This window comes from Streptococcus jiangjianxini, assembly GCF_040225085.1.
GTDB classification, from domain to species: domain Bacteria; phylum Bacillota; class Bacilli; order Lactobacillales; family Streptococcaceae; genus Streptococcus; species Streptococcus jiangjianxini.
Window position 1 is genome coordinate 1 of the sequence record NZ_JBEHGL010000018.1, and the last position, 47,493, is coordinate 47,493.

The following is a 47,493-nucleotide window of genomic DNA, read 5'->3' on the forward strand; positions in this document are numbered from 1 at the left end:
ATGAGCATGCGACGTAAAAAATTTGTCCTTAGTCTGTCCTTTGACCAGTATTTAAAACGATTACTGTAAGGCAAACATAGCTTCGAAGCCAGAGAAATAGATTAGGGATTTTCATGCGTTTGTCGTGGCGTATTAGATGAATTCTTGACAAGTGTTAATAGAAGTTATAAGATTTTAGAGAAACCTTCTTTTGAATAAGAAATAATCTTTAGTTCGTATGAATAGATAGAATAGTATGAGACACTAATTATGGCAAAAAAAAATGCACGTGGCTTATCGCATCACGAGCAGTTAAGGTATTCTTACCTTTTTAAAAATATTCATTATTTGAGTGAGCGAGAAAAAGCTGAATTTAACTACCTTTATCAGAAATTGATGACTCAACAAAATAGCCAGTTGAGTGCAAAACAGACTGCTCAAGCTGACGTCTCATTTTCTGAGGACTTTGGTTATGATGAGAAGGATATTGATGGAGCATCATTTCCTTATTTGAATGATTACGATGAGTATGAGGATACTAATTATCAAGAAGGTCTTACTGAACAAGGTCTACCAGTCTTTCCTGATGATAGGTCAGTGCCGCGTCGGTCAAAAAAGTCGCGTCAAGCGAAGAAGTGGACAGCAGTAAAACAGCAAAAAATGGCTAAGCAATCTAAAGCTGTGAACAACCCCAGGAAAGGATGTCTTAAACGATTTTTGGTCACTCTAGCCTTAGTGTTACTGCTTATTTTCGCCATACTGTTGGTTATGTTTTTCAAAGGTGTTACTGGCATTTCAAATCCTAGTGGCAAAAGCTATCAACCAGCAGTAGAAGAATACTTTAATGGTCAGGATACAAGTGACGGCACTAATATTCTCATACTAGGAAGTGATAAGCGTATTGCCCAAGGGGCTGAGGACGCTCGAACAGATACTATCATGGTTGTCAATATCGGTAACAAAGACAAGGATATCAAGATGGTGAGTTTCATGCGAGATACCCTGGTGAATATTCCTGATGTTAGCGAAACAGACTACCTTAATGATCAAAAATTAAACACAGCCTTTAATGTAGGTGAGCAAAATAACCATCGAGGGGCTGAATTAATGCGTGAAACGCTTAAATCTAATTATGACCTCGATGTTAAATATTATATGATGGTTGATTTTGAAACCTTTGCCGAAGCGATTGATGCTTTATTTCCAAGTGGTGTCGCTATCGATGCTAAATTTGGTACCATTGATGGTGAGGCTGTTAAGTCAGTAGAGGTCCCTGATGATTTACGGATGGATGATCAGGGGAGAGTTCCTGAACAAACGATTAAAGTAGGTAAGCAGCGTATGGACGGTCGAACCTTGCTTAATTATGCGCGTTTTCGTAAGGATGATGATGGTGATTTTGGACGGACCAAGCGCCAACAACAGGTGATGCGAGAACTATTACGTCAGATTAAGAATCCAACGAAACTCTTTACGGGGTCGGAAGCATTGGGAAAAATCTATGCTTTAACGTCTACCAATGTGTCTTACCCTTATCTTTTAAAAGCAGGCTTGTCTAGTATGGTAGATGGTGAACTATCGATTGCTCAAACGACTATTCCAGAACAAGGGGATTGGGTAGATGATTATGACGTATACGGTGGTCAGGGATTGGCTATTGATTTTGGCAAGTATCAAAAAGAATTGGCAGACCTAGGCTTTAGATAATTATGATATAATGGAGAGATGAAAGTCTCTCTTTTTCTTTTTGAAAATAGTAGGGCTGTAAAACTAGAAATGAGTCAAACAAATGCAAAAAAATGATATTTTAGACGTGGAAATCCTTGATTTAACTCACGAAGGGCAAGGGGTAGCCAAGGTAGATGGTTTCGTCTTTTTTGTGGACAATGCTCTTCCAGGTGAAGTGATCAAGATGCGCATTCTCAAATTAAAAAAGAAAATTGGTTTTGGCAAAGTTGAAGAATACCTCAACTATTCTGATAAGCGTAATCAAGACATTGACGCAGCTTATTTGCGTTCAGGTATTGCTGATTTTGGCCACATTGTCTATGAGGAGCAACTCAAGTTCAAACGCCAACAAGTGGTCAATAACCTCTATAAAACAGCTGGTATTTCGGATGTCACTGTTGCTGAAACTATTGGTATGGAAAATCCCTTAGCCTATCGTAATAAAGCAGCAGTTCCTGTTCGCCGCGTTAATGGACAATTGGAAACAGGATTTTTTCGGAAAAATTCTCACGATCTTATGCCTATCGAGGATTTTTATATTCAAGATAAGGTGATAGATGAGTTAATTGTCTATGTTCGTGATTTGTTACGCCGTTTTGACATTAAACCTTATGATGAAAAAGAACAAACTGGTTTAATCCGAAATTTGCTTGTTCGTCGTGGGCATTATACCGGTGAGATTATGTTGGTTTTGGTGACCACACGTCCCAAGATTTTTCGTATTGAGCAAATGGTCGAAAAGATTACCCAGGCCTTTCCAAGTGTTGTATCGATTTTACAAAACATCAACGATCAAAATACCAACGCTATTTTAGGTTCAACATTCCGAACGCTTTATGGTAAAGAGACTATCACAGATAAGATGCTGGGAAACGACTATGATATTTCTGCCCAATCCTTCTATCAGGTCAATACTGAAATGGCTGAAAAACTCTATCAAATAGCTATTGATTATTCAGAATTAAAGGCTGACGATGTGGTGATCGACGCCTATTCAGGTATTGGAACGATTGGCTTATCATTTGCTAAACAAGTCAAGGCGGTTTATGGGGTCGAAGTTATTGAAGCAGCTGTTGAAGATGCTAAGAAGAACGCTGAGAGAAATGGGATTACAAATGCCCATTATGTGGTAAACTCTGCTGAGAATGCCATGACTCAATGGACCAAAGAAGGTGTTCAGCCGACTGTGATTCTGGTTGACCCGCCACGTAAAGGGTTGACGGAAAGCTTCATACGAGCAAGCGCTGAGATGTCACCCAAAAAAGTCATCTATATATCTTGTAATCCAGCAACCATGGCGCGTGATATCAAACATTATGAAGAACTAGGCTATAAACTGACAAAAGTACAGCCAGTAGATTTATTTCCAATGACGCATCACGTGGAGTGTGTCGCTCTGCTCGTAAAAGCCTAGACGCCTTTGAACGAAAGGGATAATGAAAAGAAACTGGGACAGACATTCCTTATGACTCCCTCACCCACACAACAATGAAAACAAGCAGAAAGTCCTCATTAGGTGTATCATCTTAGTGAGGGCTTTGCGGTTTGATGCCGAAAAAATAATAAATTTTAATGGAGGAAATGGCACGATGAAACGTCATGTATTTGAAGACTATTTAAAAGGTATTGATAATGATACGCATCAAGATAAGGTATCAGAGTTATTGTATTGGATACTTGATGAGTTTTCTGAATTAGAACCGGTCATTAAATGGAATCAGCCGATGGTAACACATGATGGGACATACATCTTTGGGCTAAGTGTTAGTAAACAACACATAGCAATTAGCCCTGAAGTAGCAACTATTAAACAGTTTAAAGATGATATTGAAAAAAATGGTTACTCTCACACAGACAATATTGTCCGTATAAAATGGAAAGAAGCTATAGATTATGATCTTATAAGGAAGATGATTGTCTTTCAAATGGAAGAAAAAGCAGGATTTACTAATTTTTGGAGATAGTTCAATATACAGAAGTGATAGTGGGATAATGAATAAAAAGTACAGCAATTTCCAAGGCAATACTAGATGTAAAGGAATAGCTTGCATGATGGGGATTCTGACTGACTATGTCTGGTAAATATGTAAAAGAGCTTAAAGAACTAATGAAGAGAAAATCCTATTCGTTCCACAGTATGATTCAAAGTTTAACCAATGCTATTGCGTTTTATAGTATAGAACCCTGCTATCGGCACATGTGGAGATGGTCGTTTTGATGCTAAGAGTTGCCGCCAGCAGCTAAATAAAAATCACAAAATAAAAGCTTATTCAGAGGCTATCGTCAAAAGTATCGGTAGCTTAGAGTAAGCCTTATTTTTTGTAATTAAAAGAGATTAAGTGGAAATATATCCAAAGCCAAGAGTTGACACAAGTGGATGTATAACAGAAAAAATGCATTCACTTGTACCCTACTCCAATACGTAGATTTGTTTCGGAATAAAGTCTACTGTCTACTGCATCGTATGGAGAAGATATGAATTTTTATAAAAGGAAACTCGTGGTGCTAGCTAATCTCAAACGACAATAAAAAGCCCAAATGGACTATACTGTAAGTGACAAAACATACAGGAGGTTAGTCCACATGAGCCACTTAAAGTATACCGCTAAATCCCATCATTTACAATGGAGTTTACCTCAATGATCACTCATTTGTCATCGCCTTTATCGAGAATATTGCCCAGATAAGTTTCAACATCGGAGTAATATTGGACTAGCTAACGTTTCAGACGAGTCGCTATTAGTTTTGCTTTTGCTACAAGCTGAATTAGGCATTACGTCACAGCGCCATTTCTACAACTTCTGTCGCCTGTTTCCTTACGGTCAATTACTGGAGGGAAGTCGCTTTAATCGACGTTCGAGACAATTGATTCGAGAATCAATGAATGGCAAGGTATCCGATACTATCGCTATCGTGGACAGTTTCCCTTTGCTGCTTTGCCAAATCGTTCGCAATCATCGTGCAAAGATTTTTAAAGGGTGGTTGATATTGGTTACACCAGCCTCTGTTCATGATATCAATGTGGTTATCGACCTATTAGAAGGTAGGCAACAGTCTGTAATTCTTGCTGATTTAGGCTATCTCAGTCATGATCTTAAAGAAGCCTTGAAACGAGAAGCGTATCATTTATGGAGGCCTTTGCGACAAAATATGGATGGAGCTAATCGACATATTTAAGAAAATCTAGTGAACATACCATGTTGGTATTACATCATAGAGAAACAGTTTCTGCTTTATTTTACTATGCTATATGGTCAACAACAATCAGATCTCTTTCAGGCGACGAGCTTCATTTGACAATATTCAGAATTATTAAATTACTAGTTTTTAGTAGTTGTTTTTTTAATTAAGTTTGTGGTACAATAATGAAACGTTTTTATACTTTTATAAAACGAGAGAGTAACTTTTAGATTAGGAGAGAACGTTTGAAACGTAAACAATTTAATAAAGATTTTGACGAAGTCAATCGCCGCAGCCGTGTTAAGATGCACAAGTCGGGGAAAAATTGGGTTAAGACAGTTATGTCTCAACTCAGTCTTTTTCGTGTAGCTGGAAGAGGCAAGTCAACTGCTGTCCGCATCAAGAACATGCCAGAAGAGAGCCTATCAACGACTAACATGGCGGCTCTAAAGCTGCTTTTAGCAGCGGGAGCGGTATCTGGCGGAGCAGTGCTCGCAGACACAGCAGTTCATGCTGATGATGTGACAGAAGCCGCGGCTAATTCTAGTCAAGATGCTACCACACAAGGTGACGTTCTAATGGTTGAAACAACGACAACAGAAGTTGTTGAAGAGTCTGCTGGTGAGAAGACTACTGATGCGGAAACACCTGCCGATTCTGGGTCTAAAGCGACCTCCTTATCTGAGGCACAGTCCCTGAGTGAAAGTCAGTCGATCAGTCAATCAGAAAGTTTGTCCGTAGTTAAGTCAGTATCTGTTTCAGAATCAGTTACGACCTCTATTTCAGCTTCAATCACGGCCAGTGAGAGCATGTCTTTGGCGGAAGCAAAGGCAGAAACTACTGTAGTAGGTGTAGAAGCTAAAACCAAGTCTGTAGAAACAAGCGAGCTTAAAGAAGTAGATGCCCTTGCTACTTCAGAAACGGTAGTAGATGAGACACAAGCAGCAACTGATTCTAAGAGTTCGAAAGCAGTTGTTACAGATGTAAGTAGCAGTTCGTTAACAGTGGCACCATCTGATGTTGAGACGGCTGAAATGTTGGCAACAACTTCTGATACAGCTAGTACAGGATTGGTAGCAGCAGCGATCGCAACACCATCTACTAAAGAAGAAGCAGCTGATCAAGGTCTTGCTGAAGATGCAAGCTCAGCAACTTCTGAACAAAAACGAATGGCAGGTGTCGCCTACAAAGTTCAATACGTTGATGAAAATGGCAAGGTGGTTGCATCAACTGCTCACATGATTCCTGTTGAGACAACTAATGCCAAGGGAGAAAAGGTTTCTGTTACCATTACAGAATTAGCTGATTTAAGTAAGACACCGGGGTATGTCTTGGCAGACGGTCAAGCGCCGCTTGTAACGCAAACTGTTACAGAGAGTGCCAAAGATACGATTACATTTAAAGTCGTTCAATCAGAGAATGCTGTCCTAAGACCAAGAAGCTATACGGGTTTTAGAGCATCGACGACAGGCACAAAGACGACCTTTACCATCGCTGACTTTACCAATGGGGGACGGCAGTACTATTGGTCAGGTGGTGATAGTAATAAGCTTTTAAATACTATTGTTGGTGTTACAGGTGTTTATGACTCAGCTACAAAGATGATCACTTGGAAGGTTGTTTATGACCCAACTGATGTCTTGAAAACAAACACATGGACGAATACTAGGACAGGTGGTGCCTATACTGGTCTTTATATTGATACTAGTAGTGATCCTAATCTAGGTGATCCAACCAATGTCCTTGTTGATGGTCAATCAACAACTGTTGTTTCAGGGTCTAACACTGGAAAAGAATATGTATCCAAAACAAAATCAACTGGAGTTACGTCCCATGAAATAACTTTCACAACTTCTTATTCAGGTTCAGTTAAGGACTTGGCTACCTTGGGCATTAAAATGATTGCGGGATCATCAAAAAGTCCTACCTTTTATGAGGATGGCGCGATTGAGAAACTTGGACGCTATAACTCACAATCAGCACCGTATGTAGTGGCTAATTATGGCGGAACTGCTTTAGGTGGTTATCAAGTAAATGGTGTTAACGCAGATGTTATTGACAAAATCGAGTCAGAGTCAGCATCGGTATCGACTTCAGCGTCAGTTAGTGAAGGATCGACGTCGAAATCAACAAGTACTTCAAAATCACTATCAGAGAAATCAGACAGTGAATCAGTGAGCGCTTCGACGTCTAAGTCATTATCAGAGAGTACATCGACTGCCAAGTCAGAATCGGTGAGTATCTCAATTGCTAAATCAGAGTCCGTAAGCGCGTCAACAAGCTTGAAGTCAGAAAGCGAATCCGTAAGCGCGTCAACGAGTGCTAAGTCAGAAAGCGAGTCCGTAAGCGCGTCAACGAGTGCTAAGTCAGAAAGCGAGTCCGTAAGTGCCTCAACGAGTGCTAAGTCAGAGAGTGAGTCTGTAAGCGCGTCAACGAGTGCTAAGTCAGAGAGTGAGTCTGTAAGCGCATCAACGAGTGCTAAGTCAGAAAGTGAGTCTGTAAGCGCATCAACGAGTGCGAAGTCAGAAAGTGAGTCCGTAAGCGCGTCAACAAGCTTGAAGTCAGAAAGCGAATCCGTAAGTGCGTCAACAAGCTTGAAGTCAGAAAGCGAATCCGTAAGCGCATCAACAAGTGCTAAGTCAGAAAGCGAATCCGTAAGCGCGTCAACGAGTGTTAAGTCAGAGAGTGAGTCTGTAAGCGCGTCAACGAGTGCGAAGTCAGAGAGTGAGTCTGTAAGCGCGTCAACGAGTGCTAAGTCAGAGAGTGAGTCTGTAAGCGCCTCAACAAGTTTGAAGTCAGAGAGTGAGTCTGTAAGCGCGTCAACGAGTGCTAAGTCAGAGAGTGAGTCTGTAAGCGCCTCAACAAGTTTGAAGTCAGAAAGCGAATCCGTAAGCGCGTCAACGAGCGCGAAGTCAGAAAGCGAGTCCGTAAGCGCGTCAACGAGCGCGAAGTCAGAAAGTGAATCCGTAAGCGCGTCAACAAGCTTGAAGTCAGAAAGCGAATCCGTAAGTGCGTCAACGAGTGCGAAGTCAGAAAGTGAGTCTGTAAGCGCGTCAACGAGTGCTAAGTCAGAGAGTGAGTCTGTAAGCGCCTCAACGAGTGCGAAGTCAGAAAGTGAGTCCGTAAGCGCGTCAACAAGCTTGAAGTCAGAAAGCGAATCCGTAAGTGCGTCAACAAGCTTGAAGTCAGAAAGCGAATCCGTAAGCGCGTCAACGAGTGCTAAGTCAGAAAGTGAATCATTGAGTGCCTCAACAAGTACCTCAATTTCAGCCTCAGAGTCAGCAAGTACGTCAGTTTCAACGTCAGATTCCTTGAGCGCATCAGTTTCCGTATCTGAGTCAGCAAGTACGTCAGTATCAGCGTCAGACTCATTGAGTGCTTCAGTTTCCGTATCTGAATCAACAAGTACTTCAGTGTCAACGTCAGATTCCTTGAGCGCATCAGTTTCCGTATCTGAGTCAACAAGTACTTCAGTATCAGCGTCAGACTCCTTGAGTGCTTCAGTTTCCGTATCTGAATCAACAAGTACTTCAGTGTCAACGTCAGATTCCTTGAGTAATTCAGTATCAGCTTCAGATTCCTTGAGTGCTTCAGTTTCCGTATCTGAGTCAGCAAGTACGTCAGTATCAGCTTCAGACTCATTGAGTGCTTCAGTTTCCGTATCTGAATCAACAAGTACTTCAGTGTCAACGTCAGATTCCTTGAGCGCATCAGTTTCCGTATCTGAGTCAACAAGTACTTCAGTATCAGCTTCAGACTCATTAAGTGCTTCAGTTTCCGTTTCTGAGTCAACAAGTACGTCAGTTTCAACGTCAGACTCATTGAGTGCTTCAGTCTCCGTATCTGAGTCAACAAGCACGTCAGTCTCAGCTTCAGATTCCTTGAGCACTTCAGTATCTGAGTCAGCAAGTACGTCAGTCTCATCCTCTGACTCCTTGAGCGCTTCAGTGTCAGTTTCTGAGTCAACAAGTACTTCAGTATCAGCTTCAGATTCCTTGAGTGCTTCAGTGTCGGTTTCTGAGTCAACAAGTACTTCAGTTTCAGCGTCTGATTCCTTGAGTGCTTCAGTGTCGGTTTCTGAGTCAACAAGTACGTCAGTATCAGCTTCAGACTCATTGAGTGCTTCAGTTTCCGTATCTGAGTCAGCAAGTACCTCGGTCTCAGTATCAGACTCAACAAGTACTTCAGTGTCAACGTCAGATTCCTTGAGTGCTTCAGTTTCCGTATCTGAATCAACAAGTACTTCAGTCTCAGCTTCAGACTCATTAAGTGCTTCAGTTTCCGTATCTGAGTCAACAAGTACTTCAGTATCAGCTTCAGACTCATTAAGTGCTTCAGCTTCCGTATCTGAGTCAACAAGTACTTCAGTCTCAGCTTCAGATTCCTTGAGCGCATCAGTTTCATCATCTGAGTCAACAAGTACGTCAGTATCAGCTTCAGATTCCTTGAGTGCTTCAGTTTCCGTATCCGAGTCAACAAGCACTTCAGTCTCAGCTTCAGATTCCTTGAGTGCTTCAGTATCTGAGTCAACAAGTACGTCAGTTTCAACGTCAGACTCCTTGAGCACTTCAGTGTCAGTTTCTGAGTCAACAAGTACGTCAGTATCAGCTTCAGATTCCTTGAGTGCTTCAGTTTCCGTATCTGAGTCAACAAGTACTTCAGTTTCCGTATCTGAGTCAACAAGTACTTCAGTTTCCGTATCTGAGTCAGCAAGTACTTCAGTTTCAACTTCTGAGTCAGCAAGTACCTCGGTCTCAGTATCAGACTCAACAAGTACTTCAGTGTCAACGTCAGATTCCTTGAGTGCTTCAGTTTCCGTATCTGAATCAACAAGTACTTCAGTATCAGCGTCAGACTCATTAAGTGCTTCAGTTTCCGTATCTGAGTCAACAAGTACTTCAGTCTCAGCTTCAGACTCATTAAGTGCTTCAGCTTCCGTATCTGAGTCAACAAGTACTTCAGTATCAGCTTCAGATTCCTTGAGCGCATCAGTTTCATCATCTGAGTCAACAAGTACGTCAGTATCAGCTTCAGATTCCTTGAGTGCTTCAGTTTCCGTATCTGAGTCAACAAGTACTTCAGTTTCCGTATCTGAGTCAGCAAGTACTTCAGTTTCAACTTCTGAGTCAGCAAGTACCTCGGTCTCAGTATCAGACTCAACAAGTACTTCAGTTTCAACGTCAGATTCCTTGAGCGCATCAGTATCAGCTTCAGACTCCTTGAGCGCATCAGTTTCCGTATCTGAATCAACAAGTACGTCAGTCTCATCCTCTGACTCCTTGAGCGCTTCAGTGTCAGTTTCTGAGTCAACAAGTACTTCAGTATCAGCTTCAGATTCCTTGAGTGCTTCAGTTTCCGTATCTGAGTCAACAAGTACTTCAGTTTCAGCGTCTGATTCCTTGAGTGCTTCAGTGTCGGTTTCTGAGTCAACAAGTACGTCAGTATCAGCTTCAGACTCCTTGAGTGCTTCAGTTTCAGTATCTGAGTCAGCAAGTACCTCGGTCTCAGTATCAGACTCAACAAGTACTTCAGTTTCAACGTCAGATTCCTTGAGTGCTTCAGTGTCAGTTTCTGAGTCAACAAGTACGTCAGTTTCAACGTCAGATTCATTAAGTGCTTCAGTGTCAGTTTCTGAGTCAACAAGTACGTCAGTATCAGCTTCAGATTCCTTGAGTGCTTCAGTTTCCGTATCTGAGTCAACAAGTACTTCAGTTTCAGCGTCTGATTCCTTGAGTGCTTCAGTTTCCGTATCTGAGTCAACAAGTACTTCAGTATCAGCTTCAGACTCATTAAGTGCTTCAGTTTCCGTATCTGAGTCAGCAAGTACTTCAGTCTCAGCTTCAGACTCATTAAGTGCTTCAGTTTCCGTATCTGAGTCAGCAAGTACTTCAGTTTCAGTTTCTGAGTCAACAAGCACGTCAGTTTCAGCGTCAGATTCCTTGAGCGCATTAGTTTCCGTATCTGAATCAACAAGTACGTCAGTCTCAGCTTCAGATTCCTTGAGTGCTTCAGTGTCAGTTTCTGAGTCAACAAGTACGTCAGTATCAGCGTCTGATTCCTTGAGTGCTTCAGTGTCAGTTTCTGAGTCAACAAGCACTTCAGTATCAGCTTCAGATTCCTTGAGTGCTTCAGTGTCAGTTTCTGAGTCAACAAGCACTTCAGTATCAGCGTCAGACTCCTTGAGTGCTTCAGTGTCGGTTTCTGAATCAACAAGTACTTCAGTATCAGCTTCAGACTCATTAAGTGCTTCAGTTTCCGTATCTGAGTCAACAAGTACGTCAGTCTCAGCTTCAGATTCCTTGAGTGCTTCAGTGTCAGTTTCTGAGTCAACAAGTACGTCAGTCTCAGCGTCTGATTCCTTGAGTGCTTCAGTTTCCGTATCTGAGTCAACAAGCACTTCAGTCTCAGCTTCAGATTCCTTGAGTAATTCAGTCTCAGTATCAGACTCAACAAGTACGTCAGTCTCAGCTTCAGACTCATTAAGTGCTTCAGTTTCCGTATCTGAGTCAGCAAGTACGTCAGTTTCAACTTCTGAGTCAGCAAGTACCTCGGTCTCAGTATCAGACTCAACAAGTACGTCAGTCTCATCCTCTGATTCCTTAAGTGCTTCAGTTTCCGTATCTGAGTCAACAAGTACGTCAGTTTCAGCTTCAGATTCCTTAAGTGCTTCAGTTTCCGTATCTGAATCAACAAGTACTTCAGTATCAGCGTCAGATTCCTTGAGTGCTTCAGTGTCAGTTTCTGAGTCAACAAGCACTTCAGTATCAGCTTCAGATTCCTTGAGTGCTTCAGTGTCAGTATCAGAGTCAACAAGTACGTCAGTCTCATCCTCAGATTCACTAAGTACCTCAGTTTCATCATCTGAATCATTAAGTACTTCAATGTCAACGTCAGATTCACTAAGTGCATCAGTCTCAGCCTCAGAGTCAACAAGTACATCAGTGTCAGCCTCAGACTCATTGAGTGCGTCAGTCTCAGTATCAGAGTCAACAAGTACATCCGTTTCATCCTCAGATTCACTAAGTACGTCAGTGTCAGCCTCAGACTCCTTGAGCGCATCAGTTTCCGTATCCGAGTCAACAAGTACTTCAGTTTCAACGTCAGATTCCTTGAGCGCATCAGTTTCCGTATCTGAGTCAACAAGTACGTCAGTCTCATCCTCAGATTCCTTGAGTGCTTCAGTGTCAGTATCAGACTCAACAAGTACTTCAGTATCAGCTTCAGATTCCTTGAGTGCTTCAGTTTCTGTATCTGAGTCAACAAGTACGTCAGTATCAGCTTCAGATTCCTTGAGTGCTTCAGTTTCTGAGTCAACAAGTACTTCAGTGTCAACGTCAGATTCCTTGAGTGCTTCAGTGTCAGTATCAGACTCAACAAGTACGTCAGTATCAGCTTCAGATTCCTTGAGTGCTTCAGTGTCAGTATCTGAGTCAACAAGCACGTCAGTTTCATCCTCAGATTCCTTGAGCGCATCAGTTTCAGTATCTGAGTCAACAAGTACGTCAGTATCAGCTTCAGATTCCTTGAGTGTTTCAGTTTCCGTATCAGACTCAACAAGTACTTCAGTCTCAGCTTCAGACTCATTAAGTGCTTCAGTTTCCGTATCTGAGTCAGCAAGTACCTCGGTCTCAGTATCAGACTCAACAAGTATTTCAGTTTCAACGTCAGATTCCTTGAGTGCTTCAGTCTCAGTATCCGAGTCAACAAGTACGTCAGTTTCAACGTCAGATTCCTTGAGTGCTTCAGTGTCGGTTTCTGAGTCAACAAGTACTTCAGTCTCAGCTTCAGATTCCTTGAGTGTTTCAGTTTCCGTATCAGACTCAACAAGTACGTCAGTCTCAGCTTCAGATTCCTTGAGTGCTTCAGTCTCAGTATCAGACTCAACAAGTACGTCAGTCTCAGCTTCAGACTCATTAAGTGCTTCAGTTTCCGTATCTGAGTCAGCAAGTACCTCGGTCTCAGTATCAGACTCAACAAGTACTTCAGTTTCAACGTCAGATTCCTTGAGTGCTTCAGTCTCAGTATCCGAGTCAACAAGTACGTCAGTTTCAACGTCAGATTCCTTGAGTGCTTCAGTTTCCGTATCTGAGTCAGCAAGCATGTCAGTTTCAACGTCAGACTCCTTGAGTGCTTCAGTGTCAGTTTCTGAGTCAACAAGTACGTCAGTTTCAACGTCAGACTCCTTGAGTGCTTCAGTGTCGGTTTCTGAGTCAGCAAGTACTTCAGTATCAGCTTCAGACTCATTGAGTGCTTCAGTTTCCGTATCTGAATCAACAAGTACTTCAGTATCAGCTTCAGACTCATTAAGTGCTTCAGTTTCCGTATCTGAGTCAGCAAGTACCTCGGTCTCAGTATCAGACTCAACAAGTACTTCAGTGTCAACGTCAGATTCCTTGAGCGCATCAGTTTCAGTATCTGAGTCAGCAAGCATGTCAGTTTCAACGTCAGACTCCTTGAGTGCTTCAGTTTCCGTATCTGAGTCAACAAGTACGTCAGTTTCATCATCAGATTCCTTGAGTGCTTCAGTTTCCGTATCTGAGTCAACAAGTACTTCAGTCTCAGCTTCAGATTCCTTGAGTGCTTCAGTTTCCGTATCAGACTCAGCAAGTACTTCAGTCTCAGCTTCAGATTCCTTGAGTGCTTCAGTTTCAGTATCTGAGTCAACAAGTACGTCAGTCTCAGCTTCAGATTCCTTGAGTGCTTCAGTGTCAGTATCGGAGTCAACAAGCACTTCAGTATCAGCTTCAGACTCATTAAGTGCTTCCGTATCTGAGTCAGCAAGCATGTCAGTTTCAACTTCAGACTCCTTGAGTGCTTCAGTTTCCGTATCTGAGTCAGCAAGTACGTCAGTTTCAACTTCTGAGTCAGCAAGTACCTCGGTCTCAGTATCAGACTCAACAAGTACGTCAGTCTCATCCTCTGATTCCTTGAGTGCTTCAGTTTCCGTATCTGAGTCAGCAAGTACGTCAGTTTCAACTTCTGAGTCAGCAAGTACGTCAGTTTCAACTTCTGAGTCAGCAAGTACCTCGGTCTCAGTATCAGAGTCAACAAGTACGTCAGTCTCAGCTTCAGATTCACTAAGTACCTCAGTTTCCGTATCTGAATCAACAAGTACTTCAGTGTCAACGTCAGATTCCTTGAGCGCATCAGTTTCCGTATCTGAGTCAACAAGCACGTCAGTTTCAACGTCAGACTCCTTGAGTGCTTCAGTGTCGGTTTCTGAGTCAACAAGTACTTCAGTCTCAGCTTCAGATTCCTTGAGTGTTTCAGTTTCCGTATCTGAATCAACAAGCACGTCAGTTTCAACGTCAGATTCATTAAGTACTTCAGTCTCATCCTCTGAGTCAACAAGCACGTCAGTCTCAGCTTCAGATTCCTTGAGTGCTTCAGTTTCTGAGTCAACAAGTACTTCAGTATCAGCGTCAGATTCCTTGAGTGCTTCAGTTTCTGAGTCAACAAGTACGTCAGTATCAGCGTCAGATTCCTTGAGTGCTTCAGTGTCAGTTTCTGAGTCAACAAGTACTTCAATCAGTGTGAGTGAGTCAATTTCAACAGCACGTTCACAATCAGACTCAGCGTCTGAATCAGATTCACGTTCAATGAGTATCTCAACGTCAGAGTCAATCAGTGCTTCAGAATCTATTTCGGTACGTAAGTCAACAGATGATTCAGAATCAATCTCTGCGTCATTGTCGGACTCAATGTCAACTTCAAATTCAACTGAGTCAGACAGCATGAGTGCAAGTGCTTCAGAGTCTGTTTCAAAAGTCACGTCAAACTCAGTTTCAGAATCCGTTTCAACGTCAGATAGTTTCTCAACGAGTCTGTCAGATATTGTTTCCAATTCTCACATTGATGATTCAAGTTCAGAATCTGTTTCAAACTCCTTGTCAGAGTTCATTTCATCATCAATGAGCGCCTCTGTTTCAGAGTCTGATCGTTTAAGTGATTCAACAAGCGCTTCAGATTCAGCACGTGACAGCTTGAGTAATTCAGCTTCAGAATCTAAGTCAGCTTCAACAAGCGCTTCAGAATCTAAGTCAATGTCAGTATCGACATCAGAATCAATGTCAGATTCAGTACGTGATAGTCAATCAACAAGTGCTTCAACATCTGTTTCAGATTCACTTTCAGCATCACTATCATTGTCAAACAATCCTGATATTGATAGCGATAGCTTGTCAATGAGCAATTCATCACGTGAATCCGTTTCAACGTCAGTAAGTGAGTCAGGATCAATGAGTGGTTCAACACGTGATTCAGAATCAACGTCTGTGTCTGTATCAGAATCAACCTCACGTACAACGAATAAATCATTGTCAGAATCAGCTTCAAGCAGCTTAAGCACGTCAGTATCTGATGTTGTTTCACAATCAGATTCCTTGTCGGTTTCAACTTCAGAATCTATCTCAGGTTTGGGCAGTGTGTCTGTATCAGCTTCAAGCTCAATGAGTGCGAGCCAGTCAGCATCAGCAAGCGTTTCAAGCTCAATGAGTGTCTCAAGTAGTATGAGTGCTTCAGCAAGCCAGTCTCATACCGCTTCAGAATCAGCTAAGCACCTTCCAAATACAGGTGAGAAAACTAATAATGGTCTTTTAGCAGGTCTAGGACTTCTCTTTGGGGCAAGTCTAGTGGCTAAGCGAAAAAAAGATAAAAGATAGTCTTTTGATACAATAAGATAACGTACTTATCTTATTTGTAGAAAATAAAATTAGCTATTTGTCAACTGTAATGGGGAATTTAGAACGAACAATTAGAGAGGGCCAAATTGGTCTTCTCTTTTTTGAGTGCGATAGGTATGCCGTACATCTGATACTCATCCAAAATCAAAAAATAATACGATGTATCAAATAGCAAAAGAAGATTCTGCAGTTTAGAGCGAACGAAGTGAGCTTGAAAATTTCAAAAAAAGTTATTTTTTGAAATTAACTGAGTATGAGTTGAAAGTCATCCATAGGTACCCACCACCGGTGAACCCGATAGCGAGTCCCAAGGCTGACTCAAATTGGTGTTACCTGTTTGGTAGTCTGAAAAGATGGCGAACTGAAAATGTCAATAATGGCTATTGTTCATAAACCGAGAACAGCAACAATAGAAGCGCCTCTGTGGAATGAGAGATGTAGTAGTCTATGTACTCTCGATAACAGTTAGGTTGGACCTCCGTGTGCCGAACGACACGTACGGTTCTGTGAGAGGAGCTAGAGATTAGCAGTAGCCCCTAATCGTTTGTTGAAAGCGATTAAAATGTAAGTAAGAGCCCAATAGCTAGGTATCTATCATAACTTTTACTCCCCTGGCATACTGTTAGAAAAAAACAGAATTAGAGATTAGTTGTGATGGCACAAGCCATTGTTCGCATAGAAATTCCATAATTTCCGCATTTTAAACCGAAAAACTGAAAGAATATTTTGATGACGTACATCTTGGATAAACTTGAACACAATTTGTTTTAGGCTCCTGATAAAGGCATGGTAGAAAACATTTTAGATAAGGTGTTGTTCTATGACGATTCATTTCAACGATTTCGGGTAAGTTTATCTGGTTTGTAAGAAAAGCGATAAGATCTAGGAAATTGATCCCCTAGCGCATTTGATTAAGAGTCAATTTAATTTAGATCCATTTTCTGGGCAGGTATTTCTTTTTTATGGGTATTCTTAAGGAAAAATGTGATTGCAAGATAAGATATTCATATCAAGTGTTGCCTTAATGGAAAATATAAAAGTGTCAAGAAAAAAACTTGACACCATAAAACAACTATGATACACTAATCAAGGTAAAGCAGTAGGGGTATCCTTGCTGTTGATCCAAATATTAAAACAAAAGAAAAGAGACTTAAAAAATGGCAGTAAAAATCCGTTTAACTCGCATGGGTTCTAAAAAGAAACCTTTCTATCGTATTAACGTCGCAGATTCACGTGCTCCACGTGATGGACGTTTTATCGAAACCGTTGGAACATACAACCCACTTGTAGCTGAAAATCAAGTAACTCTCAAAGAAGAGCGTATTCTTGATTGGTTGTCAAAAGGTGCACAACCTTCAGATACTGTTCGTAACATCCTTTCACGTGAAGGAATCATGGCGAAATTCCACGAGTCAAAATACTCTAAATAATTAAATGCTTATGGACACCATTGAAAATCTTATTATTGCTATTGTGAAACCTTTGATTTCACAACCGGATCACTTAACGATTAAAATTCAGGATACACCTGAGTATTTAGAATATCATCTTGATTTGGATGCCAATGACATTGGCCGTATCATCGGAAAAAAAGGTCGCACAATTATGGCCATAAGATCGATTGTCTATTCGGTGCCCGTTCAAGGTAAAAAAGTTCGACTGGTTATTGATGAAAAATAAGTTGAATTTTTCTTCAAAAACTATTGACAAGATTTGAAAAAATCGCTAAAATAGTTTTTGTTGTTTTGGGGTATAGCCAAGCGGTAAGGCAAGGGACTTTGACTCCCTCATGCGTTGGTTCGAATCCAGCTACCCCAGTAAAGTAGTGTATAGGTATTACTTTAGGATATTAGTGATTACTAGTAGAAATGGTCCGTTGGTCAAGGGGTTAAGACACCGCCTTTTCACGGCGGTAACACGGGTTCGAATCCCGTACGGACTATTTATTTTAAGTTATGGACTTGTTTTTGCTCAAGTCAAACAATAGTTCATATCAAGAGAGAATCGTGAGGTTCTCTTTTTCTGTTTGCCCCCAAAAAAATTAGAGCCAAATGTTTTCATTTCCCCAATTCATTATGACTATTTTCAAGCATAAGGGAATAGTTAAGCAACATCGCCTCTTCTCTAAATTTGAGTGTCTAGAAGTTTCGACAACGGAAACACTCAGTTCCGAATCGCTCTAGACTAGAAAAGACGGTCACTATGGGCTTTCTCAAACGACTGATTCTGTAATTGTCGAACCACGAATAGCCAACCATGTTTTCCTTAGTTGTGAGATCAACTTAATACCTCAACGTGCAAGCTCTGCTTTTGTTTCCTCATCCCTATAGCCTTTATCACCATAAACAATTGGAATCGGACTGTTTTCATGGAGTTTCAAAGCACAACAAACGTATGAAACAGTTGTTTCCGAATTATAGTACAGATAAGAACATTTTATCTAAGCGTTTTTACTATAAGAATAACGTTTAAAAATAGCTATTATTTTTGTAAATTTTGAACATTGAAATGCAGAAAGCTTTATTTTCTTGGTAAAAATCTTTCATGCGTTTATCCTGTTTTTGGCTGTTTTTTCTATTAGTGTAATCATAATACTCTTTTGCTTCTTACCGACAACAGTATAGCTTTCAAGATGTCAAAATGCCGTTTTAAACATTGAATCTAACGCTGCACCTTCACGAATCTTCCTTCGAAGAACTTGTTTCCCCGACTTCTCCTCTTACCATTCCCCTTTCTAAGAGAAGGAGTTACTATCAAAAAACGCCGCGATCAGCCAGACGATAAAGAGCTCATAATGCATGGAATCTTATCTGAATAGGTTCCCTTGATGACATCAAGACTCCAATCAAGATCCAAATGACTTTAGATAACGTCTTTCACAGGTTCAGTAAGCTGTACCGGATGATGACCACAACGTTTTTTATTAGTTTGGTAGTGTTCTCAGTAATCGTAAAGCGACTGCCCACCTTTGAGACAATCGATAATTCTATAAATCGTCTGTTTAAATATCCTCAGAGATTTTACTGTATCAGTAACTGTTATTCCTTCTTGGTAGTAAGCCTCCACCAAAATAAACTCGTTAATATTTTTTCTGTCTAACTCAATTTTATAAATTTGGTTTTGAAATGGACTAGCACTGCGAGGATATTATTCAAACATTAACCCTTAAAAGAAGTTATAAAAATACACTAAAACAAAAAATTCAAATGTGAAATCAATAATCCGCTCTGTAAATGGTTCCGAAATACTTATACAGTTTGAATTTACTGGCAACAACTTGATGATTTTTTGCAATGGTGAATGGAATTAAAATCTCTTTTAGTTTGCTGAAATATTGTTGGTGACTATGGTATAATAAACAGGTACATTTGTAAACAAGGAGAAGAGAGAGTGCTCTTAATTGAACGCAATTTAGAAGCGGTTAATCGTGTCAAAGAGACAGTGGATTTGTCTTGTTTTGACAGGATTATCATTTTAGAAGATGATGGCTTTTTACCGGATTCGGTAGAGTCGTTGATGTTATTGGCTGGCGGAAGTGATTCGTCGTTTGAAAAGTCTCCACTCTACCATAATCACCTTTCGCTACCAGATTTTTGGGAGGTTGGTATTCATGAGGGAGTAAGGGGAAAGGCTAGCTTTTGGGGAAAGAAAAAAGCGATTCTTGATTTTGCAAACCCAAAAGAAGAGCGCTATATTTCCCATATCACTTGGTTAACAGATGATGAGAAACCTTTATTTTGGGAGAATTATAGCCAGTATGGCAAAGTCTTCTTTAAGACTTACCATCCTGAGACACCGCATGCGGTCAGGATTTATTGCGATAACCAAGAGAGAGAATTTGCACAAACGGTTCCTGGCAAGGAAGGCATTATTGTTTCCAATACAGAAGAACTTGACGGCTATTACCCCAATCGATTAGCCTTTTTAATCGCCGTTTTACAAGCGCAAGGTGAATCACGTCAGCTTGTCACGAGTGATACTGACCTACTAAGCGATGATGACAATAATCTTGCTTTTTTAAATAGGCAGGAACACCAGCAGATAAATGACTTACCCGAGTTGTCAAATCGTTTGGTGATTGATGTGACGGAGCATAGTCAGCGGCGAAAAAGATTGTATCAAAAGGTGATGACGCAAGCTGTCGGTCCTAAAGAAAAAAAGAGTCTGTTTGTCTTGACGGCTAGTGACCAGCTGGAAGGCTTGTCTGATCTGGTCGAGCATTTGCCAGAGTATCATCTATTTATCGGAGCTAGGACGACGGTTTCACCGACTTTACAGGACTTGGAGAGGTATGCAAATGTGACGGTTTTATCAGGGCTTAGCGATACTGATGTTAAGTCTCTGTTGCAAAAGTCGTCTTTTTATTTGGACATCAATCATCATCGCGAAGTCGATGAAATCGTCTCTCGAGCGGTCATGGCGAGACTCTGTCTCTTGTCTTTCAGACCGACTGCCCATCGTTTGGAGTATTACCATGAAGAGACCTTGTTTGAGGAAAATGATGTTGAAGCCATGGTGGCTAAGGTGAATCAGCTTGACCGTGATGAAACCTTAAGACAAGAGGTGCTTGATTATCAGATGGCGCAACTCGATTTTCAAGTAGTGGATAGCGCGGAGCTATTTGGTAGTGATTGGAGAGAGTATGACGCTGTATAATTTTAATATACTAGTGGGATTTCAAATTTCAGGTATAGACTATGCTCAAGGGCATCGCTCGAAATTCTTAAATCAGCTAGATGAGGAAAACTATTATATCTTTACGGAATTGCCAAGTTGGGAATATGTTCGTCGCTACAGTGAAGTGGTCGGTATTCCAATAGGGCAGCTCATGTCTGTCCACCTCTCCTTTTTAGAAGACGCAAGTTTGAAGCCAAGCGTAACCTTATCAGATATCCGCTACCTTTACCCGCAGTTTGACCAAGCAGATTTTCACAATAAGCAAGGGCTTCATCTCAATTTCTATCAGCAAGGTAAGCAATTGATTGCGGTTAGTTTTTTAGATGAGGATTCTGACATAGTCAATTATGTTACACTATTTGCAGAAGGAATGTTGCTACGTAAAGATTTTTATACGAATCGCCACATCTATAGTGAGTATTATGCCCCTCAGACGATTAATGGTCATTATCAGGCGGCTTTGTATAGGCGGACTTTTTTAAGCCCTGAAGGAGAGCTGGTTTATGAAGAAGTCATTAAAGAGGGGAATTCGATGTTTGTCTTTGCGGATCATCGACGCTATTTGACCAAGCATGACTTTCTTGATACCTTTGTCAAAGGCTTGAACCTGACAGAGGAAGATTGGCTGCTCTTGGATCGCAGTCAGCATTTTGACTTCGCGCAAGTGGTGCTGAAAAATAAGGGGAAGGCAAAAGTGGCGGCTATTATCCATTCAGAGCATTATTTCCCTAGAAATTATGATGCTTCGTATTTATTTATTAATTACGAATATTATTACATCATTAAGTATGCCAAGGATATTGATATTTTTGTGACTTCGACAGAGTTGCAGAAGGAAAGGCTAGGGCAACTCATTTTTCAAGAAATGGGAGTTAAGCCTCAAATGACTGTTATCCCTGCGGGAAGTGTATCAGTAGTTGAGTATAAGGAAGCTGACCAGTATACTCCCTTCTCCATAATGACTGCTTCACGATTAGAGCTAATCAAACATATTGATTGGCTGATGAAGGCGGTTGTTCTTGCTAAAAAGGTTATTCCTAACTTATCCTTAGATATTTATGGTGAAGGATCATTAATGGCGAGTTGCAGAGAATTAATCATTGATTTGGAGGCAAGAGATTATATCTCATTGAAAGGGCATGTTCCTTTGGATGAAGTGTATCCTTCTTATGAGTTGTATCTCACAGCTTCAGCTCGAGAAACATTTGGATTGAGTATCCTTGAAGCGGTATCACATGGCTTGCCAATCATTGGTCTGGACGTGCCTTATGGCAATCAGACCTTTGTCACATCTGCAGAGAATGGTTATTTGGTTCCATTTGACCACGAAGAAGATGAAACGATGGTTATCATGCAGTTGGCAGAGGCTATCGTGACCTACTTTAATCAGGAAGAGCAGGTGAGACAGCAGTTTAGACGGAAGTCTCTTGAGGTTGCCAGTCGCTTTAGTGAACAGGCTGTCTTAGAAGGTTGGAAGAAGTTTCTATCAGGCGGTAACTGATAACTGACAGCAAGTAGTCTTATGGTTCAGTTCAGCCTAGTAACATGCTTGATTAGAAAACAAGTTTAGCGGCTGCTTAATAGCAAGTAGTAATACACCTTTTTCTAGCATGAGTATTTCTTATGATAAATGTGACATTCTTTGTAAAAAAACAAGTTTAACAAGTGAGTAGTGGTAAAGTTTAGTTAGCTATTTCTAACATGAGCCTTTCTTATGACATATGTGACATTTTTTGTTAGAAAACAAGTTTATCTACTGCTTAATAGCAAAAAGTGGCGATATTTTTAAAGGAGCTAGGAGCTAAACGTGCGGTTAGCTAGGCTGATTAAAAGCTAAGATAGAGGTAAAAATGAATTATTTTAACGTTGGAAAAATTGTGAATACCCAAGGTTTACAGGGCGAACTGCGTGTGCTCTCTGTGACAGATTTTGCTGAAGAACGCTTTAAGAAAGGTAGTCAGCTGTCTATTTTTGATGATAATGATCATCATCTTTTGGATGTGGAAATTATTAGCCATCGTAAACAGAAAAATTTTGATATTGTTAAGTTTAAAGGACTCTATCATATTAATGATGTTGAGAAGTACAAGGGAACGATGCTGAAAGTTGCTGAAGAAAATCTCACGGACTTGGCAGAAGATGAGTTTTATTACCATGAAATCATTGGACTTGATGTCTATGAAAATGATGTTCTAATCGGACAAATCAAAGAAATCATGCAACCAGGTGCCAATGATGTTTGGGTGGTTAAACGAAAAGGTAAAAAGGATCTCTTGCTTCCTTACATTCCACCGGTTGTACTCAATGTCGATGTTGCTGGTAATCGTGTGGATGTTGAGATTATGGAAGGGTTAGATGATGAAGATTGATATTTTAACCCTTTTTCCAGACATGTTTGCGCCTCTAGAGCATTCTATTGTTGGTAAGGCTAAAGAACGTGGGTTGCTAGAGATTACCTACCATAATTTTCGGGAAAATGCAGAAAAAGCCCGTCACGTGGATGACGAACCCTATGGTGGCGGTCAGGGAATGCTATTACGGGCACAACCTATTTTTGATACCTATGATAAGATTGGGGCTAAAAATCCTCGTGTTATCTTGTTAGATCCTGCTGGGCGCACCTTTGACCAGGCCTATGCGGAGGAGTTATCGCAAGAAGAAGAGTTGATCTTTATCTGCGGCCATTATGAAGGTTATGACGAGCGGATTAAGACTTTGGTGACGGATGAAATTTCTATCGGAGATTTTGTGTTAACAGGTGGTGAATTGGCAGCGATGACCATGATTGATGCGACGGTTCGCCTTATTCCAGATGTTATCGGTAAAGAAGCCAGTCACCAAGATGATAGTTTTTCATCAGGTTTGTTGGAATATCCCCAATACACGCGCCCCTATGACTTTCGCGGCATGAAGGTTCCAGATGTACTCATGAGTGGGCACCATAAAAATATCCAGCGTTGGCGCTTGGAAGAGAGTCTGCGTAAAACCTACCTTCGGCGACCAGATCTTTTGGAAAATTATGCATTTACTAAAGAAGAAGCCGAGATATTAGAAAACATCAAGCGAGAGCTTGACGATACGAAAGACTGAGAAAGGCTAAAATGACAGAAAAAAACATTTATGACATCACCATCATCGGTGGTGGACCAGTTGGACTTTTTGCTGCCTTTTATGCTGGGCTTCGTGGCATGACGGTCAAGATTATTGAAAGTTTGTCCGAGCTTGGCGGTCAGCCAGCTGTTCTTTATCCTGAAAAAGTGATTTACGATATTCCTGCTTATCCAGCTATTACGGCGGGGGAATTGTCGGAAAATCTTATCAAACAAGTGGAACGTTTTGAAGATCGAACAACCATCTGCCTTAAAGAAGAAGTGCAAACCTTTGAGAAAAAAGAAGGTATCTTTAGCATTCAAACCAATAAAGCGGAGCATTTGTCAAAAGCGATAATCATTGCCTGTGGTAATGGGGCTTTTGCACCACGTCCACTTGGCTTGGAAGATGAAGCTATCTATGCAGATGAAAATCTCTACTACAATGTCCATCAAGTCGAGCCTTTTATTGGAAAAAATGTGGTCATCTGTGGCGGTGGTGATTCTGCTGTTGACTGGGCAAATATGCTAGAACCGGTTGCAGGTAGTGTCACCATTGTTCATCGTAGAGATGCTTTTCGTGCGCATGAACACAGTGTCGAGGTCATGAAGGCGTCGTCTATTAAGACTATGACACCCTACGTACCAATATCAATCATTGGAGAAAATGGCCGAGCAACCAGCTTACGTGTTCAAAAAATCAAGGAAGAAGAAACTCTTGACTTACCGCTAGATGCCTTGATTGTCAGTTTTGGATTTTCAACCAATAATAAAAATCTTAAAAACTGGAATCTGGATTATAAGCGTAACCGTATCTTTGTGGACCAAGTCTTGAAAACTAGTATGGATGGTGTCTACGCTATCGGCGATGCTGCTGAATACCCGGGCAAGGCAGATTTAATTGCCACAGGGTTTGGTGAGGCACCGACAGCGGTCAATGAAGCCATCAACTACATCTATCCAGAACGAGACAATCGCATTGTGCATTCAACGTCGTTGATTAAAGATTAACAACATCATTTGTGAACCTTTTCGTCTGAGCGAAGAAAAGACAAAGCACGCTTGGTGGAGAGCGGTAGTGGCTAACTGTTGAGAAATCTTTTTGTTCCAGACTCGTTTATTTGTCTCGTACCTTACGTGGCGAAACTGGGCTTAAAGCCACATAAAATAGAAAAAATCCAAGCCAAGTGCCTTGGATTTTTTCAGTGTTTTGTACCTAACAAGATTCAGAAATAGCAGCATCATAATGTTATAACAAAATGACTCATTCCTTCCCAACTAAAATCGATTATACACAGAAACTGGGTTTCTGCTAGTTTTGATTTTGAACGAGTTTTAATAGTCTTCCAGCCCTTCTAAATCTAGAACTTTGATGGTTTTTAGGTCTCTTTCGATTAACTGTTTGTTTTCAAGCACTTTGAATTTTCGCGATAAAGTTTCCGGACTGGTTCCTAAAAAGGTTGCCAATTCTTTCATTTTCATGGGCAGTTCAAGGTAGTGGCTATCTGACGCTTTAGCTAGATTATAGAGATAGAAAGCTAAGCGTTCTTCTACTTTTTCCATGCTAAGAAACTGTGTTTGCTGTTCCAGCTGGTGTGTCTTTTCCGCATTTATAGCCATCAAGGTTAAGGTCAACTGAGGATAATTTTCCAAAAGTTGGACAAAGTCAGACCGTCTCAGCAAGCAGATTTCAGTCTTTTGTAAGGCTTGCCCAAAGAGGTTATCATTTGTGACGCCAAATAGGAAGTGATCACCTTCATAGTCTCCGGGTTGAGCGATACGAAGTAGCTGCTCACGTCCATTATTAGCCAAACGATAAACTTTCATAGCTCCTTTAGCGACCAGAGCCAGCTGTGCTTCTTGGTCTGGTGAAAAAATCAGGTCACCTTTTTGAAACACTTGGTGATGCATTAGCTGTTCAATACGCTCTTGATCAGCGATGGGAAGGTGGTTAAACAGTGGAACCAGAGAGACACAAAGATGATCGTGCGCCATAATCAATTCCTTTCAAAACTAAACTCAATATCCTTTTTTATTATAGCACAGATCAAGCTTGTGCTAATTGAAAGGCTTTTTCAAGCAAACGATAGGTTTTTTCAAAGGTAGGACAAACATCATCTGGAATAGCAAAGTGATGTGTAATCCTATCAAGCTCTTGAAACTCTGCTTTGTAAGAATGCTGGTTAGTCACATGTTGCTGAATGTTGTGATAAAGATTTTTTACCTCAAAAACCTCAGGGTGATGTTTGCCGTGGGCTTTCGTAATAGCATTGGTATAGAGGTCCAATTCTTCTTGGTGTTCTTTTAAAAATGTTTGCAATTCCATGAGTGTCTCCTTTAAGCAGATACTTTCGTTTTTAAAACCTTATAACCAATCGTTTCAATGGCAGCGGCAATCGTTTTAGCATCGGTTAATTTTTCATCAAATCGTAGCTTAGCTTTGCTAGCATTGAAAAGTACTTTAATACTGCTTTGATCGACGCCATCAACGTGACTAATGGCTGCTTTAATTTTTTCCATGCATGAGGGGCAGGCTAATTCTTCTAATTGAATGACTAATTGTGACATAGGATTACCTTCTTTCTTTTTGATTAGTTTACCAATTATTTACTCTTGCTTCCTTGATAAGTATCAAGTTTTTTTGATTTTCCAAATCTTAGGAGGCGCATACCGTTTAAAATAACCACTAAAATACTAGCTTCGTGGACAAACATACCGACGGTCATGCTGACCCAATCGCTAGCCAGTAACCCGGTCAGAAGAACGGCTACAACAAGGAGGGCTATGGCAATATTTTCTTGCATGTTACGATTGGTTGCTTTGCTGAGTTGATGGGCAAGCGGAAGACGTGTAAGATTGTCTTGCATGAGTATTAAATCAGCAGTTTCCATTGCGACATCTGTACCGCCACCCATGGCAATGCCAAGATCAGCGCGTGTGATTGAAGGGCTATCATTAACCCCATCACCGACAAAAATGACCTTATGTCCCTGATCTTGTAATTGACGGATGTATTTTTCCTTGTCTTGAGGTAGGAGATTTCCCATAACGGTTTGAATGCCAGCTTCTCTAGCCATGAGTTCAGCTGTTTCTTGTTGGTCACCTGATAACATAGCAATCTGTTTAAAACCTTGTTTTTTCAAGGCTTGAATGACTTGTGGCGCTTCCGGTCTCAAAGCATCTTTGATGCCTAGTGCTAAAAGGATTTGGCCATCTAAAGCATAAAGCACGATAGAATGTCCTGTTTGAGACAGTGTGGTAACAGTTTTTTTCACTTGACTAGGCAATTTGATCTGTTTTTCCTGCATGAGCCAAGCGTTTCCAACTAAAATCGTATGCTGATCAATGGTAGCTGACAGCCCCCCGCCTCTAATCGTTTCCAAATGTTCGACATCATAGGTTCTTTCTACGGAGATATCATTTATAATCGCTTGAGCTAAAGGATGTTGAGATTCTTTTTCTAGACTAACGAGATAAGCCCACTGGGTTTTTGATACCTCTGTAAACCTTTCAATGGCATTCACACGAGGTTTTCCTTGAGTTAGGGTACCTGTTTTATCAAAAAGGATGGTATCTGCCTTACTAAAGGTTGACATGGCTTCACTTCCTTTAAAGAGAATACCCTGTTTGGCCCCATTTCCAATACCAGCGACTGTTGAAACAGGAACCCCAATAACTAAAGCACCTGGACAACCTAATACCAAAATGGTGATGGCTAATTCTGTATTTTTAGTGATGATAAAGGTTAAGAGGGCTAACAGGAGAACCAGCGGTGTATAGTATTTTGAGAAACTGTTGATAAACTTTTCAGTATTGGTTTTAGAATCTTGAGCTTCCTCTACCAGTTCGATAATTTTTCCAAAAACAGTATCCTCACCAACTTTTTGTGCGATGATGGTGATACTGCCATTTTCGAGAATGCTTCCAGCAAATACTTGATCTCCCACTTCTTTTTTGAGTAAATCGGATTCTCCAGTAATGCTAGCTTGGTTAAGATAGGCACTACCAGAAAGGATTTGTCCATCAACAGGAACCTTATCTCCCGTTCTAACCAGAAGGTTTTGCCCTTCTTCAACGTCTTCGCTGGGAATTTCTTTTATCTGGCCATTGTCTAAAATCAATCTTGCTTTTTCGGGGGCTAGATCAAGTAATTCTTTGATAGCAGATCTCGTTTTTCTCAAGGTTCTTTGTTCAAGGAATGCTCCTAAGAGAAAGAGAAAAGCGACCATTGCTGACTCTTCGTAATTTTGAATCAGAAAGGCACCAATGATGGCAATGGAAACCAAAATATCGATAGAAACAACCTTGATTTTGAGAGATTGATAGGCCTGGATGAGAATGGGCAGAGCTCCTAAAATAGAAGCTAAAAGTAGCAACAGTTGCGAGAGATAGAGTTGCTCAAATATGAAGTGGCTGATAAAACCTGCACTAATAAGTACAGCCATAATCATCAATAGCTGTTTTTTTTGCTTTAAAATAATACCTGTCATCATGTCTCCTTTCTTTTGTCTTAACTATATCAAGTGATGCAAAAAAAATAATTGATACATCTCAAGAAATAGGAAAATTATGAAAAAGAATGAAAATGATAGAAAGTGACAGAAAATGATTGTTTTGTATTGACCTATTCTCAAAAAAGAGTATAATGATAACCGTAAACGATTGCAGAAGGGGGTGGTTGCCATCTTAAAAACAGAAAGAAAGCGGCTGATTATGGAGAAAATAGCTCTCGATGATTATGTTGTTTTAGAGGATTTGGTTGAGCTATTAGACACATCAGAATCAACAGTAAGGCGAGATTTAGACGAATTGGAAGCGCAAGGGAAGCTCCATCGTGTCCATGGTGGTGCTGAAAAAATACATACTCTTCAAGACGAACCCAATATTCGTCAGAAATCTATCAAAAACATTCAAGAAAAAAAAGCCTTAGTCCAAAAAGCTGCAGAACTCGTGCAAGATGGCGATGTGATTTTTCTGGATGCGGGTTCAACAACGGAACTTTTGATTCCATTGTTGAATCAAGAGGGACTGACTGTTGTTACCAATGCTATTCATCATGCGGCTAAGCTTGTGGATAAAAACATCAAAACCTTAATTATTGGTGGTTTTATTAAAAATACAACAGATGCTAGTGTGGGACAAATTGCGGTAGAGCAAGTGCAACGCCTTAATTTTGACAAAGCATTCTTGGGAATGAATGGTATTGATGAAGAGCATATCACAACACCTGAGATGGAAGAAGCTGTTGTAAAGCGCAGCATAATTGCTAGCGCTAAAAAAGCTTATATTCTAACCGATTCTTCTAAATTAGGGCATGCATCATTTATTAATGTCGCTTCGCTTAAAGATGTCACTATTATCACTAATCATTGTGATCACCCTCTTTTGCCAACGATCAAAGAAAAGACAGGAGTTATTGAAGTATGATTTATACCGTTACCTTAAATCCGTCTATTGATTATATTGTTCGCCTTGATGCTGTCGAGGTTGGACAGGTTAATCGTATGGACAGTGATGATAAGTTCGCTGGCGGTAAAGGGATCAATGTCAGCCGTGTTTTGAAACGTTTGGACATTGATAATACTGCCACAGGATTTATTGGTGGATTTACTGGCCGATTTATCACAGATGAATTGGAAAAAGAAGGTATCACAACAGCCTTTGTTCCAGTATCGCAAGATACGCGAATCAATGTTAAAATCAAAGCGGACCAAGAAACAGAAATTAACGGTACGGGACCTGTTATCGCAAAGCAGGAATTGGAAGCCTTGAAGGATCAGTTAGCCCACTTAACGGCTGAAGATGTTGTCGTCTTTGCTGGTTCTGCGCCAAGTAATCTAGGAAACCAAGTTTATACAGAACTTTTGCCAATTGCTAAAGCATCTGGTGCAGCTATCGTCTGTGACTTTGAAGGGCAAACCCTTCTCGATTCGCTTGCCTATCAACCACTTTTGGTGAAACCTAACAACCACGAACTAGAAGCTATCTTTGATGTTACCTTAGAATCACTTGATGAAATCGAAAAATATGCCCGTAAAATTCTTGATAAAGGGGCGAAAAATGCTTTGATTTCAATGGCTGGGGATGGTGCTCTTCTAGTGACTGAAGAAGCAGCATACTTTGCTAAACCCATTAAAGGTCAAGTGAAGAACTCTGTTGGTGCTGGTGATTCGATGGTAGCAGGCTTTACTGGTGAATTCGTTAAATCAGGAGATGCCCTTGAAGCTCTCAAATGGGGAGTTGCTTGTGGCACGGCGACAACGTTCTCAGATGACTTAGCAAGCATTGACTTTATAAAAGAAACTTATGAAAAAGTAGAGGTAGAAAAAAGATGAAAATTCAAGACTTATTGAACAAAAATGTCATGATCTTGGACCTTCAAGCAGGCACTAAAGAAGCTGCCATTGATGAGATGATTAACCGTTTGGTTGCAGAAGGTGTGGTCAGTGACTTTGCAACATTTAAAGAAGGCATCATGGCGCGTGAAGCCTTGACGTCTACTGGTTTGGGTGATGGTATTGCCATGCCTCACTCTAAAAACGCAGCGGTTGTAGAACCTACTGTTCTTTTCGCTAAATCAAGTTCAGGGGTTGATTATGAAGCCCTTGATGGTCAACCAACCTATCTCTTCTTTATGATTGCGGCTCCAGAAGGGGCTAACGATACTCACTTGGCAGCACTTGCGGAGTTATCGAAATACTTGATGAAGGACGGTTTTGCTGATGAATTGCGTCACATTAACACTCCTGATGGTGTGATTGCAACCTTTGATGGGGCAGAGGCTGCTGATAAAGAAGCTGAACAAGCTGATATGGCAGCACTAGCTGATGTCACTAAACTACAAGCGAGTGATCAAGACTTTATCGTTGCAGTAACAGCGTGTACGACTGGTATTGCACACACCTATATGGCAGAAGAAGCCCTTAAAAAACAAGCTGCCGAAATGGGAGTTGCTATTAAAGTAGAAACAAATGGTGCTTCAGGTGTTGGTAATAAATTAACGGCAGCTGATATTGAAAAAGCCAAAGGTGTTATCGTTGCAGCTGATAAAGCAGTTGATATGCCACGTTTCAACGGTAAACCATTGATTTCACGTCCAGTTGCTGAAGGCATTAAAAAACCTCAAGAATTAATCCAAACTATTCTTGATGGTAAAGCGGATACCTTCGTCGCTAAAGAGGGTTCACAGGCAGCAGCGTCGGAAGAAAAGACAAGCTTAGGTGGAGCTTTTTACAAACACCTTATGGGCGGTGTTTCTCAAATGTTACCATTCGTTATTGGTGGCGGTATTATGATCGCTTTAGCCTTTCTTTTGGATAATCTTCTTGGCGTGCCTAAGGATCAATTAGCTAACCTGGGGTCATACAATGAAGTGGCGGCACTCTTTAAAGCAATTGGTGGGGCAGCCTTTGGTTTCATGCTTCCAGTTCTTTCAGGTTATATTGCCTACTCTATTGCTGAAAAACCAGGTCTTGTGGCTGGTTTTGTGGCCGGTGCTATTGCTAACAGTGGTCTTGCCTTCGGTAAAGTGGCTTATGCTGCTGGTGGTGAGTCAACACTTGGACTTGCTGGTGTGTCATCAGGTTTCCTTGGTGCCCTTGTTGGTGGTTTCCTTGCTGGTGGTGTTATCTTTGTTCTTCGCAAAGCCCTTGCTGGTATGCCTCGTTCACTTGACGGTGTTCGCTCAATCCTTCTCTACCCACTTCTTGGGGTAGCAGTGACAGGATTTCTTATGCTCTTTGTTAATATTCCAATGGCTGCTATCAATACGGCACTTAATACTTTCCTTGAAAACCTTTCAGGTAGTTCAGCTATCTTAATGGGACTTCTTGTTGGTGGTATGATGGCAGTTGATATGGGTGGACCAGTTAACAAGGCTGCCTATGTCTTTGGTACAGGAACACTTGCTGCCACAGTCTCTAACGGTGGTTCAGTCGTTATGGCTGCCGTTATGGCTGGTGGTATGGTACCGCCTCTTGCGGTCTTTGTAGCAACGCTTCTCTTTAAAGATAAATTCACAGAAGAAGAACGAAACTCAGGTTTGACCAATATCGTTATGGGGCTGTCATTTATCACAGAAGGTGCTATTCCGTTTGGTGCTGCTGACCCAGCCCGTGCTATCCCAAGCTTTATCGCAGGTTCAGCCCTCACAGGTGCCCTTGTTGGTCTTGCTGGTATTAAATTGATGGCACCGCATGGTGGTATCTTCGTTATTGCCTTGACTAGTAACCCACTTCTCTACTTGTTGTTTGTTGCTATTGGTGCGGTGGTGTCAGGTGTTCTCTTCGGATTACTTCGTAACTCTAAATAATCCATTTATCAGTAGAAATAAACTAAGTGTTCTGTAAATGAGTATATGGCAAAACTTCCAGAGTCAATCTAGACTTTGGAAGTTTTGTCATCGGTAATTGGCTTATATGTTTTTAGATCACGGTAATGTGTCTCTAGAACAACCTTGTTTGTGGGAGCTTCCTTGCTAGAAAGATGATCTAGAAGACAAGTGAGCTATTTCCCAGTGTTTCAGTCATGTTGCTGACAAAACAAATGTAGCGTTGACCGTTTGGTCGGCGCTTTTTAGGTACGACAAGTATAGAGAATCTCTAGGTGAAAGGTCTCTATGGGGACTAATTTCCGATAAACACAATAGTAATTAGATCAGCTTAAAAAGCTCTGCTGCTTGGCGGCACGGTAGTCAATACTGAAATGGGCTATATCGTTATGACAATCAATTGAATTAGCTTTCAGATAGGAAATAGAAACGCGGGCAGCTTTTGAGTAAGCCAAGTCGTAAGCGATGATGTAGCGATGTTAATTCAAAAGACGATACGTGTTTGACGGTTGTTCATCATCTTTGAACCTTCGTAGTGAAACAGTGAGAAAGCTATCTATTTAAAACCAATTTGCTTCCCAAAAGGTTTGAGTACTGATTGAGAGGACTATGTTTAAGAGGGTCGCGTTAAACATTAGTTGAGATTGTCTGCTGATTGACAGGCACAGTAGTGTGAGATGGATTGGGTATTGGCTCTTACGGGGTTGAAAAAAACACAAAATGAACACGCCTTCTAGATCAGTTTTGTGATGAAACATGTTATGATAAAGAACAACAAGGGTTTTGGATTTTGCAAAACGAGCAACAAAAACTAAAGGTAATCAGTGACAATTCTCAAAGGAGGAAGCAGAATGTCAATTAAAGCATTATTACACAAAGATTTGATGATTATGGAGTTAAAAGCCGTTTCTAAAGATGTGGCTTTAGATGAAATGATTGCTAAATTAGCGGCGCATGGCATCATCCATGATAGGGATTTGTTAAAAAAGAGCATCATGGTTCGTGAAGAACAAGGGGTAACTGCGCTTGGGCAAGGCATTGCTATGCCTCATAGTAAGCATGTTGTGGTAGATAAGCCGGCAATTTTATTTGCACGATCTTCACAAGGCATTCCCTACGAGGCAGCGGATGGTCAGCCTGTTGATCTTTTCTTTATGGTGGTAGCTCCCAGTGACGCAGAAGAGGTGTCATTAGAAGCCATTGCAGATTTATCAAACTATTTGGCTAAAGACGGTTTTGCGGAGCGGTTGCGCCAAGCAAATTCAGAACATGATGTTTTAACACTGTTTGATGATTTTTCAAAGGTCAATAAGGCAGAAGCAACGACAAAGAAAGTCAATCATTCTGGTGATTTTATCGTTGCTGTCACAGCATGTGCTACTGGTTTGATTCATACCTATATGGCTGAAGAAGCCCTTAAAAAAGCGGCTACTAATAAGGGAATGACTATCAAGGTTGAGACAAATGGTGCCAGTGGCCGTAAGAATGTTTTGACGGCTGATGACATTTCACAAGCTAAAGGGATTATTATCGCTTCTGATAAGGAAATTGATTTAGAACGTTTTGCAGGTAAAAAGCTTATCAGTCGTTCCGTTGTTGACGGTATTAAATCAGCTGATGACCTCATTGAACGCTTATATACAGATGAAGCACAGGTAGTCGAAGCAAAGGAAGCCTCATTAAAAGACAAATTAACGCAGACGTTGTTTGGAAAGTAAAATCATTGCAATAATCAGATGAGCTGGTCTTGTCTGGTTTTTAGTTTGTCTTCTTTTTCACTTATGCTAAAATAATGGAGACTTGATATGGGAGGTGGCAAAAGTGGCAAGACGAAGGAGAAAAAGAAAGCTTCCTATAAGAACAGTTTTACTTGCTATTGCCATGACTTTTGCGATAGTGATATTCGTCAAGCAAGTATTACCAGAAGGGACGGAGTCAGTGCCAGAATCATCAGTATCAGAGCAGTTTATTCAAGAAATTGGTCCTAAAGCCCAAGTAATCGCAAGAGACAATGATTTGTATGCTTCAGTAATGATTGCGCAAGCTATTCTGGAATCCAATAGTGGACAGTCTAGGCTTAGCCAATCACCACATTATAACTTTTTTGGGATCAAAGGTAATTATCAAGGGCAGTCGGTTGCTTTGGAAACCTGGGAGGATGATGGTCAAGGAAATCCTTATACCATAACGGCAGACTTTCGTTCGTATGGTAGTTTAGAAAATAGCTTGGAAGACTATGCTCAATTTTTAGACCGAGATTTTTACCGGGCAGTGCATAAGAGTAATACTCTATCCTATCATGATGCTACCAAGGCATTGACAGGAACTTATGCGACAGACACTTCCTATGGTAGGAAACTCAACAATCTCATAGAAACCTATCAACTGACAAAGTATGATTCACTTTGGTAATCAGTTATCTCGGTAAAGGCTTCTCTCTTTTTGAGGAATGATAGCGTATGAAAGAGTGCTATCAGCAAGTAGTTCCATTCTAGTTTATTCCTATGCTTTTTGATATAATAGTTGTCATGAAAACATTAAATGAAGTTTATGGTGAACATGCTGAAATGCCCTTTATTTCACCAAAATATGAAGCTGAATTATTGAGAAAACCGATTGCCAAACGTCAAATGGAGAGAACTGAAGAAGGTTTTCTTCCGGGACATATTATTCTATTGTGGCGGATTCAGTTTGGGACTTATACCACAAAAAGCCCTCACCATAAATATTTTTATACCACTTATGGTATTGATGCACAAAAAGAGTTAGAAGATCTTATTTCAAAAAGCTATGTTCGCATCAACTCAGCTTTTGAATCCATCAAGCTTGTCTCGGCACCTATTGTGAAGGATTTTCTAAAAACAAAAGAAGTCAAGGGTTTGAGTAAGATGAAGCGATCTGACTTGGATGCGGCGCTGAAACAAGAGTTCACGGAAGAAGAGTTAGGCGGCTTGTTTGAGGAGCGGGCTTATAGTCTGACCCAGAGTGGCGAAGATTTATTAGCTAAATACCCTGATATTGTGGCCAAACACCCCCAGAAGAAGTATTAGTAAACTTTTATTTTATAAGAGCATGTGCTATAATAATCCTAATTGTATCTAGAGGAGAAAACTATGGAAATCATACGCGAAAAAGAATTTGTTAATCAATACCACTACAATGCCCGTAACTTGGAATGGGAAAAGGAAAATGGAACACCAAAAACGAATTTTGAAGTGACCTTCCAGCTGATTGAAAAGAATGTTGAGAAAAACGAGACAACCATTGTGGCTGTTCTACAATTTACGATTGTTCGTGATGAATTTATGATTTCTGGCGTTGTTTCTCAAATGGTTCATATCAAAAATCGTATTGTCAATGAACCAAAAGAATTTTCTCAAAAAGAAGTTGAGTCACTAGCAGCTCCTCTTCTTGACGTGGTTAAACGTATGACTTATGAAGTAACTGAAATTGCTTTGGATCGTCCAGGTGTTAAATTGGAGTTTAATAGTTAATGAAATTAGCAGTAGTAACAGATAGTTCAGCAGCTCTTCCACAGTCGATTGAGGGGCATGCTGATCTGTTTTGTTTAGATATACCTGTCGCTATTGATGGTCAGACTTATGTGGAAAGCCGAAAGTTGACCATGTCAGATTTTTATGAAAAAATGGCTGCCAATGAGGAATTGCCAAAGACCAGTCAGCCGAGTTTGGCAGAGTTCGATGATCTTTTAATGACCTTGCAGTCCAACAATTATACTCATGTTATTGGTCTCTTTTTATCGAGTGGTATCTCTGGTTTTTGGGCTAATAGTCAGTTTCTAAAAAACGAATATAGCGATCTTGTGTTAGCAATTCCTGATACAAAAATCACTTCCGCACCGCAGGGGCAAATGGTAGAGACTGCCTTGACCTTAGCGCAGGAAGGGTATGACTTTAACCGTATTTTAGAGAAGCTAAATGAGCAGATCGCGGGGACGAAAGCTTTTATCCTAGTTGATGATTTAAATCATCTAGTCAAAGGAGGACGCTTATCAAATGGCTCAGCCCTACTGGGCAATCTGTTGTCTATTAAGCCAATCCTTTATTTCAATGAGCAAGGTGTGATCGAAGTTTTTGAAAAAGTTCGTACTGAGAAAAAAGCGATCAAGCGCTTGGTAGAGATAATCAAAGAAGAGACATCTGATGGTGATTTCAATGTCGCTATTATCCATGCTAATGCTGAAGATAAGGCAAAAGAGTTGTATCAACACCTAAAAGAGTCTGGTTTTGACGAGACCTTATCCATTGTGCCTTTTGGTAGTGTGATTGCAACGCATGTTGGTGAAGGGGCTATTGCTTTTGGGGTTACTCCAAAAGTTTAATGTTACAAAAAAGATAGTCTCGATGTGAATGAGTAGTTTGGGGAAGTTGAGGTTTTCTGTAATGTCAGAAAAAAACTCACTCCCTTTTTAAGAAGATAGAAATAGGAGACTGAGGATGGCTATTAAAGTGATTGTTGCCGGCTTTAAAGGACGTATGGGATCTACTGCAGTTGAGATGGTCAAATCAGATAAAGAGCTTGAATTAGCCGCTTTATTGGATCCTTTTGCGACTGAAAAGGCTCTTGATGGCGTACCTGTTTTTAATGATAAGCTAGAATTAGCCGGATTTGAAGCCGATGTTTGGGTTGATTTTACCATGCCTAAGGTAGCCTATGAGAACACACGTTTTGCCTTGGAAAATGGATTTGCTCCAGTTGTGGGGACAACAGGATTTACAGAAGAACAAATAGCAGAATTGGTGGCTCTTTCTTCTGAAAAGGCACTTGGTGGCTTGATTGCACCCAATTTTGCCATTGGTGCCATTCTTTTGATGGAATTTGCAGCTAAGGCGGCACAGTATTTCCCAGATTTGGAGATTATTGAACTACACCACGATAAGAAAAAAGATGCTCCTTCTGGGACAGCGATTAAAACAGCAGAATTAATTGCAGAAAGTCGTCAGTCTAAGTCACAGGGGGCAGCTGACGAAGAAGAATTGCTAAAAGGCGCTCGTGGTGCTGAGTACGATGGTTTCCGCATTCACAGTGTTCGTTTACCTGGTCTTGTTGCCCATCAAGAAGTCATCTTTGGTGCCCAAGGAGAAGGTCTGAGTCTACGTCATGATTCCTATGATCGTTCTTCTTTCATGAGTGGTGTCAATTTAGGTATAAAAGAAGTGGTAACACGTCATCAACTGGTTTATGGATTGGAAAAATTACTCTAATGAAGTTAGAAAAACTACCAATTGAGTTTGAGGAGGCCCTGCCTCTCCTCGAGAAGATTAAAAAGGCTGGTTTTGAAGCCTATTTTGTCGGTGGGTCGGTTCGCGATGTCTTGCTAGATCGTCCTATCCATGATGTGGATATTGCGACCTCGTCTTATCCCGAAGAGACCAAAGCTATTTTTGAACGTACGGTTGATGTTGGGATTGAACATGGGACAGTTTTGGTTTTAGAAAATGGTCATGAATATGAAATGACTACTTTTAGAACTGAGGATGTCTATGTGGATTATCGCAGACCATCAAGTGTTTCTTTTGTTCGTTCTTTAAAAGAGGATTTGAAACGTCGCGACTTCACAGTCAACGCCTTTGCTTTAAATGAAGATCGTGAGGTTATCGATCTATTTGATGGGTTAACCGACTTGGAAAATCGTGTACTGCGTGCAGTGGGCATTGCTTCAGAACGTTTTAACGAGGATGCTTTGCGTATCATGCGGGGGATTCGCTTTTCAGCTAGTCTTGATTTTGATATTGACAAACAAACTTTAGCAGCTATGTCAGCTTGTGCGCCGCTTTTGGAAAAAATCTCTGTTGAACGTAGTTTTATTGAATTCGATAAATTATTGATGGCGCCACATTGGTCAAAAGGTTTGGATGCCTTGATAGCTACCGGTGCTTATGATTATCTCCCTGACTTTCAAGGGACTGCCTCTAAGTGGCGAGCCTTCCAAACCTTAATTAAAAAAGATTATCAATTTCTAAGTTCAGAGCAAGCTTGGACAGCCGTGATGATTGTTTTAGCTATTGCTCAGCCTAAGGGATTTTTGAAAAAATGGAAAACATCCGTTCAGTTTCAAAAAAGGGTGACTCAGATGATTGAGGTTTTTCAATCACGACAATCATCGCCCTTGACTAGCTGGCAGGTCTATCAATATGGTAAGGAGCTCATCCAAGAGGTGGAAGCCTTGAGGACAGCATTTGGAATGGAAGCGGACTTTGAGAGGTTAGCAAAGCTAGATCAAGACTTGCTTATCCATGACAAACATGACATCGTTGTCAATGGTGGAATCCTCATGTCTGAATTAAACTTGAAACCAGGACCCGATTTGGGGAGAATGCTTAATCAAGTTGAGCAAGCCATTGTTAAGGGAGAACTTTTCAATGACAAAGAGGCTATTTTTAATTTTGTCAAAAATAAGATATAAATAAGAGGAGGCCTTGCCTCCTTTTGGTACGTAGAAAAGGGTATAAAATGAGTGATTTTATTGTTGAACAATTAACCAAATCTGTGGGAGATAAGACTGTTTTTAAGGATATTTCCTTTATTATTCATGATTTGGACCGTATTGGGATTATTGGGGTTAATGGTACGGGAAAAACAACCCTTTTAGATGTTATCTCTGAAAAGTTAGGTTTTGATGGCGATGTGTCACCATTTATCAAAGCAAATGGTTATAAGATATCCTACTTAACACAGGAACCTGAATTTGATGATAGTAAAACGGTTTTAGATACGGTCTTGTCATCTGATTTGCGCGAGATGCGCTTGATTCGTGATTATGAGACAATCATGGCTAATTATGCAGAAGATAGGCAGGCTGAACTTGAAAAAGTCATGTCAGAGATGGATTCTCTGGATGCTTGGACCATCGAAAGTGAGGTCAAAACAGTTCTTTCCAAACTTGGCATTGATGATTTGGCACAAAAAGTGGCTGATTTATCAGGTGGCCTTCGCCGTCGTGTGCAATTGGCACAAGTCTTACTTGGAGATGCGGATTTATTGTTATTAGACGAGCCAACCAACCATTTGGACATTGATACGATTGCTTGGTTAACTAACTTTTTGACTAATACTAAAAAGACTGTCCTTTTTATCACGCATGATCGTTATTTTTTAGATAATGTGGCAACGCGTATCTTCGAATTGGCAGATAGTAATCTGACGGAATATCAGGGTAACTACCAAGATTATGTACGTCTGCGTGCCGAACAAGACGAGCGTGATGTGGCTGCCATGCATAAGAAAAAACAGCTTTACAAACAAGAATTGGCCTGGATGCGCACCCAGCCCCAAGCTCGCGCGACTAAGCAACAAGCACGTATCAACCGTTTTCAAGAATTGAAAAAAGATGTTCATCAGGATACTAGTTCGGAAGGTTTGGAAATTAATTTTGAAACCAGTCGTATCGGGAAAAAAGTTATTAATTTTGAACATGTGGATTTTTCCTACGGTGGTAGCAAACCCATTCTTTCTAACTTTAACCTGATTATCCAAAATAAGGATCGTATTGGGATTGTTGGGGACAATGGGGTTGGGAAGTCAACACTTCTTAACTTGATGACGGGTGATTTGACCCCAACGGCTGGTAAGTTAGCTATCGGTGAAACGATTCGAATTGGCTATTTCTCGCAACAAATTAAGGATATGGATGAGAGCAAGCGTGTGATTTCATACCTACAAGAAGTGGCAGATGAGGTCAAAACAACAGTGGGGACAACTAGTGTTAGTGAGCTCTTGGAACAATTTCTTTTTCCTCGTTCAACACACGGCACTCAGATTGCTAAATTATCAGGGGGTGAGAAAAAACGCCTGTATCTTTTGAAGATTTTGATCGAAAAGCCCAATGTTCTGCTTCTAGACGAACCAACTAATGATTTGGATATTGCAACCCTAACCGTTTTAGAGAATTTCCTATCAGGATTTGCTGGACCGGTCATTACAGTTAGTCATGACCGATACTTCTTAGATAAGGTTGCTAATAAAATTCTGGCTTTTGAAAATGGTGATATTAGAGCTTTTTATGGTAATTACACGGATTATCTTGATGAAAAGGCCTTTGAAGCTAACAGCTCTGCCATGCTCGCCAAATCACAAGCGCCGAAGACGGAAAAAACGCGCCAAGAAAAGAAACGCATGTCTTATTTTGAAAAGCAAGAGTGGGCAAGTATCGAGGACGACATTGCCCAGTTAGAGGAAGCCATTGAGGCTATTGAGGCTGCTATGTTAGAGAATGCCAGCGATTATGGTGAATTGGCGATCTTACAGCGTGACTTAGATAATAAAAATGAAGCGCTACTTGAAAAATATGAGCGTTATGAGTATTTGAGTGAGTTAGACGACTAAGACAAGGGGAGATTATGCACCAAACAGACAATCTAAAGGAGAAAATTAGCTTATTCCTCAAGCTTTTTTTCCCTATTTTAATTTATCAATTTGCCAATTTTTCGGCAACCTTCATTGATACCATGATGACAGGTAAGTATCGTACTGTTGACTTGGCAGGTGTTTCTATGGCGGGGAGTCTCTGGAATCCTTTCTTTACCTTGTTAACGGGGATTGTGTCAGCCTTGGTCCCCATTATCGGACAACACTTGGGACAGCGACATCTTCATAAAGTCAAAGACGATTTCCATCAGTTTATCTATATTGCTTTGATGTTGTCAGCAGTCCTTTGGCTTATCGTTCATTTTGGAGCCATTCCAGCTCTAACGCATTTTAATCTAGAACCATCTGTTGTACGGGTTGGACAAGGTTATTTGTCTTTTATTTCAATGGGGATATTGCCCTTACTTTTATTTAGTGTCTGCCGGTCTTTCTTTGATTCTTTGGGTTTGACCAAGTTGTCCATGTACCTCATGTTGCTCTTGCTACCCTTTAATTCTTTTTTCAACTATATCTTGATCTATGGAAAACTAGGCCTTCCTCAGATGGGGGGAGCAGGTGCAGGGCTTGGAACAGCCTTGGCTTATTGGTTGCTCTTACTAGTGGTAATAGCTGTCATGGCTGTTCATCCGACAATCAAGTCTTTTCAAGTTTGGCAGTGGACGGCACCAAATAAACAATTAATGAAACAAGGTTTCTTGCTCGGTCTACCAATTGGTTTGCAAATTTTTGCGGAAGTGGCTATTTTTGCAACGGTTAGCTTGTTCATGGCTAAATTTTCAACAGAGATTATTTCAGCCCACCAGTCAGCCATGAATTTCACGACCCTTCTCTATGCTTTTCCGCTTAGCATTTCAATCACTATGCCGATTGCCATTTCCTTTGAGATTGGAGCAGGGAATTACAAGGCAGCTCGTGAGTTTGCTAAAATTGGGCGTTTGACAGCTATGGTTTTTGCGGTCGTGACATTGACTTTCTTGTATTTTTTCAGGACTCAAGTGGCCTATCTCTATGGTTCGGGTGATAGTTTTATCAGGGTGACAACAGAGTTCTTGATTTACGCCTTTTTCTTCCAACTGGCTGACGCTTTTGCGGCACCTATTCAAGGAATTTTACGTGGTTACAAGGACACCACCTACCCATTTGTTATTGGTGTTTCAGCTTATTGGGCTGTTGCTCTTCCGGTAGGCTGGTTACTTGATTTAACGACAACTTTAGGTCCCAAGGCCTACTGGATTGGACTAATCTCCGGCCTCTTTTCTTGTGGTATGCTCTTGCGCTTACGCTTGGCAGTCATTGAGAAGCGTTATAAAGCTGGTAATCCCTTGGAGAGAGTGGTGTAAGGTATGATGATTAGACCGATTCAGTCTGCAGATAATGCTCAGATGGCGGAGATTATTCGTGCTAGTTTAAAAGCAGTAGGGTTAGATAAACCGGGGACGGCCTATTTTGATCCTTCATTAGATGATCTGGCTGGTGCTTATCATCAAGATACTAAGTCAGCTTATCTTATTGCTTGTGACAATGATTGTATTCTAGGTGGCGCAGGCTTTGGCAAAATCACTGAAACTACTTGTGAACTTCAAAAACTTTATGTTACTGAAAAAGCTAGAAACAAGGGGATTGGCCGCCGTTTATTGGAACAAGTCATCTGCTTAGCTAGGAAAGCGGATTATGATAACATGTATTTAGAAACGACAGACGTTCTAGCACAAGCTGTTAATCTATATGAAAGTCTGGGTTTTGAGCAATTAGATAGCCCATTGGCTAATGATAATGGTCATCATGCGATGACTATTTGGATGTTGAAAGATTTGAAAAAGTAGTATTTGTTTAGCACGATAGCTAAACTAGAAAAGGAAAGATATGGCATTAATTTGGTCTTATTTAAAAAAATACCCTAAGTGGTTATTTTTAGATATTGTAGGAGCCTTTCTCTTTGTTGTGGTCAATTTGGGCTTACCGACTATTTTGGCTAAAATGATTGACGAAGGCATTAACACGCGTGATGTTAACCAGCTTTACTTTTGGGGCTGGATGATGTTAATTGTGGTTATCTTAGGGATTGTTGGCCGGATTGTTTTGGCTTACGCCGCTGGGAAACTAACCACAACGATGATTCAAGACATGCGTAATGACATGTATGATAAACTTCAGGATTATTCTCATAGTGAGTACGATAAAATTGGGATCTCGTCTTTGGTCACGCGTATGACGAGTGATGCGTTTGTACTTATGCAATTTGCAGAACAAAGCTTACGTCTTGGTATGGTGACGCCAATGATGATGATTTTCTCAGTCGTTATGATTTTCCTGACTAGCCCATCTATGGCATGGATTGTTGCAGTATCCATTCCGTTTTTGGCCTGGGTTGTTGCTTATGTGGCTATCAAAACGAAACCCTTATCTGAAAAACAACAAAAAACACTTGATAAAATTAACCAGTACGTCCGTGAAAATCTCACTGGTCTTAGAGTCATTAGAGCCTTTGCTCGAGAATCCTTTCAAGAAGAGCGTTTTGATGGAAAAAATGAAGAATACTCAGAAACCTCTCAGTCACTCTTTATTTTGACAGGATTGACAGAACCATTATTTGTACAAATTATTATTGCGATGATTGTTGCTATTGTTTGGTTTGCCTTAGATCCTTTAAGACAAGGAACCTTGCAAATTGGTGACTTAGTTGCCTTTATCGAATACAGTTTTCACGCGCTCTTTTCCTTTCTATTGTTTGCTAATCTGTTTACCATGTATCCTCGTATGGCGGTGTCTAGTAGACGGATTCAAGAAGTCATGGATATGTCAATTTCTATCTCTAAAAATGAAGATGGCATAACAGAGACGGAAACAAGAGGCTATTTGGAATTTGACAATGTCACTTTTGCTTATCCTGGTGAGACAGAATCACCAGTGCTTCATGATATTTCCTTTAAGACTAAACCAGGTGAGACCATTGCCTTTATCGGTTCAACTGGTTCAGGAAAGTCTTCTCTGGTTAACTTGATTCCTCGTTTTTATGATGTGACATTTGGCCGTATCTTAGTGGATGGCGTTGATGTTAGGGATTATAATCTTAAAGCACTTCGTCAGAAAGTTGGGTTTATTCCACAAAAAGCGCTCCTTTTTACAGGAACTATCGGAGAAAACTTGAAATATGGTAAGGCAGATGCGACTCATCCAGAATTAGATGAAGCGAGCGATGTTGCGCAAGCTAGGGAATTTATTGAGAGTCGTGAGAAGCGGTATGAGACCCATCTAGCTGAAGGTGGTTCCAACCTGTCAGGTGGACAGAAACAGCGCTTGTCCATTGCTCGTGCCATTGTTAAAAAGCCTGATATTTATATTTTTGATGACTCATTTTCGGCGCTCGACTACAAAACGGATGCCACTCTTCGCCGTCGTTTGAAAGAAGTAACTGAAGACGCAACTGTTTTGATTGTGGCACAACGTGTTGGTACGATCATGGATGCTGATCAGATTATCGTCCTTGATGAAGGTGAGATTGTTGGCCGCGGTACGCATGATGAGTTGATGGTATCAAATGACATCTACCGAGAAATTGCCAACTCGCAGCTTAATAGTCAAAACTTAGAGGAAGGAGAAGCTTAATGACAAATCAATCCCATGTTTTTAAACGCCTTTGGTCTTATTTAAGAAAATACCAAGGGGCGGTCTATATTGCTATCTTCTTAAAAGTGATTAGCGCCATTATGAATGTGCTCGAGCCCTTTGTCTTGGGGCTTATTATTACAGAACTCACTAGCAATCTTTTGGATATTGCCAAGGGAGTTGAAGGAGCGAGTATCAATGTTAGCTACATTGCCTTTATTTTAGTGCTTTATGCTGTCCGTGCTCTCTTTTATGAAATTGGATCCTACGGTTCTAATTACTTTATGACGAAAGCGGTTCAAAAGAGTATTAAAGATTTGCGGAATGATCTCAGCCAAAAAGTCAATACCATTCCAGTGTCTTACTTTGATAAACATCAATTTGGAGATATGCTGGGTCGTTTTACCAATGATGTTGAGACGGTTTCAAATGCTTTACAACAAAGCTTTTTGCAGATTATCAATGCCTTTTTAAGCATTATCTTGGTTGTTGGTATGGTTCTTTATCTCAATTGGAAATTAGCCATGATTGTGATTATCATGATTCCTCTGACCTATATGTCAGCACAAGCAATTGTTAAAAAATCACAGCCCTATTTTAAAAAGCAAGCAGATGCTCTGGGGGCAATGAATGGTTTCGTTCAAGAAAAATTAACAGGCTTTAATGTGCTTAAACTGTATGGTCGAGAGGAAGCGTCAGCTGAGGAATTTCGTCAAATCACCCAAAATCTTCAAGAAGTTGGTTTTAAGGCTAGTTTCCTTTCAGGAATGATGATGCCTGTTCTTCATGCTATTTCAGATAGTATTTATCTGATTTTAGCCGTTTTTGGTGGGCTTCAAGTCATCTCTGGTAAATTAACGGTTGGTAATCTTCAAGCCTTTGTTCAATATACTTGGCAAATTTCTCAACCTATCCAAACGATTTCACAGTTAGCAGGCTTACTTCAAAGTGCTAAATCATCACTGGATCGTATTTTTGCAGTGCTGGATGAAACAGATGAGGCTAACGAAGTGACTGAAGTGCTTGAAGCAGATTTAACTGGTCAAGTTAGCTTTAACCATGTTGATTTCCAATACGTTGAAGGAAAACCATTGATTCGTGATTTCAACTTGGAAGTCAAACCGGGTGAGATGATTGCCATCGTTGGTCCAACCGGAGCTGGTAAGACCACGATGATCAATCTGTTAATGCGTTTTTACGATGTGACGTCAGGCTCTATCACTGTGGATGGTCACGATATTCGTCACCTGTCTCGTCAAGATTTTCGTCAGCAGTTCGGTATGGTATTACAAGACGCTTGGCTCTATGAAGGCACTATTCAAGAAAATCTTCGTTTTGGAAATCTATACGCTACTGATGAAGAGATTGTTGAAGCAGCCAAGGCTGCCAATGTGGATCACTTTATCCGTACCTTGCCTGGTGGTTATAAAACGGATATGAACCAAGAGTCAAGTAATATTTCTCAAGGTCAGAAGCAGCTTTTGACCATCGCGCGTGCTCTTTTGGCAGATCCTAAAATTTTGATTTTAGATGAAGCCACGTCATCCGTTGATACCCGCTTAGAACTCTTAATTCAAAAAGCTATGCGCCGTTTGATGCAGGGACGGACTAGCTTTGTGATTGCTCATCGTCTCTCTACCATTCAAGAAGCTGATAAAATTCTTGTTCTTAAAGATGGTCAAATCATCGAACAAGGTAATCATGATAGTCTCCTAGCTGACAAAGGATTTTATCATGATCTTTATATGAGTCAATTTGCCTCGCAAAACTAAGCTGTTTAAATCTTCTTGTTAGCCTTAGGTTTAGCTAGTATATTTCAGGCTTATTACGCGTCATGCTGCAAGACCACAGCAAGCAAACTAATTGTCGAGGAACTTACTCCAAATCATCACCTTTTTTACTTATAGGACTTAGCGTTGTGCGAATGATTAGCTACGATGCTAAGTCTTTTTAGCTATCCTTTTTGTGCTGGGTAAATGGCTGGTGCTGACTGATAGGTTTTATAGTAATGTTTCGCTTAGGCATAAAAAATAGTTTGTTGAGAGATGTTAATACTCATCCAAAATCAAAAAATAACACGATGTATCGAATAGCAAAATAAGATTCCGCAGTTTAGAGCGAACGAAGTGAGCTTGAAAGGATATTTTCGCGTAGTGGTATTATTAGTGACAGCAACACGGTCACTAATAACGGAATTTTTGAGAGCCAGACTCAAAAATTATGAATGAAACGCTGAAGGAGGGTGCTTTTGTCCGCGCTACTTAAGAAAAGATCAGAAATGTTATTTTTTGAAATTAACTAAGTATAAAGATATTCTTTAAATAACAACTTTTCCCCACAAACGCTATAAGGCATACCGTTAGTTTTAAGCACACTAACTAAAAATGAAAGTATCATCAGGCCTCTTGCCTGATCCAGTTAGAGTATTCATTAACATAATACATAATCGATTTGTCATGATAAGTCAAAACTTATCTCTAGCAGAACTTGTTTGGTGTCCTAAATTTATTTTTGTGTTTTGTCAGACTTTTCAGGATTTGTTATAATGATAACAAGGATTAGAAATGGAGCAAAGCATGATCATCGAGAAAGTTTATAACAATAATGTGATTCAAGTGACAGACGACCAAGACCAAGAATTGATTGTTATGGGACGAGGTCTTGGGTTTCAGAAAAAGATTGGTGATGAGATTGATCAATCCAAGATTGAAAAAGTGTTCGTGCTTCAAAAGGGAAAACTGTCCTCTGATTTGAGAGATTTGTATGAACAGTTACCAAACGATGAGTTAAATAGTTTTTTGCAAGCGATTGACAGTGCTGAAAAATCATTGAATGTTTCATTTAGTAGTAACATTCATTTATCGTTAACGGACCATTTGCATTTCATGTTGGCGCGGGTTAAGCAGGGGGTTACAATTTCTAATCCTTTAGCATGGGAAGTTCGCAAATTTTATCCGAAGGAATATCAGGTAGCCCAAGAAATGCTGGAGCATTTACGTGGTGATTTTACCTTACCTATTCATGATGATGAAGCGTCATCTATCGCTTTGCATTTTATCAATGCCCAATCTGAAAATGGTCATGTTAATCAATCACAACAAGCAACTCGATTAGTGATTGATATTTTAGAAATTGTTCGCTTGCATTTTGGAAAGATGGTAGCAGAAGATAGCATTTCTTACAATCGTTTTGTGACTCATCTCCAGTATTTTGCCCAGCGTGTGGTTAATGGGGTAGTTCAAGGGGCTAATGATCCTTTCTTATTTGAACAGGTTAAGCAAAATTATCCTGAAAGTTTTAGTTGTACTCAAAAAATTGCTCACTATGTTAAAGAAAATTTTGATTTTGAGATGAGCATTGATGAAAAAGTCTATTTAACCATTCATATTCAGCGCATGCAAGCAACGAGATAGCTTGAGAATGGTTGAAGGTGAATCGGTTACACTAAACTGGACAGAATTTATAAAGTGTTCTATAGTAATCAAAAACAGGAGAAAAGATATGTCTATAAAAGTACGTCGTCAATTTAGTGATGACTTTAAGCAACAAATCGTTGACCTTCACAATGCCGGTATGAAACGTAGCGAGATCATCAAAGAATATGATTTAACCCCCTCAACCTTCGACAAATGGGTCAGACAAGCCAAAACAACTGGTTCTTTCAAATCGATTGATAATCTAACAGAAGAACAACGAGAGCTAATAGCACTTAGAAAGCACAATAAAGAACTCAAAATGCAGCTAGACATCCTAAAGCAAGCGGCAGTGATTATGGCACAAAAAGGCAAATAATCACTGCTAACAAGGATAAATACAGCATTTCAGCCATGTGTCG

Annotated in this window: 32 protein-coding genes, 2 tRNA genes and 4 pseudogenes; 32 read left to right on the forward strand and 6 right to left on the reverse strand. The window is 40.4% G+C overall.

The genetic code is table 11. The features are described 5' to 3' along the window. The first annotated feature begins 249 nt into the window (after positions 1 to 249). From ABP870_RS08130 to ABP870_RS08150, 5 genes and pseudogenes are all read left to right on the forward strand, one after another. Positions 250 to 1,686 carry an LCP family protein gene (locus tag ABP870_RS08130; protein WP_350014953.1) on the forward strand — a complete coding sequence of 479 codons (1,437 nt, stop codon included), beginning with the start codon at positions 250 to 252 and terminating at the stop codon, positions 1,684 to 1,686. Between the two features lie 82 nt (positions 1,687 to 1,768). Beyond that, a complete protein-coding gene (gene rlmD, locus ABP870_RS08135) occupies positions 1,769 to 3,121 on the forward strand; it encodes a 23S rRNA (uracil(1939)-C(5))-methyltransferase RlmD (RefSeq protein ID WP_350014954.1) in 1,353 nt (450 codons plus the stop codon). 175 nt (positions 3,122 to 3,296) lie between these two features. Continuing rightward, positions 3,297 to 3,671 (forward strand): iron chaperone, encoded by a 375-nt coding sequence (locus ABP870_RS08140; RefSeq protein WP_350014955.1) that lies wholly within the window; start codon positions 3,297 to 3,299, stop codon positions 3,669 to 3,671. A gap of 619 nt (positions 3,672 to 4,290) precedes the next feature. Next, positions 4,291 to 4,878, forward strand: a pseudogene (locus tag ABP870_RS08145) (transposase); the annotation flags it as partial. Between the two features lie 254 nt (positions 4,879 to 5,132). After that, positions 5,133 to 5,255, forward strand: a pseudogene (locus ABP870_RS08150) (KxYKxGKxW signal peptide domain-containing protein); the annotation flags it as partial. Between the two features lie 1,658 nt (positions 5,256 to 6,913). On the opposite strand, the gene ABP870_RS08155 reads toward ABP870_RS08150, so the two are convergent. After that, a complete protein-coding gene (locus ABP870_RS08155) occupies positions 6,914 to 14,731 on the reverse strand; it encodes a hypothetical protein (protein ID WP_350014956.1) in 7,818 nt (2,605 codons plus the stop codon). Between ABP870_RS08155 and ABP870_RS08160 the strand changes: the two genes are divergently transcribed. The 5 genes from ABP870_RS08160 to ABP870_RS08180 all read left to right on the forward strand — a co-directional run bounded on the left by ABP870_RS08160 (position 14,622) and on the right by ABP870_RS08180 (position 17,511). Next, positions 14,622 to 15,548: an LPXTG cell wall anchor domain-containing protein gene (locus ABP870_RS08160; RefSeq protein WP_350014978.1), complete on the forward strand. Its 927-nt coding sequence runs from the start codon at positions 14,622 to 14,624 to the stop codon at positions 15,546 to 15,548. The genes ABP870_RS08155 and ABP870_RS08160 overlap by 110 nt on opposite strands. 1,178 nt (positions 15,549 to 16,726) lie before the next feature. Next, positions 16,727 to 16,999, forward strand: a complete 273-nt coding sequence (gene rpsP, locus ABP870_RS08165) for a 30S ribosomal protein S16 (RefSeq protein WP_062707871.1) — start codon at positions 16,727 to 16,729, stop codon at positions 16,997 to 16,999. A gap of 10 nt (positions 17,000 to 17,009) precedes the next feature. Continuing rightward, positions 17,010 to 17,249, forward strand: a complete 240-nt coding sequence (locus tag ABP870_RS08170) for a KH domain-containing protein (protein ID WP_062712344.1) — start codon at positions 17,010 to 17,012, stop codon at positions 17,247 to 17,249. 66 nt (positions 17,250 to 17,315) lie between these two features. Then, positions 17,316 to 17,387, forward strand: a tRNA-Gln gene (locus ABP870_RS08175). Positions 17,388 to 17,439: 52 nt separating this feature from the next. After that, positions 17,440 to 17,511 (forward strand) — tRNA-Glu (locus ABP870_RS08180). A 115-nt stretch (positions 17,512 to 17,626) separates the two neighbouring features. Here the strand turns inward: ABP870_RS08180 and ABP870_RS10695 are convergent. Continuing rightward, positions 17,627 to 18,009 (reverse strand): annotated as a pseudogene (locus ABP870_RS10695) (IS982 family transposase); the annotation flags it as partial. Positions 18,010 to 18,959: 950 nt separating this feature from the next. Here ABP870_RS10695 and ABP870_RS08185 point away from each other — a divergent pair. From ABP870_RS08185 to ABP870_RS08205, 5 genes are all read left to right on the forward strand, one after another. Beyond that, positions 18,960 to 20,225, forward strand: a complete 1,266-nt coding sequence (locus tag ABP870_RS08185; protein ID WP_350014957.1) for a hypothetical protein — start codon at positions 18,960 to 18,962, stop codon at positions 20,223 to 20,225. Next, positions 20,212 to 21,747: a glycosyltransferase gene (locus tag ABP870_RS08190; protein WP_350014958.1), complete on the forward strand. Its 1,536-nt coding sequence runs from the start codon at positions 20,212 to 20,214 to the stop codon at positions 21,745 to 21,747. Before ABP870_RS08185 ends, ABP870_RS08190 begins: the two co-directional genes overlap by 14 nt. Positions 21,748 to 22,096: 349 nt before the next feature. Beyond that, positions 22,097 to 22,615 (forward strand): ribosome maturation factor RimM, encoded by a 519-nt coding sequence (gene rimM, locus ABP870_RS08195; protein WP_350014959.1) that lies wholly within the window; start codon positions 22,097 to 22,099, stop codon positions 22,613 to 22,615. Next, positions 22,605 to 23,336 (forward strand): tRNA (guanosine(37)-N1)-methyltransferase TrmD, encoded by a 732-nt coding sequence (gene trmD, locus ABP870_RS08200; protein ID WP_350014979.1) that lies wholly within the window; start codon positions 22,605 to 22,607, stop codon positions 23,334 to 23,336. Before rimM ends, trmD begins: the two co-directional genes overlap by 11 nt. Before the next feature lie 11 nt (positions 23,337 to 23,347). Next, positions 23,348 to 24,346 carry an NAD(P)/FAD-dependent oxidoreductase gene (locus ABP870_RS08205; protein WP_405054647.1) on the forward strand — a complete coding sequence of 333 codons (999 nt, stop codon included), beginning with the start codon at positions 23,348 to 23,350 and terminating at the stop codon, positions 24,344 to 24,346. A gap of 324 nt (positions 24,347 to 24,670) precedes the next feature. Here ABP870_RS08205 and ABP870_RS08210 read toward each other — a convergent pair whose 3' ends face one another. The 4 genes from ABP870_RS08210 to ABP870_RS08225 are packed head-to-tail and all read right to left on the reverse strand — an operon-like array spanning position 24,671 to position 27,825. After that, entirely contained in the window at positions 24,671 to 25,330 is a 660-nt protein-coding gene (locus ABP870_RS08210; RefSeq protein WP_350014960.1) for a Crp/Fnr family transcriptional regulator, read from the reverse strand. Positions 25,331 to 25,382: 52 nt separating this feature from the next. After that, on the reverse strand, positions 25,383 to 25,661 hold the full coding sequence (locus ABP870_RS08215) for an iron-sulfur cluster repair di-iron protein, ric (protein WP_350014961.1): 279 nt from the start codon (positions 25,659 to 25,661) through the stop codon (positions 25,383 to 25,385). 11 nt (positions 25,662 to 25,672) lie between these two features. Continuing rightward, complete coding sequence (locus ABP870_RS08220; protein ID WP_350014962.1) at positions 25,673 to 25,903, reverse strand: heavy-metal-associated domain-containing protein; 231 nt, start codon at positions 25,901 to 25,903, stop codon at positions 25,673 to 25,675. 35 nt (positions 25,904 to 25,938) lie between these two features. Next, the gene (locus ABP870_RS08225) at positions 25,939 to 27,825 is read right to left on the reverse strand and encodes a heavy metal translocating P-type ATPase (RefSeq protein ID WP_350014963.1); all 1,887 of its coding nucleotides are present in this window, start codon (positions 27,823 to 27,825) and stop codon (positions 25,939 to 25,941) included. 184 nt (positions 27,826 to 28,009) lie between these two features. Between ABP870_RS08225 and ABP870_RS08230 the strand changes: the two genes are divergently transcribed. The 17 genes and pseudogenes from ABP870_RS08230 to ABP870_RS08310 form a co-directional block, all read left to right on the forward strand. After that, the gene (locus ABP870_RS08230) at positions 28,010 to 28,762 is read left to right on the forward strand and encodes a DeoR/GlpR family DNA-binding transcription regulator (RefSeq protein ID WP_350014964.1); all 753 of its coding nucleotides are present in this window, start codon (positions 28,010 to 28,012) and stop codon (positions 28,760 to 28,762) included. Further along, entirely contained in the window at positions 28,759 to 29,670 is a 912-nt protein-coding gene (pfkB, locus tag ABP870_RS08235) for a 1-phosphofructokinase (RefSeq protein ID WP_350014965.1), read from the forward strand. Before ABP870_RS08230 ends, pfkB begins: the two co-directional genes overlap by 4 nt. Then, the gene (locus ABP870_RS08240; protein ID WP_350014966.1) at positions 29,667 to 31,646 is read left to right on the forward strand and encodes a PTS fructose transporter subunit IIABC; all 1,980 of its coding nucleotides are present in this window, start codon (positions 29,667 to 29,669) and stop codon (positions 31,644 to 31,646) included. Before pfkB ends, ABP870_RS08240 begins: the two co-directional genes overlap by 4 nt. A gap of 869 nt (positions 31,647 to 32,515) precedes the next feature. Next, complete coding sequence (locus tag ABP870_RS08245) at positions 32,516 to 33,382, forward strand: fructose PTS transporter subunit IIA (RefSeq protein ID WP_350014967.1); 867 nt, start codon at positions 32,516 to 32,518, stop codon at positions 33,380 to 33,382. A 103-nt stretch (positions 33,383 to 33,485) separates the two neighbouring features. After that, complete coding sequence (locus ABP870_RS08250) at positions 33,486 to 34,076, forward strand: glucosaminidase domain-containing protein (RefSeq protein WP_405054648.1); 591 nt, start codon at positions 33,486 to 33,488, stop codon at positions 34,074 to 34,076. Between the two features lie 116 nt (positions 34,077 to 34,192). Next, positions 34,193 to 34,714 carry a hypothetical protein gene (locus tag ABP870_RS08255; protein ID WP_350014968.1) on the forward strand — a complete coding sequence of 174 codons (522 nt, stop codon included), beginning with the start codon at positions 34,193 to 34,195 and terminating at the stop codon, positions 34,712 to 34,714. Between the two features lie 63 nt (positions 34,715 to 34,777). Continuing rightward, positions 34,778 to 35,158, forward strand: a complete 381-nt coding sequence (locus ABP870_RS08260; RefSeq protein ID WP_350014969.1) for a DUF1149 family protein — start codon at positions 34,778 to 34,780, stop codon at positions 35,156 to 35,158. Beyond that, a complete protein-coding gene (locus tag ABP870_RS08265) occupies positions 35,158 to 36,006 on the forward strand; it encodes a DegV family protein (protein ID WP_350014970.1) in 849 nt (282 codons plus the stop codon). The genes ABP870_RS08260 and ABP870_RS08265 overlap by 1 nt, the downstream gene beginning before the upstream one ends. Before the next feature lie 115 nt (positions 36,007 to 36,121). After that, positions 36,122 to 36,889 carry a 4-hydroxy-tetrahydrodipicolinate reductase gene (gene dapB / locus ABP870_RS08270; protein ID WP_350014971.1) on the forward strand — a complete coding sequence of 256 codons (768 nt, stop codon included), beginning with the start codon at positions 36,122 to 36,124 and terminating at the stop codon, positions 36,887 to 36,889. Further along, positions 36,889 to 38,091, forward strand: a complete 1,203-nt coding sequence (locus ABP870_RS08275) for a CCA tRNA nucleotidyltransferase (RefSeq protein WP_350014972.1) — start codon at positions 36,889 to 36,891, stop codon at positions 38,089 to 38,091. The genes dapB and ABP870_RS08275 overlap by 1 nt, the downstream gene beginning before the upstream one ends. A 47-nt stretch (positions 38,092 to 38,138) precedes the next feature. Further along, on the forward strand, positions 38,139 to 40,010 hold the full coding sequence (locus ABP870_RS08280; RefSeq protein ID WP_350014982.1) for an ABC-F family ATP-binding cassette domain-containing protein: 1,872 nt from the start codon (positions 38,139 to 38,141) through the stop codon (positions 40,008 to 40,010). A 14-nt stretch (positions 40,011 to 40,024) separates the two neighbouring features. Then, the gene (locus ABP870_RS08285; protein WP_350014973.1) at positions 40,025 to 41,392 is read left to right on the forward strand and encodes an MATE family efflux transporter; all 1,368 of its coding nucleotides are present in this window, start codon (positions 40,025 to 40,027) and stop codon (positions 41,390 to 41,392) included. Between the two features lie 3 nt (positions 41,393 to 41,395). Further along, positions 41,396 to 41,875 (forward strand): GNAT family N-acetyltransferase, encoded by a 480-nt coding sequence (locus ABP870_RS08290; RefSeq protein ID WP_350014974.1) that lies wholly within the window; start codon positions 41,396 to 41,398, stop codon positions 41,873 to 41,875. 40 nt (positions 41,876 to 41,915) lie between these two features. Beyond that, the gene (locus ABP870_RS08295; RefSeq protein ID WP_350014975.1) at positions 41,916 to 43,658 is read left to right on the forward strand and encodes an ABC transporter ATP-binding protein; all 1,743 of its coding nucleotides are present in this window, start codon (positions 41,916 to 41,918) and stop codon (positions 43,656 to 43,658) included. Next, on the forward strand, positions 43,658 to 45,430 hold the full coding sequence (locus ABP870_RS08300; RefSeq protein WP_350014976.1) for an ABC transporter ATP-binding protein: 1,773 nt from the start codon (positions 43,658 to 43,660) through the stop codon (positions 45,428 to 45,430). Before ABP870_RS08295 ends, ABP870_RS08300 begins: the two co-directional genes overlap by 1 nt. Before the next feature lie 804 nt (positions 45,431 to 46,234). Beyond that, a complete protein-coding gene (gene licT, locus ABP870_RS08305; RefSeq protein ID WP_350014977.1) occupies positions 46,235 to 47,071 on the forward strand; it encodes a BglG family transcription antiterminator LicT in 837 nt (278 codons plus the stop codon). Positions 47,072 to 47,159: 88 nt separating this feature from the next. Then, positions 47,160 to 47,493: pseudogene (locus ABP870_RS08310) on the forward strand (transposase); the annotation flags it as partial.

Excerpts from the sequence above, each read along its gene's own strand:
- ABP870_RS08280 (WP_350014982.1), top strand. The coding sequence starts at position 38,139 with ATGAGTGATTTTATTGTTGAACAATTAACCAAATCTGTGGGAGATAAG.
- ABP870_RS08255 (WP_350014968.1), top strand. The coding sequence starts at position 34,193 with ATGAAAACATTAAATGAAGTTTATGGTGAACATGCTGAAATGCCCTTT.
- ABP870_RS08215 (WP_350014961.1), bottom strand. The coding sequence starts at position 25,661 with ATGGAATTGCAAACATTTTTAAAAGAACACCAAGAAGAATTGGACCTC.
- trmD (WP_350014979.1), top strand. The coding sequence starts at position 22,605 with ATGAAGATTGATATTTTAACCCTTTTTCCAGACATGTTTGCGCCTCTA.
- dapB (WP_350014971.1), top strand. The coding sequence starts at position 36,122 with ATGGCTATTAAAGTGATTGTTGCCGGCTTTAAAGGACGTATGGGATCT.
- ABP870_RS08190 (WP_350014958.1), top strand. The coding sequence starts at position 20,212 with ATGACGCTGTATAATTTTAATATACTAGTGGGATTTCAAATTTCAGGT.
- ABP870_RS08285 (WP_350014973.1), top strand. The coding sequence starts at position 40,025 with ATGCACCAAACAGACAATCTAAAGGAGAAAATTAGCTTATTCCTCAAG.
- ABP870_RS08290 (WP_350014974.1), top strand. The coding sequence starts at position 41,396 with ATGATGATTAGACCGATTCAGTCTGCAGATAATGCTCAGATGGCGGAG.
- ABP870_RS08240 (WP_350014966.1), top strand. The coding sequence starts at position 29,667 with ATGAAAATTCAAGACTTATTGAACAAAAATGTCATGATCTTGGACCTT.
- ABP870_RS08205 (WP_405054647.1), top strand. The coding sequence starts at position 23,348 with ATGACAGAAAAAAACATTTATGACATCACCATCATCGGTGGTGGACCA.
- rpsP (WP_062707871.1), top strand. The coding sequence starts at position 16,727 with ATGGCAGTAAAAATCCGTTTAACTCGCATGGGTTCTAAAAAGAAACCT.
- ABP870_RS08225 (WP_350014963.1), bottom strand. The coding sequence starts at position 27,825 with ATGACAGGTATTATTTTAAAGCAAAAAAAACAGCTATTGATGATTATG.
- pfkB (WP_350014965.1), top strand. The coding sequence starts at position 28,759 with ATGATTTATACCGTTACCTTAAATCCGTCTATTGATTATATTGTTCGC.
- ABP870_RS08140 (WP_350014955.1), top strand. The coding sequence starts at position 3,297 with ATGAAACGTCATGTATTTGAAGACTATTTAAAAGGTATTGATAATGAT.
- ABP870_RS08130 (WP_350014953.1), top strand. The coding sequence starts at position 250 with ATGGCAAAAAAAAATGCACGTGGCTTATCGCATCACGAGCAGTTAAGG.
- licT (WP_350014977.1), top strand. The coding sequence starts at position 46,235 with ATGATCATCGAGAAAGTTTATAACAATAATGTGATTCAAGTGACAGAC.
- rlmD (WP_350014954.1), top strand. The coding sequence starts at position 1,769 with ATGCAAAAAAATGATATTTTAGACGTGGAAATCCTTGATTTAACTCAC.
- ABP870_RS08300 (WP_350014976.1), top strand. The coding sequence starts at position 43,658 with ATGACAAATCAATCCCATGTTTTTAAACGCCTTTGGTCTTATTTAAGA.
- ABP870_RS08160 (WP_350014978.1), top strand. The coding sequence starts at position 14,622 with ATGAGTGCAAGTGCTTCAGAGTCTGTTTCAAAAGTCACGTCAAACTCA.
- ABP870_RS08245 (WP_350014967.1), top strand. The coding sequence starts at position 32,516 with ATGTCAATTAAAGCATTATTACACAAAGATTTGATGATTATGGAGTTA.
- ABP870_RS08210 (WP_350014960.1), bottom strand. The coding sequence starts at position 25,330 with ATGGCGCACGATCATCTTTGTGTCTCTCTGGTTCCACTGTTTAACCAC.
- ABP870_RS08275 (WP_350014972.1), top strand. The coding sequence starts at position 36,889 with ATGAAGTTAGAAAAACTACCAATTGAGTTTGAGGAGGCCCTGCCTCTC.
- ABP870_RS08295 (WP_350014975.1), top strand. The coding sequence starts at position 41,916 with ATGGCATTAATTTGGTCTTATTTAAAAAAATACCCTAAGTGGTTATTT.
- ABP870_RS08265 (WP_350014970.1), top strand. The coding sequence starts at position 35,158 with ATGAAATTAGCAGTAGTAACAGATAGTTCAGCAGCTCTTCCACAGTCG.
- ABP870_RS08260 (WP_350014969.1), top strand. The coding sequence starts at position 34,778 with ATGGAAATCATACGCGAAAAAGAATTTGTTAATCAATACCACTACAAT.
- rimM (WP_350014959.1), top strand. The coding sequence starts at position 22,097 with ATGAATTATTTTAACGTTGGAAAAATTGTGAATACCCAAGGTTTACAG.
- ABP870_RS08170 (WP_062712344.1), top strand. The coding sequence starts at position 17,010 with ATGGACACCATTGAAAATCTTATTATTGCTATTGTGAAACCTTTGATT.
- ABP870_RS08220 (WP_350014962.1), bottom strand. The coding sequence starts at position 25,903 with ATGTCACAATTAGTCATTCAATTAGAAGAATTAGCCTGCCCCTCATGC.